The organism is Streptomyces sp. NPDC000404 (genome assembly GCF_040300365.1).
In the GTDB taxonomy this organism is placed as follows: domain Bacteria; phylum Actinomycetota; class Actinomycetes; order Streptomycetales; family Streptomycetaceae; genus Streptomyces; species Streptomyces ramulosus.
In genome coordinates, this window is sequence record NZ_JBEPDN010000015.1 from 1 (window position 1) to 57,671 (window position 57,671).

The 57,671-nt window shown below is 74.9% G+C and carries 43 protein-coding genes and 1 pseudogene (1 of these 44 running past the window's edge); 20 read left to right on the forward strand and 24 right to left on the reverse strand.

Going from position 1 to position 57,671, the window contains the following annotated elements:
- Positions 1–190 precede the first annotated feature (190 nt).
- From ABT345_RS26675 to ABT345_RS26685, 3 genes are all read right to left on the reverse strand, one after another.
- Positions 191–1,567: an EsaB/YukD family protein gene (locus tag ABT345_RS26675; protein WP_345087391.1), complete on the reverse strand. Its 1,377-nt coding sequence runs from the start codon at positions 1,565–1,567 to the stop codon at positions 191–193.
- A gap of 71 nt (positions 1,568–1,638) precedes the next feature.
- Positions 1,639–1,959 carry a WXG100 family type VII secretion target gene (locus ABT345_RS26680; RefSeq protein ID WP_345087389.1) on the reverse strand — a complete coding sequence of 107 codons (321 nt, stop codon included), beginning with the start codon at positions 1,957–1,959 and terminating at the stop codon, positions 1,639–1,641.
- Between the two features lie 24 nt (positions 1,960–1,983).
- Positions 1,984–2,328, reverse strand: a complete 345-nt coding sequence (locus ABT345_RS26685) for a WXG100 family type VII secretion target (RefSeq protein WP_345087387.1) — start codon at positions 2,326–2,328, stop codon at positions 1,984–1,986.
- A gap of 350 nt (positions 2,329–2,678) precedes the next feature.
- Between ABT345_RS26685 and ABT345_RS26690 the strand changes: the two genes are divergently transcribed.
- Complete coding sequence (locus ABT345_RS26690) at positions 2,679–3,197, forward strand: lytic polysaccharide monooxygenase auxiliary activity family 9 protein (RefSeq protein WP_345087385.1); 519 nt, start codon at positions 2,679–2,681, stop codon at positions 3,195–3,197.
- A 161-nt stretch (positions 3,198–3,358) separates the two neighbouring features.
- On the forward strand, positions 3,359–4,306 hold the full coding sequence (locus tag ABT345_RS26695; protein WP_345088135.1) for a hypothetical protein: 948 nt from the start codon (positions 3,359–3,361) through the stop codon (positions 4,304–4,306).
- A 62-nt stretch (positions 4,307–4,368) separates the two neighbouring features.
- On the opposite strand, the gene ABT345_RS26700 is transcribed toward ABT345_RS26695, so the two are convergent.
- On the reverse strand, positions 4,369–4,848 hold the full coding sequence (locus ABT345_RS26700; RefSeq protein WP_345087383.1) for a DUF779 domain-containing protein: 480 nt from the start codon (positions 4,846–4,848) through the stop codon (positions 4,369–4,371).
- A 471-nt stretch (positions 4,849–5,319) separates the two neighbouring features.
- On the opposite strand from ABT345_RS26700, the gene ABT345_RS26705 reads away from it, so the two are divergent.
- The 7 genes from ABT345_RS26705 (at position 5,320) to mgtA (ending at position 12,111) form a co-directional block, all read left to right on the forward strand.
- Positions 5,320–6,741, forward strand: coding sequence for a glucose/sorbosone family PQQ-dependent dehydrogenase (locus ABT345_RS26705; RefSeq protein ID WP_345087381.1), 1,422 nt, complete (start codon positions 5,320–5,322; stop codon positions 6,739–6,741).
- Between the two features lie 26 nt (positions 6,742–6,767).
- Positions 6,768–6,929, forward strand: a complete 162-nt coding sequence (locus tag ABT345_RS26710; RefSeq protein ID WP_345087379.1) for a pyrroloquinoline quinone precursor peptide PqqA — start codon at positions 6,768–6,770, stop codon at positions 6,927–6,929.
- A 90-nt stretch (positions 6,930–7,019) separates the two neighbouring features.
- Entirely contained in the window at positions 7,020–7,694 is a 675-nt protein-coding gene (gene pqqC, locus ABT345_RS26715) for a pyrroloquinoline-quinone synthase PqqC (RefSeq protein ID WP_345087377.1), read from the forward strand.
- The gene (gene pqqD, locus ABT345_RS26720; RefSeq protein ID WP_345087375.1) at positions 7,691–7,930 is read left to right on the forward strand and encodes a pyrroloquinoline quinone biosynthesis peptide chaperone PqqD; all 240 of its coding nucleotides are present in this window, start codon (positions 7,691–7,693) and stop codon (positions 7,928–7,930) included. Before pqqC ends, pqqD begins: the two co-directional genes overlap by 4 nt.
- Entirely contained in the window at positions 7,918–8,985 is a 1,068-nt protein-coding gene (gene pqqE / locus ABT345_RS26725) for a pyrroloquinoline quinone biosynthesis protein PqqE (RefSeq protein ID WP_345087373.1), read from the forward strand. Before pqqD ends, pqqE begins: the two co-directional genes overlap by 13 nt.
- A gap of 92 nt (positions 8,986–9,077) precedes the next feature.
- Complete coding sequence (locus ABT345_RS26730) at positions 9,078–9,467, forward strand: ArsR/SmtB family transcription factor (RefSeq protein WP_502965935.1); 390 nt, start codon at positions 9,078–9,080, stop codon at positions 9,465–9,467.
- Positions 9,379–12,111, forward strand: a complete 2,733-nt coding sequence (gene mgtA, locus ABT345_RS26735; RefSeq protein WP_417832955.1) for a magnesium-translocating P-type ATPase — start codon at positions 9,379–9,381, stop codon at positions 12,109–12,111. The genes ABT345_RS26730 and mgtA overlap by 89 nt, the downstream gene beginning before the upstream one ends.
- 8 nt (positions 12,112–12,119) lie before the next feature.
- Here mgtA and ABT345_RS26740 read toward each other — a convergent pair whose 3' ends face one another.
- Entirely contained in the window at positions 12,120–13,640 is a 1,521-nt protein-coding gene (locus tag ABT345_RS26740; RefSeq protein WP_386458791.1) for an LCP family protein, read from the reverse strand.
- A gap of 137 nt (positions 13,641–13,777) precedes the next feature.
- Between ABT345_RS26740 and tatA the strand changes: the two genes are divergently transcribed.
- Both tatA and ABT345_RS26750 read left to right on the forward strand, forming a co-directional pair.
- Complete coding sequence (gene tatA, locus ABT345_RS26745) at positions 13,778–14,221, forward strand: Sec-independent protein translocase subunit TatA (protein ID WP_345087371.1); 444 nt, start codon at positions 13,778–13,780, stop codon at positions 14,219–14,221.
- A gap of 49 nt (positions 14,222–14,270) precedes the next feature.
- Positions 14,271–15,074 carry a hypothetical protein gene (locus tag ABT345_RS26750; RefSeq protein ID WP_345087369.1) on the forward strand — a complete coding sequence of 268 codons (804 nt, stop codon included), beginning with the start codon at positions 14,271–14,273 and terminating at the stop codon, positions 15,072–15,074.
- A gap of 109 nt (positions 15,075–15,183) precedes the next feature.
- Here ABT345_RS26750 and ABT345_RS26755 read toward each other — a convergent pair whose 3' ends face one another.
- From ABT345_RS26755 to ABT345_RS26770, 4 genes are all read right to left on the reverse strand, one after another.
- Positions 15,184–16,053, reverse strand: coding sequence for a TauD/TfdA dioxygenase family protein (locus ABT345_RS26755; RefSeq protein ID WP_345087367.1), 870 nt, complete (start codon positions 16,051–16,053; stop codon positions 15,184–15,186).
- Between the two features lie 46 nt (positions 16,054–16,099).
- Entirely contained in the window at positions 16,100–25,351 is a 9,252-nt protein-coding gene (locus ABT345_RS26760) for a non-ribosomal peptide synthetase (protein WP_345087365.1), read from the reverse strand.
- Between the two features lie 74 nt (positions 25,352–25,425).
- Positions 25,426–29,334, reverse strand: coding sequence for a non-ribosomal peptide synthetase (locus ABT345_RS26765; protein WP_345087363.1), 3,909 nt, complete (start codon positions 29,332–29,334; stop codon positions 25,426–25,428).
- 570 nt (positions 29,335–29,904) lie between these two features.
- Positions 29,905–31,134, reverse strand: coding sequence for an SGNH/GDSL hydrolase family protein (locus tag ABT345_RS26770; protein WP_345087362.1), 1,230 nt, complete (start codon positions 31,132–31,134; stop codon positions 29,905–29,907).
- Between the two features lie 147 nt (positions 31,135–31,281).
- Between ABT345_RS26770 and ABT345_RS26775 the strand changes: the two genes are divergently transcribed.
- Complete coding sequence (locus ABT345_RS26775) at positions 31,282–31,914, forward strand: TetR/AcrR family transcriptional regulator (protein ID WP_345087360.1); 633 nt, start codon at positions 31,282–31,284, stop codon at positions 31,912–31,914.
- Between the two features lie 70 nt (positions 31,915–31,984).
- Here ABT345_RS26775 and ABT345_RS26780 read toward each other — a convergent pair whose 3' ends face one another.
- Complete coding sequence (locus ABT345_RS26780; RefSeq protein ID WP_345087358.1) at positions 31,985–32,650, reverse strand: DUF4232 domain-containing protein; 666 nt, start codon at positions 32,648–32,650, stop codon at positions 31,985–31,987.
- A 164-nt stretch (positions 32,651–32,814) separates the two neighbouring features.
- Positions 32,815–35,568: an AfsR/SARP family transcriptional regulator gene (locus tag ABT345_RS26785; protein WP_345087356.1), complete on the reverse strand. Its 2,754-nt coding sequence runs from the start codon at positions 35,566–35,568 to the stop codon at positions 32,815–32,817.
- 169 nt (positions 35,569–35,737) lie between these two features.
- On the opposite strand from ABT345_RS26785, the gene ABT345_RS26790 reads away from it, so the two are divergent.
- Positions 35,738–35,959, forward strand: coding sequence for a hypothetical protein (locus ABT345_RS26790; RefSeq protein ID WP_345087354.1), 222 nt, complete (start codon positions 35,738–35,740; stop codon positions 35,957–35,959).
- A gap of 36 nt (positions 35,960–35,995) precedes the next feature.
- On the opposite strand, the gene ABT345_RS26795 is transcribed toward ABT345_RS26790, so the two are convergent.
- Genes ABT345_RS26795 through ABT345_RS26805 form a run of 3 tightly spaced genes read right to left on the reverse strand, consistent with a single transcriptional unit; the run spans position 35,996 to position 41,183 of the window.
- A complete protein-coding gene (locus ABT345_RS26795; protein ID WP_345087352.1) occupies positions 35,996–38,119 on the reverse strand; it encodes a serine/threonine-protein kinase in 2,124 nt (707 codons plus the stop codon).
- Between the two features lie 28 nt (positions 38,120–38,147).
- Positions 38,148–40,310 (reverse strand): serine/threonine-protein kinase, encoded by a 2,163-nt coding sequence (locus ABT345_RS26800; RefSeq protein WP_345087350.1) that lies wholly within the window; start codon positions 40,308–40,310, stop codon positions 38,148–38,150.
- A 3-nt stretch (positions 40,311–40,313) separates the two neighbouring features.
- Complete coding sequence (locus ABT345_RS26805; RefSeq protein ID WP_345087348.1) at positions 40,314–41,183, reverse strand: protein kinase family protein; 870 nt, start codon at positions 41,181–41,183, stop codon at positions 40,314–40,316.
- A 298-nt stretch (positions 41,184–41,481) separates the two neighbouring features.
- Between ABT345_RS26805 and ABT345_RS26810 the strand changes: the two genes are divergently transcribed.
- Both ABT345_RS26810 and ABT345_RS26815 read left to right on the forward strand, forming a co-directional pair.
- The gene (locus ABT345_RS26810) at positions 41,482–42,990 is read left to right on the forward strand and encodes a glycoside hydrolase family 76 protein (protein WP_345087346.1); all 1,509 of its coding nucleotides are present in this window, start codon (positions 41,482–41,484) and stop codon (positions 42,988–42,990) included.
- A gap of 416 nt (positions 42,991–43,406) precedes the next feature.
- Positions 43,407–44,837, forward strand: a complete 1,431-nt coding sequence (locus ABT345_RS26815) for a VanZ family protein (protein ID WP_345087344.1) — start codon at positions 43,407–43,409, stop codon at positions 44,835–44,837.
- Between the two features lie 63 nt (positions 44,838–44,900).
- On the opposite strand, the gene ABT345_RS26820 is transcribed toward ABT345_RS26815, so the two are convergent.
- From ABT345_RS26820 to ABT345_RS26830, 3 genes are read right to left on the reverse strand one after another with little or no spacing between them, the layout of a single operon-like run.
- Positions 44,901–45,551: a GntR family transcriptional regulator gene (locus ABT345_RS26820; RefSeq protein ID WP_345087342.1), complete on the reverse strand. Its 651-nt coding sequence runs from the start codon at positions 45,549–45,551 to the stop codon at positions 44,901–44,903.
- A gap of 42 nt (positions 45,552–45,593) precedes the next feature.
- Positions 45,594–46,502, reverse strand: coding sequence for a transcriptional regulator CynR (gene cynR / locus ABT345_RS26825; protein WP_345087340.1), 909 nt, complete (start codon positions 46,500–46,502; stop codon positions 45,594–45,596).
- Between the two features lie 57 nt (positions 46,503–46,559).
- Positions 46,560–47,804, reverse strand: a complete 1,245-nt coding sequence (locus ABT345_RS26830) for an amidohydrolase family protein (RefSeq protein WP_345087338.1) — start codon at positions 47,802–47,804, stop codon at positions 46,560–46,562.
- A gap of 235 nt (positions 47,805–48,039) precedes the next feature.
- On the opposite strand from ABT345_RS26830, the gene ABT345_RS26835 reads away from it, so the two are divergent.
- Together ABT345_RS26835 and ABT345_RS26840 are read left to right on the forward strand one after the other, a co-directional pair.
- Positions 48,040–48,744 (forward strand): GntR family transcriptional regulator, encoded by a 705-nt coding sequence (locus tag ABT345_RS26835; protein WP_345087336.1) that lies wholly within the window; start codon positions 48,040–48,042, stop codon positions 48,742–48,744.
- A gap of 131 nt (positions 48,745–48,875) precedes the next feature.
- A pseudogene (locus tag ABT345_RS26840) lies at positions 48,876–49,040 on the forward strand (IS5 family transposase); the annotation flags it as partial.
- A gap of 49 nt (positions 49,041–49,089) precedes the next feature.
- Here the strand turns inward: ABT345_RS26840 and ABT345_RS26845 are convergent.
- On the reverse strand, positions 49,090–49,920 hold the full coding sequence (locus ABT345_RS26845; RefSeq protein WP_345087334.1) for a class I SAM-dependent methyltransferase: 831 nt from the start codon (positions 49,918–49,920) through the stop codon (positions 49,090–49,092).
- 126 nt (positions 49,921–50,046) lie between these two features.
- On the reverse strand, positions 50,047–50,418 hold the full coding sequence (locus tag ABT345_RS26850; protein ID WP_345087332.1) for a hypothetical protein: 372 nt from the start codon (positions 50,416–50,418) through the stop codon (positions 50,047–50,049).
- Between the two features lie 224 nt (positions 50,419–50,642).
- Between ABT345_RS26850 and ABT345_RS26855 the strand changes: the two genes are divergently transcribed.
- From ABT345_RS26855 to ABT345_RS26865, 3 genes are all read left to right on the forward strand, one after another.
- Positions 50,643–51,236, forward strand: coding sequence for a carbonic anhydrase (locus tag ABT345_RS26855; protein ID WP_345087330.1), 594 nt, complete (start codon positions 50,643–50,645; stop codon positions 51,234–51,236).
- Positions 51,237–51,354: 118 nt separating this feature from the next.
- Complete coding sequence (gene cynS, locus ABT345_RS26860; protein WP_345087328.1) at positions 51,355–51,825, forward strand: cyanase; 471 nt, start codon at positions 51,355–51,357, stop codon at positions 51,823–51,825.
- Positions 51,826–51,853: 28 nt separating this feature from the next.
- On the forward strand, positions 51,854–52,351 hold the full coding sequence (locus ABT345_RS26865; protein WP_345087326.1) for a nucleoside deaminase: 498 nt from the start codon (positions 51,854–51,856) through the stop codon (positions 52,349–52,351).
- Between the two features lie 70 nt (positions 52,352–52,421).
- Here the strand turns inward: ABT345_RS26865 and ABT345_RS26870 are convergent, their stop codons facing one another.
- From ABT345_RS26870 to ABT345_RS26890, 5 genes are all read right to left on the reverse strand, one after another.
- A complete protein-coding gene (locus ABT345_RS26870; protein WP_345087324.1) occupies positions 52,422–52,982 on the reverse strand; it encodes a DinB family protein in 561 nt (186 codons plus the stop codon).
- A 37-nt stretch (positions 52,983–53,019) separates the two neighbouring features.
- A complete protein-coding gene (locus ABT345_RS26875) occupies positions 53,020–53,424 on the reverse strand; it encodes a VOC family protein (protein WP_345087322.1) in 405 nt (134 codons plus the stop codon).
- 130 nt (positions 53,425–53,554) lie between these two features.
- Positions 53,555–55,012, reverse strand: coding sequence for an MFS transporter (locus ABT345_RS26880; RefSeq protein ID WP_345087320.1), 1,458 nt, complete (start codon positions 55,010–55,012; stop codon positions 53,555–53,557).
- Between the two features lie 58 nt (positions 55,013–55,070).
- A complete protein-coding gene (locus tag ABT345_RS26885; protein ID WP_345087318.1) occupies positions 55,071–56,375 on the reverse strand; it encodes an amidohydrolase in 1,305 nt (434 codons plus the stop codon).
- A gap of 168 nt (positions 56,376–56,543) precedes the next feature.
- Positions 56,544–57,671 carry the 3' portion of an amidohydrolase family protein gene (locus tag ABT345_RS26890; protein ID WP_345087316.1) on the reverse strand. Its footprint extends 174 nt past the window's final position, so the window shows 1,128 of its 1,302 coding nt (coding positions 175–1,302); the start codon falls outside the window, past its right edge — the gene reads right to left on this strand; the stop codon is at positions 56,544–56,546.

The window sequence follows — 57,671 nt, forward strand, 5'->3', positions numbered from 1 at the left end:
GGCGCGGGTGACGGTGTCGCTGCGCAGGCAGAGCAGGCCGACGAAGTCCGGGCGGAAGGGGTGGAAGGCGTTCTCCACATGGAGTTCGAGTTCGGGCCCGTCTGGCTGTCGTCCCACGCCGGTCGGTGCCGTCGACCCGCGCGGTCCGCCGCCGGCCCCGGCCGCGCTCCCGCCGCCCGCACGTCGTCGCTCACAGATTCCGGCCGATGCCCATGAGCTGGTCGAAGACGCCGAAGGCGGCGACGGTGAGCGGGATGGCGAAGGCGCCCAGGACCGCGCCGAGCCCGCCGAACCACAAGGGACGCCGCATCGACGGGAGTTCGGACCGCATCAGCCGCCGGAACCCGTACAGCACCAGCACGGCGCCGACCGCGAGCGCGGCCACCGGACCGGACCAGCCCGGCAGATCCAGCTGCGCGGGCCCGGCCAGCAGCAGCGTGAACAGCCCGATCGCACCGGCGACACCGACCGGCGCCACCTCGACGACGACCTTCGCCGCACCGGCCCGCAGCAGCAGCCCCAACCCGATGCAGGCGGCGATCGCCGCGGTGAACGGCGAGGTGGTGTCGGTGGCGAGCAGCACCAGCGCGACGGCGCACGCCAGCGACAGCGCCCCGCCCCACAGCGCCAGCAGCAGCATCGCGGTGCGCACCGCGGTCTCCAGCTCCGCGCCCTCCGGCGTCGAGCCGCCCTGGCGGCGGTAGCCGAACGCGGCCACCCGGCCGGCCGTCGCCGGCGCGATCAGCAGCAGCCCGAACGCGATGACCGAGACCACCGCGGCGCACTGCGCGGTGTCGGCCTTCAGCAGCGCCAGCAGCGCGGTCACCGCCGTGGCGATCAGCGCCCCGAGGAGCACCGCGGTGGTGGTGACGCCCATCGACGCGACGGCGGCCAGCACGGCGCCCACGAGCACCCCGCCCGCCAGGCACAGCGCGGTCGTCCCGTTCGCCGTGAGCGCGGCGGACGGCGCGGTCTCCTGGGCCACCAGCGCCCACGACGCGACCGTCAGACACGGGATCGCGCTCAGCGCCAGCGCCAGCCGCACCGAGCCCGGCACCGACCAGCGCCGCTCCGTCGCCAGCCACGAGAGGCCGGGCAGCAGCAGGCCCAGCGCGGCGGCCGCGGTGCCGGTGACCGCGGGCTCGACCGGCTGCACCACGGCGACCAGCACCAGCGCGGCCAGCCACCACACCAGCCCGCAGGCCATCACCGTCATGGTCCGCGACCGTGCGTCCCAGCGCCGGTCCAGCGCCTGTTCGGAGACCTCCGAGACCTGCTCGGCGACATCCAGCACGACGGGCTCGTCGAACTCGTCGGCGACCACGTCGCGCAGGTAGAGAAGCTGACCGTCCGCCATGCCGAGGTCGGCGAGGCTGCGTTCGGGCGCGATGGCCCCGCCCGTGCCCGTCGCCAGCGACCAGGCGGCGGGCATCAGCTCGTTCTCCTCCAGCTCGCACAGGCGGGCCAGGTCATCGATGTACTCGGCGATGGGAGCACGGGCCGGGACCGCGAGGTCCACCTGCCTGTGTTCGCCCACGACCGTGATCCGGCAGCGCTCATCGGCCATCGGGTGCTGTCAGGTCCTCTCGTGCAAGGTGCGTTGTGCGGTGCCGTTGGGGGGACGGCGGGGAAGGCGGGTTACCTTCCGGTGTTCTTCCAGGTGAGGGCGTTGGCGCCCTCGGCCTCGGCGTAGTTCGTCCAGTTGACGTTCATCGCCATGGAGATCTGGCCGAGCACACCGGTCGGCCCGAACAGGCCCATGGCGGCGATGTTCCACTCCTCCTGCAGGCCCTCGTAGTACACCTTCGCCTCACCGGTCCAGGTGTCGGCGATCGGCTGGAGCAGGACGATCAGCTGATGCAGCTCCTCCGCGATCTGCTCCGACAGGTCGTTGATGTGCCTGCCTGCGTTCTCCAGTTCCTGGCGGACCAGGATGGACGAACCTTCGATTCCTGCCACGACGCTCCTCGGGATGGTGGGCGGTCAGCTGAGCCGGGCTGTGGGCAGCTCGGACTGGAGGGCTTTGATCCGGTTCAGGTTGTCCTGCTCGGATTCCCGGTAGTTGACCTCGTTGCCGCGCAGGCCCGACGCGATGTCGGTGAGGGCGTTGTGCAGCATCTGCGCGTACGTGTCGTACTCGGCCATGTAGATCTGGAAGGTGTTGTGGGCGATGCCCTGCCAGGACTCTTCCAGCGAGATGACGTACGACTTGAGGTTCTGAAGCTTGGTCTCGACGTCCGCCGCGGTGTTGTCACACGAGACGGCGGCCTGGGCGACCAACTCCGGAGTGACCTGGAAGCCCGATGTGCTGTACCCGCCCTGTTCCATCTGCCCGCCCTCTCGCGTGCCGGATCCCGCCCGGCAGTTGGCTGTTCCGCGGCCACTTTCGCAGTGGCCTCACGCGTCGGAACAGTCCCCTGTTCAGATGTCCCGCCCGCACCACGGAACCGTCCCGCCCCCTTGACCGTGCGCGGACAACAGGTAAAGTCCAGACCAATTGGTGAGCGGGTCGGGGCCGTGCATCCGGTGTCCGCACCGGCGCCGGCGGCCGCCCGTCTCGCCGTGCACCACCTTCGCGTTCCACCACCCCCACTCCGAGGCTGCCCGGGGGGCGTGGGTGCCAGGCGGCGCCGCGTCCCGATGTCTTCCGCGGTGGCCTCCTCCGCGAAAGGTATGCCATGAACAGGAAACGCAGGCTGGCCGTGACCGTCGGTGCGGCCATCGCCCCGCTGCTGGTCGTCACCGTCCCGGCCGGCTCCGCCAGCGCCCACGGCTACATCTCCAACCCGCCCAGCCGCCAGGCCCAGTGCGCGGCCGGCACCGTCAAGTGCGGACCCATCAAGTGGGAGCCGCAGAGCGTCGAGGGCCCGAAGGGCCTGACCAGCTGCAGCGGCGGCGACGAGCGGTGGGCCGACCTCGACGACGACTCCAAGGGCTGGAAGGTCACCCCCGTCCCCAGCACCACCAGCTTCAGCTGGCAGCTGGAGGCCCGCCACGCCACCAGCACCTGGCAGTACTTCGTGGGCGCCAAGAAGGTCGCCGAGTTCAACGACCACGGCGCCATACCCGGCGCCACCGTCACCCACCAGGTCGACTTCGGCGGCATCTCCGGCAAGCAGAAGGTCCTCGCGGTCTGGAACATCGCCGACACCGAGAACGCCTTCTACGCCTGCATCGACGTCAACATCGGCGGCTGAGCGCATCCCGCCCCGCCCGGACGGCCGGAGCCGCACCCGGTCCGCCCGTCCGGGCACCGCGGGCGCGCACCACCGGGCGAACGCGGTGAACGGCGTCCCGGCACACCCGTTACGATCGGCCTTTCGTGGCCGTTGTACGTGGCCGTCGCCGGGAGGACGAGATGGGCCTGTTCCGCCGAGGACCGAAGCGGGATCCCCGTGACCTGCCACGCGACGGGGAGTTCTCCTTCTTCTCGGACAGAGAGGGCGGCGTCTTCCGCTCCCAGGTCCGCCAGGCCTTCGCCGAACAGGGGCTGGAGGTCACGGTCTACGCGGGCGTCGTCACCGACTCCGGCGGCCGCCGGTTCGGCCTCGGCAACCTCGCCGCCGTCTGCCACCGCGACCGCCGCGGCGAACGCAGCTGGCCCGGCCTGATCCGCGACCACGTCGGCAAGGTCCTGCGCACCATGGACGGCCCGCAGCCGCTGGAGATCCTCTCCACCGACGAGATCCGCGCCTGCCTCTACCCCCGCGTCGTCGCGGAGGAGACGCTGCCCGCCTCCGACGCGTTCCGCTACGGCCGCGAGCCCGCCGAGGGGCTGCGGGAGGTGCTGGCGCTCGATCTGCCCGACGCGGTGCAGATGCTCGGCGAGGACTCCCTGCGGGACGTCGGGGACATCGCCGAGCTGCGGATCCGCGCCATGAACAATCTGCGCGCGCTGCCGGTCGAGGGCCACGAGACGGTGCGCCGCCCCGACGGCGCCTCCTTCGACGTCCTCTTCGGCGACTCGTTCTTCACCGCCAGCCGGGTCCTGGTCCTCGGCGAACTGGTCGAGCGGGTCATGGGCGCCCCGCTCACCGCCGACGGCGCGCTGGTCGCGCTGCCCTTCCGCCACCAGCTGGGCTTCCACCGCATCCACGACGCCCAGGTCATCCCGGCGCTCCAGGCGATGGCCGAGTTCGCCGCCGCCGGGTACCAGGACGCCGCGGGCGCGATCAGCCCGCAGGTGTTCTGGTGGCGCCGGGGCGTGATGACACCGCTCAGCGAGCCGGACGGGGCGGGGCTGCGGGTGGTCGTGGACGGCGATTTCCAGCACATGCTGGAGCGGCTGGTCGACGACGAGGCGTGACCGCCGAAAAAATCGTGCGGCATTTTTTCCGCGGAAGGGGAACCCGAAGGGCCCCTGCGCCGTTATCCCGAGTGAGGCCCCGCGTCATCCCCCGTGCGCGGGGTCTCGCCATGTCCGCACCCGGGCCCCGCCCGGCCCGCGTCCGCGCCGCCCTCCCGCTCCCGCGCCGCCTCCAGCAGCCGCGAGCGGATCAGGAACCGCACCCCCTCCGGCGCCTCCAGCGAGAAGCCGCTGCCCCGGCCCGGCACGACGTCCACGATCAGCCGGGTGTGCCGCCAGCGGGCGAACTGGTCGGCGGCCATCCAGAACTCCACCGGCTCCGCCACCCCCGCCACCGTCAACCGCTCCAGCAGCACATCCGACCCGCCGGTGCGGAACTCCCCGGCGGGGAAGCACATCGGCGCGCTGCCGTCGCAGCAGCCGCCGGACTGGTGGAACATCAACGGCCCGTGCGCCGCCCGCAGCCGCCGCAGCAGCCCGGCGGCCGCCTCCGTCACCGCCACCCGCGCCACGCCGTCCGCCCCGCTCGCCACCTCGTCCATCCGCGCTCCTCCCGTCCGTGACCGGGACCGCTGCCGCGCGGACCCGCGCCCCAGCCAACCCGCCGGCGCGTTGCACCGACGTTGCACCACCCACCGCCCCGGCGCCCGCCGGCCCCCGCCGGGACGGCGTCCCGCGTACCGCGAGCGCCCTCGTCGGGAGGGCCCGCCGGAATACGCGGCACCCTCCGGCCGGCACCACGCGGCACGGCGCCGCACGCCGAGTGCGGCCGTTCAGCGGAACCTGCCGCGGAAGCCGCCCCGCCCCGGGCGCCGGGGTGCGCACCCGGTGGTGCCGTCATACGGTTTCGCATGACGGCGGGACGGGCACGCACTCCGCCGCCCGCATCCTTCGCCGCACCCGGGTGCATCCGCCGCCAGGCCTCCCGCCGCGAGGCCGGCGCCGGGCACCGTCGCCGATTCCGCCCGCTCGGGACCACGACACCCGTCCGCCGACGACGGGTGGGAGGCACCATGAGAAAGCTTCCGGCCGCACTGGCCCTGATCCCCGCCGTGGCACTCGTCTCCTCCTGCTCCGGCAGCGGGGGACCGGCCGCCGTCGGCGGTGGCGCCGCACCGGCGGTCGACGCCGCGGCCGGCCCGGCCGCGCAGACGAAGGTGAAGGTGGTGGCGAGCGGGTTGGGAGACCCGTTCGAGATCGCCTACGCCCCCGACGGAAAACTGTGGGTCACCGAGAAGTCCGGACTCAAGGTGACCCGGGTCGACCCGAGGACGGGGGCGAAGAGCACCGCCCTCGACCTCTCCGGGAAGGCCTTCCACACCAAGGAGGACGGGCAGGACGGTGTGCTGGGCTTCGCGCTCCACCCCGACTTCGGCAAGGGCAAGGGCAAGGGCAAGGGCCACGACCACGTCTACCTCGCCTACACCTACAAACAGGGCGGCGCATCGGCCACGAAGATCGTCCGCTACACGGCGAAGGACGGGAAACTCTCCGGCGAGCAGGAGATCCTGACGGGCCTGCCGGGGAACCACCAGCACCAGTCCGCCCGGCTGCGGTACGGGCCGGACGGCAAGCTCTACTACGCGATCGGTGACCAGGGGCACAACTACCTCACCGACTTCTGCAAGCCCAACCACGCGCAGGACCTGCCGACCGCCGGCCAGGTCGCCAAGAAGGACTGGTCGCTCTACCAGGGCAAGATCCTCCGCATCAACCTCGACGGCTCCGTCCCCTCGGACAACCCGAAGATCGGCGGCGCGCGCAGCCACATCTACGCCTACGGCATGCGCAACCCCGACGGGATGGACTTCAGCGGCACCACGCTCTACACCGCCGAGAACGGCCCGGTCACCGACGACGAGTTCAACCGCATCGAGAAGGGCGGCAACTACGGCTGGCCCCACGTCGCCGGGTGGAAGGACGACAAGTCGTACGTCTACTCCAACTGGTCCAAGGCCAAGGGCGGTTGCGCGAAGCTCACCTTCAACCCCGACCCGAACTCGCCGCCCCCCGAGGTGCCGACGACGAAGGAGTCGTCCTTCACCAAGGCCATGGTCGCCCCGCTCGGCACCTACGGCACCACGCGCGGCAACGGCCACCACTTCGGCACCACGAAGGTCTGCCCCGACGCGAACTCCGCGTACATGTGCTGGCCGACCATGGCCCCCGGCTCCCTCAAGGTGGCCGGCGGTGACGTCCTCGTCACCTCCATGAAGAACGGCACCGTCTTCAAGGTCTCGAAGGACGGCAAGTCCTACAAGGAGCTGTACCGGACCCAGAACCGCTACCGCGACGTGGCCCTCAGCCCGGACGGCAGGACGCTCTACATCACCACCGACAAGGAAGGACAGCACATGGTCCGCGGTGAGGGCGGCAAGCCGACCACCCACCTGGCCAACCCCGGAGCGATCATCGCGGTCCCGTACCACAGGTGAAGTCCCCGCACGGAGGTGAGACGCACATGGCACGACACGAGGAACGACACGACAGCGCGCCCCGGCCCCAGGAGCACCCGGCCGGACGGCCGGACACCCCGACGGACGAGACCCGCTGGCACAAGCCCGACTACCAGGTGGTGGAGGCGTCCTTGGAGGTCTCCGCCTACTACCTCACCCAGCGGTAGCACACGGCAACGGGAAAAAAAGGGGCGCCGCGCGCCTGCACGTACCCGGTACGGCAGACCCGCGGCGCCCCGCGACGGAACGGCCCTCGCATGGTGACGGACTTCGAGAGCGAACTCAGGGCGGTGCCCGAGCGCCGCTACCACCACCGGCATCCCTTCAACCTCCGCATGCACCGGGGCACGCTGGGCCCGGACGAGTTGCGGAGCTGGATCCTCAACCGGTTCCACTACCAACGGCACATCCCGGTGAAGGACGCCCTGATCCTCGCCAAGCTCGACGACCCCGCGCTGCGCCGGCTGTGGATCCGCCGCATCACCGACCACGACGGCACCGACGGCGACGAGGGCGGCATCGAACGCTGGCTGCGGCTGGGAGAGGCCGCCGGGCTCGACCGCGCCGACCTGCTCTCCGGGGACAAGGTGCTGCCCGGCGTGCGGCTCGCCGTCGACGGCTATGTGAACCTCTGCCGCCACGGCACCGCACTCGAAGCCGTGGCCGCCTCCCTGACCGAACTCTTCGCACCCGACCTGATGGCCACCAGGATCGCCGCGTTCGAGAAGCACTACACCTGGATCGAACCCGAGGGCCTCGCCTACTTCGACACCCGCGTCGGCCAGGGCCGCCGGGACAGCGGCGAAGCGCTCGCCCTCGTCCTGTCCTGGGCCCGCACCCGCGCCGACCAGGAGGCCGCCCTCGCGGCGCTCTCGTACAAATGCGAGGTGCTGTGGACGCTCCTCGACGCCGTCGACCGGGCCCCGGCATGACCTGGCGCCCCGCACTGAGCCGGTACGCGCGCCTGCGGCACTGCCCGGTGCGCCGGAGCACGCTGCTGATCGTCCCGGAGCGCATCGTCGCCCTCAACACCGAGGCGGCCGCGATCGTCGGACTCTGCGACGGCACCCGGACCGTACCCGACATCACCGCCGCCTTCCCGGACGAGGGCACCGACGACGTCGTCCTCTTCCTCCACGACCTGAAGGAGCAGGGATGGCTGCGGTGAACCCGCCCTGGGCCATGCTCGCCGAACTCACCCACGGCTGCCCCCTGCGCTGCCCCTACTGCTCCAACCCGACCGAACTCACCCGCCCCTCGCAGGAGCTGACCACCGAGCAGTGGGTGACGGTGCTGGCCCAGGCCGGCGAACTCGGCGTCGCGCACGTCCACCTCTCGGGCGGCGAGCCGCTGCTGCGGCGCGATCTGACCGAGATCGTCGCAGGCGCCTCCCGCGCCGGGATCTACGCCCAGCTCGTCACCAGCGGCCTCGGCCTGACCCGCGGCAGACTGGCCGATCTGACGGCGGCCGGGCTGCCCAGCGTCCAGCTGTCGGTCCAGGGCGCCGATGCCGCGTCCGCCGAACTGATCGCCGGCCGCCGGTCGTTCGCCGCGAAGCGGCGCGCCGCCGCCCTGATCCGCGACGCCGGACTGCCGCTGGGCCTCAACGTCGTCCTGCACCGCCACAACCTCGACGCCGTCGACGCCCTCATCCGGCTCGGCATCGCCTGGGGCGCGGTGCGCATCGAACTCGCCAACACGCAGTTCTACGGGTGGGGGCTGGCCAACCGGGCCGCCCTCCTGCCCACCCGCGCCCAGCTGGCACACGCCCAGGAGGTGGTCGAACGCTGGCGGGAGCGGACCGACACCGAACTGGTCTGGGTCGTCCCCGACTACTTCGACGGCACCGCGAAACCCTGTATGGGCGGCTGGGGCGCGATCTCCCTGACCGTCGCCCCCGACGGCCGTGTCCTGCCGTGCCCCGCCGCCTACGCCCTCCCGCTCGACCTGCCGAACGTCCGGGAACACTCCCTCGACTGGATCTGGTCCCGGTCGCCCGCCTTCCAGGCGTACCGGGGCACCGACTGGATGCCCGAACCCTGCCGGTCCTGCTCCCGCAAGGAGACGGACTTCGGCGGGTGCCGCTGCCAGGCCTTCGCGCTCACCGGGGACGCGGGACGCACGGACCCCGCGTGCGCGCTCTCCCCCGACCACCACCTGATCACCGACATCGCCGCCCGGCCCGGCGGCGACTTCGTCCACCGGGAATTCACCCGCGGCTGAACCGGACCGCCTCGCGCCGGTGCGGCACCGGGCGGCGAGGGGCTTCCTGACCCGCGAAGACCGAACAGGCAGCCTTAGACTGTCCCCTCGACATGAGGCATACGCCCAGGGGGACGGAGACGGCAGTGGTAAGGGGCATCGAGGGTGGCGGGGCGGATCCGTCCGCCGAGGTGCTGGCCGAGGCGGCCGGGATGTTCGGCCTGCTGGCCTCGCCGCCGCGGCTGCACCTCGTCTGGGCGCTGACCCAGGGCGAGAGCGACGTCAGCGGGCTCGCCGAACGCGTCGGCGGTGCGCTGCCCGCCGTCAGCCAGCATCTGTCCAAGCTGAAGCTGGCCGGACTGGTCCGCTCGCGCCGCGAGGGCCGCCGTGTCGTCTACCTCGTCGACGACCCCGATGTGGTGGCCGTCGTCCGGCTCCTCGTCGGACGGCTCGCCGACCGCGGCGGGCAGCAGGCGCCGCGCGCCCGCCGCTTCGGTGGCTGAGACGGATGCGGCGCCGGGCACCGGCCGGCTGCCCGGCCCCCGGGAGGCGCCCGCCGAGGTGACGGCGGGCGCCGCGGACGGCGCCGCCCTCACCCCGCTCCAGCTGATGCGCCGCCTGGCGAGCGGACCGCGCGGCCTCACCGAGGCCGAGGCCGACACCCGGCTCGCCCGCGACGGCGAGAACACCGTCCCCGCCTGGTACACCCCCACCTGGCCGCGCCGCTTCCTGCGCAGCCTGCGCGACCCGTTCACCGCCGTACTGCTCTGCCTCGGCCTGGTCTCGGCGGCCGTGGCGTCCTGGGGCACCGCCTGTGTGATCACCGTGCTCGTCGGGGTGAGCTGTGTGCTGCGCTCGTCCGGGGAGGCGCACGCCGGACGGGCGATGGCGGCGCTGCGCGAGATGGTCGCCACCACGGCGACGGTGCAGCGGCGCCCGGACGACGACGCCGCGCCCCGGGCGCGGGAGATCCCCGTCGAGGAGCTGGTCGTCGGCGACGTGGTGCGGCTGGGGCCGGGCGATCTGGTCCCCGCCGACCTGCGGCTGCTGCGGGCGAGCGGCCTGACCGTCCACCAGGCGACGCTGACCGGCGAGTCCACCCCGGTGGCCAAGTACGCCGTCGACGACCCGCCGGACGTCGGCGACGCGGATCCGCCGCACCTGTGCTTCCAGGGCAGCAGCGTCGCCTCCGGCAGCGGCACCGGGCTGGTCGTCGCCACCGGCGCGGACACCCGGTTCGCCGCCGCCTACCGTGCGCTGGGGCGGCGGCGCGCCGAGACCGCCTTCGACCGCTCCGTCCACGGCATCGCCTGGACCCTCATCCGCTTCATGCTGCTGACCCCGCCGCTGGTGCTGATGGCGAACGCGGCGGTGCGCGGCCGGGGCCTGGAGACCCTGCCGTTCGCGGTGGCCGTCGCCGTCGGCCTGACCCCGGAGATGCTGCCGGTCGTGGTCACCGCGACGCTGGCGCGCGGCGCCGCGCGGCTCGCCGCCACCGGCGGCGTCATCGTCAAACGGCTGCCCGCCCTCCACGACCTCGGCGCGATGCAGGTCCTCTGCCTCGACAAGACCGGCACCCTCACCCAGGACCGGCCGGTGGTCGAACGCTCCGTGGACGCCCGCGGCCGCCCCGACCCCGGCGTGCTGCGCTGGGCCGCCGTCGGCAGCTTCTGGACGCTGGAACTCGCCGAACTGCCCGCCCCGGACACCCTCGACGAGGCCGTCCTCGCCGCCGCCGACGAGGCGGGCGCCGATCCGCTCGCCCACGACGGCGTCGCCGCCCTCCCCTTCGACCCGGTGCGGCGCCTGGCCGCCGCCGTCGTCCGCCGCCCCGGTGCGCTCGGCGTCCACACCCTCGTCGTCAAGGGCGCGGCCGAGGACGTGCTGGCCCGCTGCGCCCGCGCGCGCAGCGACGGGGCCGACACCGCACTGGACGACGCGGAACGGGCGCGGCTGCTCGACACGGTGGCGCGCGAGACGGACGAGGGGCTGCGGCTGCTGGCCGTCGCCGTCGCGGACCGCCCCGCCCGCACCGGGGAGTACCGCGAGTGCGATCTGCGGGGGCTGACCCTCCTCGGCTTCGTCGCGCTGCGCGATGCGCTCGCGCCGACGGCGGCCGATGCGCTCGGCGTGCTGGCCCGGCGCGGCGTCCGCGTCAAGATCCTCACCGGCGACCACCCGGGCACCGCCGCCCGCGCCTGCCGGGACCTGGGCCTGGACCCGGGCGAGGTGCTGACCGCGGGGGCGCTGGCGCAGCTGGACGGCCCGGCGCTCGCCGCGGCCGTCGACGGCGCCACCGTCGTGGCCCGCTGCGCCCCCGCCGACAAGGCCCGGATCGTCGCCGCGCTGCGCGGCGCCGGGCAGGTCACCGGCTTCCTCGGCGACGGCGTCAACGACGTGCCCGCGCTGCACGCCGCCGATGTCGGCATCACCCCGCGCGGTGCGGTGACGGTGGCGCGGGAGGGCGCCGATGTGGTGCTGGCGGAGAAGGACCTCACCGCCATCGGCCGGGCCGTCGCCGCCGGCCGGTACAGCAGCGGCTCGCTCGCCGCGTATCTGCGCATCACCCTCTCGTCCAACCTCGGCAACGTCCTCGCGATGCTCGGCGCCGGGCTGCTGCTGTCGTTCCTGCCGATGCTGCCGGCGCAGGTCCTGGTGCAGAACCTCTGCTTCGACGCCGCCCAGCTCGCCTTCGCGCTGGACCGGCCGGGCGACGGTGTGCTGCGCGGGCCCGCGGCGCTGCGGCCGCGCGCCTTCCTGCGGTTCATCACGGTGTTCGGGCTGATCAACGCCGCCGCCGACGTCGCGACGTTCGCCGCCCTCGCGGTGGCCCTGCACACCGCGGGCGCCGGGGGCGAGGAGGTGTTCCACGCCGCGTGGTTCACCGAGAACCTCTTCACCCAGGCGCTGGTGATGCTGTTGCTGCGCGCCGGGCACCTGACCGTGCGGGGCCGCCCGGGCCCGGTCCCGTGCGCCGCGGCGGCCCTCGCCGTCATCGGCCTGCTGCTACCGCTCTCCCCGCTGGGACCGGCGCTGGGCCTGGCGGCCCCGCCGCCGCTGTACTACGCGCTGCTCGCCGCCGTCCTCGCGCTGTATGGGACGGCGCTGGCCGCGGCCCGGCGGCGGTACCTGCCGGGCACCCGCTGAGCGGACCGTCAGCCGTACGACAGCTTCGCGCAGGCGTCGTCGTCGGCGGTGCGGGCGTCGTCGGCGACCTCGGTCGGCACCTTGTCGTCCGCGGGCGGCGCCGACGCGGTGCCGCCGGGCGCGGGCGTTTCGGTGTACGAGCTGCCCACGGTGACGGTGATGCCGGGCGCGGACCCCTCGTGCAGCTCCGCGCCGGGAAAGAGCCGGGCGGTGGTGCGGGCCCGCTCCTCCTGGCCCGGGCCGTAGGCGATCCGCGTGGTGGTGTGGTCCTGGGACGGTGCGGTGGTGGTGGCGGTGACGGCGAAGCCGGCGGCGCGCAGCGTGTCGGCGACGCGGGCGCCGAGTCCGGTGGAGTGGGTGCCGTTGAGGACGGTGACGTCGATCCCGGCGCCGGAGACGGGCTCCTGGGACGCGGGCTTGCCGGACTTCTTCTTCGGGCCGTCCTCCCCTGCGGCGTCCTTCCCGTCGAGGGTGCGGTCGGCGCGCAGGGCCGCCCACAGGTTGTCGGCGGCGGGGTGCACGATCGCGACCCGGGCGCCCTGGTAGCGCCAGGGCACGGTGACGAACGCGGTGTTGTGCAGGTCGATGTCCTTGAGCCCCATCGCGAACGACAGCAGCTTCTGGGCGCTGCCCAGCTCCGGGTCGACGGTGAGGGATTCGGTGGCGGCGGTGGCGAGCGGCAGCAGCGTGGTGGGGTTGACGCCCTGCTCCTTGATCTTGCGGATCAGCCCGGAGACGAACGCCTGCTGCCGCTTGATGCGGCCGATGTCGGAGCCGTCGCCGATGCCGTGCCGCAGCCGTACGTAGTCCAGCGCCTTGCGCCCCTCGACGGTCTGCTGGCCCTTGGTGAAGATCCGCTTGCCGCGGTGGCCGAGGTTCGGGTTGAGATCGCCCTGGTAGAGGTCCTGCGGTACACAGACCGGGACGCCGCCGACCGCCTCGGTCATCTTCGCGAAGCCGTTGAAGTCGACGACCACGGTGTGGTCGACGCGCAGCCCGGTCAGCTTCTCGACGGTGTTCTGGGTGCAGGCGGGGTTGCCGTCGGCGGTCTCGCCCACGGTGAACGCCGCGTTGAACATCACGTTGCTGCGCGGCTGGGTCCAGGAGCCGTCGGGGAGCCGGCAGGGCGGGATGTCGACGAGGGCGTCGCGGGGGACGGACACGGCGAGCGCGTGCTTGCGGTCGCCGTAGATGTGCAGCAGGAACGCGGTGTCGGAGCGGCCCACGTCGCCCTCGCCGCCGCCCAGGTCGCTGTTGTTGCCGGAGCGCGAGTCGGAGCCGATGACCAGGACGTTGCTGCCGCCGGTGTTCGGGGCGGGGCGGTCGCGGCTGACGCCGTCGGCGCCGAACGTCGTGATGTTGCCGTCCAGCCGGTGGTAGAGCCAGCCGGCTCCGGCGGCCACCAGGACCAGGAAGGACGCGGTCGTCACCCCGGCTATCCGGGCCTTGCTGCGCCGGCGCCGGCGCCGTCCCCGGGCGGCGTTGTCCCCGTTGCGGCGTCCGTCGCGTGCGGAATGGCTGCCTGTCACGTGTGCACCCTCAATTGCCCGGATTTTTCCTGCGGAGGAGGCGGTTCCCCCCGCCCAAAGTTGTATAGTTGCGCAATGTAGCAAGTAAATGCCGGTGCTGTTCCACCGGCGACCCGGCAATCCGAGAGGCGGCGGCGATGCTGCGCAACGGACTGGAGCCCTGGCACCTGCTGATCGTGGGGATCGTGGTGATCCTGCTCTTCGGGTCCCGCAAACTCCCCGACACCGCACGCGCGTTGGGCAAATCCCTGCGGATCCTCAAGAGCGAGACCAAGGCGATGAAGAACGACGACGCCGGGGCCACGCCGCCGCCCGGCCCGCAGGAGCCCGCCGCCCCCTACGCCTCCTTCCACACCCCCGGTGCCACCAGCGGCCCGGCCCCGGCGCCCGCGGCGACCACCGCACCGGCGCCTTCGGCCCCGCCCGCGCCGGAACCGGCCGCCCCGACCCCCGCGTCCGGCGGCCCGGCCGCACCCGCCGCGCACCCCCTGCCCACGACGGGCACCACCCGCCCCGCCGCGTCCGGCGGCTCCGCGCCGGCCGCCGTGCCCGTCACCGACCGGGGGACCGGCGGTGGCTGACGAGCGCGCCCGCACCACCCTTCCGACCGCACCGACCACGGGGGTTGATGTGACGACGACCGAAACGTTCCGGCCGCCCGACGAGGCGGACTTCCCGCAGCTCCTGGACCGCGCCCTGGCCACCCACGAGATCGCCGAGGCGCTGCGCCGCGCGGACGGCGACCCCGACGCGGAGCAGCTGCGCGCCGATGCGCTGCGCTCGGTCGCCGCCATCACCGCCGCCGCCGAGCAGGAGTACCGCACCTACCGCAGCCTCGCCGCCGCCCGCCCCGCGCCGCGCCCGGCCCGTCCGGCGGTCCGCCCGTCGTCCGGGGCCACCGGCGGGGTGCTGCCCGCGCTCGGCGTGCTCGTACCGGGGCTGGCGGCGGTGGCCGCGGCGATCTTCCTGCTGCTCGGATTCCTGCTGCGCGGCGTCGGGCTGCGCGGGCAGTTCGCCGACGAGCTGATCGTCGCGGGGGAGATCGCGACCGGGGTCGCGGCGGTGGCGACGCTCTGCGGCCTGCTGTGGATGCTGGTGGCCGCGGCCCGCAACCGCCCCTCGGCGGGCGGCCGTTCCGCCGCCGACGCCGAGGTGGCGCGGGCCCTGACGGCATACCAGGACGCCCTGGTCGAACGCGGTCTGCTGCCGTTCCTGCGGGCCCGGCTCGGCGGGGCCGCGGGGGAGCCCGCGAAGGGGACGCACGCGCGTCCGGCGCCGGGCGAGGAGCGGCCGGCCCGCACGGGCCCCGGCTTCAGCGCGCCCGATTTCGCCAGCCCCGATTTCGCCAGTCCGGACTTCGCGAGCCCCGACTTCGCGAGCCCGGACTTCGCCAGCCCGGACTTCACCGGGCCGGGCGGCGCCGCGGAGCGCTGAGCCCCGCCGGGGCGGCGCCGCGGAACCGGCCCCGCCCCGGGGGTGTCTTCCCGCTCATCGCGGCGGCGCGACGACGCGCGGAAGGACACCCCCGACGGCGTCGCGCGCCTCAGCCCTTCAGCGGACCGCCGTTGATCGCGATCCGGCGCCCGTAGCGGGCGAGCGGGTAGTAGTCGTACGACACATGGTGCTGCACACAGCGGTTGTCCCAGAACACCAGCGTGTTGGGCTCCCAGCGCACCCGGCACTGGAGCAGCGGACGCCCCGACACCGACTGGTAGAGCATCTCCAGCAGCGCCCGGCTCTCCTGCGCCGACAGCTGCGGGATCCGCTGGGTGTAGATCGGGTTGACGTACAGGAGCTTGCGGTCGGTCTCCGGGTGGCGGACCACCACCGGGTGCTCGTTGCGCGCGGTGATGTGGCCCTTGGGGATGGGCCGGTCGCCGAACGCGAGGCGGCCGTCGTGGATCGAGGTCAGCCCGTCGAGGAGGGCGCGCATCGTCGGGGAGAGCAGGTCGTACGCCAGGTGCATGTTGGCGAAGAGGGTGTCGCCGCCGGTGCCCTCCGGGGTCCGCAGGATGTGCAGCATCGACCCGAGCGAGGGCTCGGCGTCCGCGGTGCCGTCCGCGTGCCAGGCGTTGCCCGCCACGTCCTCCGCCCCGGGCGTGGTGACGATCTCCAGGATGTGCGGGTCGCCCTCGGGCGGCGGCGGGTTCACCGGCCGCAGCGTGCCGAAGTGCGAGGCGAACCGTGAGTGGTCCTCGCGGCTGATGTCCTGGTCCCGCAGCACCAGGACATGGTGGTCGAGGAACGCCGTCTTGATCTCGGCGAGCTGGTCGTCCGGGAGCTCCTTGCTCAGATCGACCCCGGACACCTCCGCGCCGATCACCTGGGTGAGCGGAGCGACCTCGATGGTCCGGTAGTCCCTGGCGGGCCGGGTGACGAGACGCTCGATGGCGTCGAGTTCGTACTGCTCCATATCTGCTTCCTTCGGTGGAGGGACGGTACAGCGGACGGAGGATGGCTCAGGGGCGGGCGTCCAGCGCCGCGTGGAGCGCGGCGGCGACGGCGCGGGTGTGCGGCGGCCGGACGATCCCGTAGTGGTCGGTGGGCAGGGTCCGCCAGTCGCCGGGCAGCGCCAGATGGTCGCGCCACAGCTCCCGGTGCGCGGCGGCGGGCAGCGGTGCGGGCAGGCCCGCCGCCGGGTGCTCGGCCAGCCACATCCGGGCGGGCGTACGGGCCAGCGGGGGCAGTCGGTGATCGGCCATGGCGGCGAGGTTGGCCCGGCAGCACCGTGCCAGCCGCTGCGCGTAGGCCGCTCCCTCGCCGGTGAACGCGCCGTCCACCGAGCCCAGTTCGTGCGCGAAGACCGCTTCGAGCTGCTGCTCGTCGTAGCCCTGGAAGCCCGGCCCGGAGCCCGGGGGCGGCGGGTCGAGGAGGTGGACGCCGTGCACCGGGCGGCCGGCCGCCTCGGCGAGCGCGGCGATGCCCACCGCGGTCCAGGCGCCGAACGACCAGCCGACCAGGTGCAGTCGGCCGGTGACGTCGCCGAACCGTGCGCGGAGCGCCTCGTGGTAGCGGCGGGCCCGCTCGTCCAGCGTCAAGGCGGCCGCGTCCGGGTCGCGCAGCGCCGGGTCCGCGATCAGACAGACCGTCGCCCGGTCGTCGAGCGCGGCGACCAGCGACCGGTACGCCTGGATGTCGCCGCCCACCGGATGCAGCAGGCACACCACCTCGGGCCCGGTGCCCTCCTGCCACACGTCGAGGGCCACCGTGTCCGCCGCGGCGGCGCCGGACGCCGCGCCCCGGCCGAGGTGGGCCAGCAGATCGTTGAGGCTGACCCGGGGCCCGAACCACGACAGGTCCAGCTCCACGCCGTAGTGCTGTTTGACCACGCCGATCAGGTCGAGCAGGGTCAGCGAGTCGGCGCCCAGGTCGTACAGCGGGGCGTCCGGGTCGAGCGGATCGGCGTCGAGCCAGTCGCGGACCCAGCCGGCGAGCAGATCCGCCGGGACCGGCGCGGCCGGTTCCGGGACGGCCGGCGCCGTGCCGGAGTCCGGTGCGGCACCGGTGGCCTCCGGGGCGGGCCCGGCGTAGAACGTGCGGGACGCCTCGATCTGGGTGGTGGAGACCAGCAGCTGCGGCAGTTGCAGCGCCACCGCGCGGGCGAGGACCCGTTGGCCCTCCTCGACGGTCAGGCCGACGGAGAGATGGGCGCGGTGCCGGGCGTCGCCCGCCGGGACCCGCAGCGCCATCCCGGTCTCCCGCCACACGTCCCAGTCCAGGGCGATGCGGGCGCCGGCGCCGGGCCGGTGGTGGGCGAAGGCGTCCAGCAGGCCCGCCGCGGCGGCGTAGTCGTACTGCCCCACGCCGCCGAGCCGCGCCGACATCGACGAGCAGTACACGACGAGCGCGGGGGAGCAGCGGTCGACCAGCCGCTCGACGAGGAGCGCACCGTGCAGCTTGGCCCGCTGCCCGTCCGCGCCGGCCGCGCGCCGCACGACGAGCGCGCCGGTCGCGGCGCCGGCGGCGTGCACCACCGTGGCCGGGCCCGTGGTGCGGGCGGCGATCTCGGCCACGAGCGCATCGTGGCCGCCGGTGTCGGCGAGGTCCGCCTCGATCAGCTCGATGCGCTCCGCCCAGGACGCCAGCGCCTCGGGCAACCGGGGCCGCCGGGAGACCAGCAGCACCCGGCCCGCGGTGTGAGTCAGCAGCCAGGCGGCGACGCTCGTACCGATGCCACCGGTGCCGCCGAGGACGACATGGTCGCCCGCGGGCAGTTCGGGCGCCGGCTCCGGCGCGGTGACCGGCACCACGACCTCGTGCCACCAGTGGCCGTCGCGCAGCGCCAGCCGCTCCGGCAGGGCGGTGCGCGGGGTGGCCGAGGTGAGCAGCGCGGCCAGCGGACCGGCCCACTCGGCCGGGTCGGCGGCGGGCAGATCCAGCCACCGGCCGTCGGCCGCGCCCTCCTGCCCGGCGACCGTGGCGACGCCGGTGAGCAGCCCCGACTCCGGCCGTTCGACGGCGCCGTGCACCGGCTGCGCCCGGCAGGACAGCCACCACAGGCGCGGCCGGAGCGCGGGCGGGGTGTCCGCCAGCGCCTGGACGAGGGCGGCCGGGGCGTCCAGACAGGCCCGTTCGGCCCGCGCCAGCGAGGCGGCGCCGACCGGTCCGGTCAGGCCCAGCGGCAGCGCGTGCAGCCAGTCGGTGCCGCCGTCGGCGTGCGGCCCGAGGGCGTCGAGCAGCCGGCGCCAGGCGGTGGGGTCGGCCGGGTCGACCTGGTAGGCGTCGTCGCCGTGGCGGGCGAAGGCGTCGCCGGTGCCGACCCGGACCACCCGGGTGTACGCCGCCGCCAGCTCCGGCGGCACCGCGTCCGCCACCGGCCCGTCCGTCACCAGCACCAGCTGCCGGAGGGTGCGCTCCCGGCAGCCGGCCGCGGCCCGGCGCCACCGCACCCAGTGCGGCTGGCTCAGCCACCCGGCCTCGGGCAGGCGCGGGGGGACGGCGGGGGCCTCCGCGCCGGCGCCGGCCGGGGGCTGGGCGGCGGAGGCGGCCGGGACTGCGGCCGGGGCGCCGGCCGTGACCTGCCCCTGGCTTCCGGCGGCGTGCCCGGCCGTCCCTCGCTCACCGTCCGCCGTCCGCGCCCGCGGGAAGTCGTACTCCGCCAGGTCGAAGGCGGGCGGCGGGAAGTCCCAGGGGGCGGGGGCCGGTCCGGGCCGGGCGGGGAGCGGGGCGCCGGCGAGCCAGGCGGCCACCGTCCGCTGCGGATCGGAGCCGTCCGCGAGCGGCGTGCCGTCGGCGGGCTCCGGGACGTCGACCGGCTCCGCACCGCGCAGCCACCGCACCGCGGACGCGGCGTCCGGGCAGACGGCGGCCGCCCGCCAGCGCCGCTGCGGGCGCCCGGACCGCAGATGCCGCAGCACCGCGCCGTAGCTCTCCGGACGGTCCGTCAGATGGTCGGCGATCCGCGCGGCGTCGGCGCGCAGCGCGGCGGGGCTGGACGCGGAGAGGAAGAGCGCGCCGTCCGCCTCGCCGGCTCCCGCGCCGTCCGCCGCCGCGGGCGGCGCCTCCAGCACCACATGGGCGTTGGTGCCGCCGATGCCGAAGCTGCTGACCGCCGCCACCCGGGGCCGGCCGGCCGGCCAGGGCTGTGCGGTGACCGGGAAGTGGAACGGCGTCGGGTCCGGGTCGATGTGCGGGCTCGGCGCCCGGAAGTCGGCGTGCGGCGGGATCACCCCGTGGTGCACGCCGAGCGCCGCGCGGATCAGGCCGACCACGCCCGCCGCCGCGCCCAGATGCCCCAGCTGGCTCTTGACCGAGGTCAGCGCGGTACGGCCGGACTCCGGCACGTCGAACGCCTGCCGCAGCGCGCCGATCTCGACCGGGTCGCCGAGCCGGGTGCCGGTGCCGTGCGCCTCGACGTACGCGAGGTCGGCGCCGGTGCGGCCGCTGCGCCGCAGGGCCGCCCGGATCACCTCCCGCTGCCCGGCCAGCGACGGCGCGCTGTACCCCATCTTGCCGGCGCCGTCGTTGTTCACCGCGGAGCCGGTCAGCACCGCGTAGACGGTGTCGCCGTCCCGCCGGGCGTGCGCGAGCGGCTTGAGGACGACCACGCCGACACCGCTGGCGCCGACGGTGCCGCTCGCGCCGTCGCTGAACGGACGGCAGTGGCCGTCGGCGGAGAAGATGTGCTGCGGCTGGTAGCGGTAGCCCTCGTCCAGCGTGGTGTCGACGAGCACCCCGCCGGCCAGCATCACGTCCGCATCGCCCTGCCGCAGCAGCCCCGCCGCCAGATGCACCGCCACCAGCGAACTGGCGCACGCGGCCTGGGCGGTGAACGCCGGGCCGGTCAGCCCCAGGTGGTAGGCGGGCTTGGTCGCGAGGTAGTCCTTCTCGTGGTGGAGCGAGAGCCGGAACGCGTCCGGCAGCGCAGCCGGATCGCCCTCCCGGAGCATCGTGCGGTAGTACGTGCTCTCGCCCGCGCCCGCGATCAGCCCGGTGCGCGGACCGGTCGACGGATCGGCGATCCCGGCGTGCGCCAGCGCCTGTGCCGCGCACATCAGCAGATGGCGCTGTTGCGGGTCCATCAGCCGGGCCTCGGCGCGGCTGAGACCGAAGTGCTCCGGGTCGAAGGCGAGCGGCCCGTCCAGCAGGCTGCGCGCACCGACCATCCCCTCGGCGGCGTCGAAGCGCTCGATGCCGTGGGCGCCGGTGCGTATCAGCTCCCAGAACGCGGCCAGATCCACCGCGCCGGGCAGCCGGACCGCCATGCCGACGACGGCGATAGGCTCGTCCCGGGGGAGCGGGGCCGACGGCTCGGGGGCAGCGGCCGTCGCCGGTACGGGCGCGGGAGCCGGCGGGGACGCCGCGTCCGGCCCCTGCGCCGCCGCCCCGTCCAGGAAGCGGGCCAGCGCCCGGACCGTGACGTGTTCGAAGAGGTCGGCGACGGTGAAGCGCAGCCCCAGCTCGGTGGTGCAACGCAGGTGGTAGCGCATCAGGGTCAGGCTGGAGGCCCCGGCGTCGAAGAACGTCCGGTCGGGTGTGATCGGGCGGCCGGTCAGCTCCTCGAAGAGCGTGGCCAGTTCGGCCTCGCGCGCCGAGCGCGGCGCCGCGCCCGCCGCCCGGCCGCCGACCTCCTCACCGGGCGCCCGCAGCGCCGCCGTCCGGTCCAGCTTCCCGCTGGGCGTCCGCGGCAGCGCGGCCAGCCGCCGGAAGCGGGCGATGCGGACGTACGCGGGCAGCAGGGCCGCCAGATGCGTGGTGAGGCCGGCGGCGTCCGGTGTCGCGCCGCGGCACTCGAAGCACGCGGTCAGCGCGGCGCCGTCCCGCGCCACCACGGCGTTGGTGATCTCCGGGTGCCGCAGCAGCGCCGCCTCGACCTGGCCCAGCTCCAGCCGGTGCCCGCTCAGCTTGATCTGCTGGTCGTCGCGGCCCAGGTAGTGCAGCAGCCCGTCCCGGTCGAAGCGGGCCCGGTCGCCGCTGCGGTAGAATAGCCCCTCGCCGGGCAGTTCGGTGAACCGCTCGGCGTTGAGGTCCGCCTCCGGGGTGTCCAGGTAGCAGCGGGACGCCATGGTGCCGCCGATGAGCAGCTCGCCGGGGCAGCCGGGCGGCACCGGCCGCCCGTCGCCGTCCACGACCCGCAGCACCGCACCGGCCACCGGCCGTCCGATGGCGGGCCGCTCCGGCCAGTACGCCGGGTCCCCGTCCAGGCACAGGGCGCTGACCACATGCGTCTCGGTCGGCCCGTAGTGGTTGAACAGTCGGGCGCCGGGCAGCCCCGCGAGCCAGCGGCGGATCGCGTCCGTGCACACCAGCTGCTCGCCCGCGGTGACCACGTCGCGCAGCCGCGACGGGTAGCGGCCCAGGTGGACGGCGTGCTCCGCCAGCAGCTGGAGCGCCACGTACGGCAGGAAGATCCGCTCGGCGCCGGACTCCTCCAGCTGCGCGAGGAGCGCGGGCGCGTCCTGCCGCAGGCCGGGGCCGATCAGCCGCAGCGTGCCGCCGCCGCACAGCGCCGAGAAGATCTCCTGGAACGACACGTCGAAGGAGAGCATCGAGAACTGCTGGGTGACGGCGGGCGCGCCGAGGCCGCCCGCGTCCGCCTGCCAGGCGAGGAGGTTGCACAGCGTCCGGTCGAAGACCTGGACGCCCTTCGGGGTGCCGCTGGAGCCCGAGGTGAACAGCGTGTACAGCGGGCGGGCCCCGTCGTGCGCCGCGACCGGGGCCCCCGGGCCGCCCGCCCGCAGCGTCACCGGGTGCCGCACCACGCGGCCCTCCGGATCGACGGCGTCCAGACCGGGCGCGCCGCCCGGCGGCACCAGCACGCACAGCGGCGCGGCCCGGTCGAGGACCTGCCGCAGGACGGCGGGCGGATACGCCGGGTCGAGCGGCACGATCGTCAGGTTCAGCCGGGCCAGCGCCAGCAGCGCCACCACATGCGTCAGAGACGGCTCCAGATACAGCGCGACCCGCGCCGGAGCCCCGTCCGCGACCGGGAACGCCTCCCGTATCTCGGCCGCCAGGGCCGCCGCGTACCCGTCCAGCGTGGCGTAGTCGACGCTTTGCTCCCCGTCGTCCACGGCCGGGGCGTGCGGGGTGCGCGCCACCTGCCGGGCGAAGCCCTCGGCCACCGTCGCGTACGCCGAAGCGGCCCGCGGGCCGCGGCCGTGGTCGGGCAGGAGCGCGCGGTGCGGCGCGGCCAGTTCGGCGGGGGTGTGCGCGCCCGGGGCGGCGAGCAGGTCCAGGGCCCGCCGCAGCAGCGTGTCCAGCGCCGTGATCTGGTCGGCGTCGAAGTGGTCGGTGGCGTACTCCCAGACGCACTCCAGACCGTCCGCGTACGCCACGACGGAGAGCGTCAGCGGGCACTTCGCCTCGGCCGGCGGCCACCACAGCGGACGGGCCGCGCAGCCCGGCAGCCGCAGCGCCGCGAAGTCGGTGTTCTCCTGGACGAAGAGCACGTCGAACGGCGCACCGTCGTCCGCGCCCCACTCACCGGCCATCGCCTCCAGCACGTCCGAGAAGGCCACGTCCTGCCGGTCCAGCACCGCGGCCGCCTCCGCGCCCTGGCGCAGCAGCTGGGCGCGCAGCTCCTCGTCGGGGGCGACGGTCAGCGGCAGCAGCACGGTGTTGGCGAACATCCCGACGCCGTCCGCGAACTCGGGCACCGGACGGCCCGCCACCGGCGCCGCGATCCGCGGCCGGGTGCGGCCGGTCACCGCGTACAGGCTCCAGGTGAAGACGCCCAGCAGCAGCTGGAAACGGGTCAGGCCCAACTGGGCGCAGAGCCGGTCGACATGGGTGCGGCGCACCGTGTCCAGCCGGGTGTGGAGCAGCTGCGCCTCGGGGAACGGCGTCCGCCGGGCGGGCAGCAGCCGCTCGCCCGGCCCCGGCGACTGCGCATGGTGCGCGGCGAGCGCGTCGCGCCGCTCGGCGTAGCCGGGGCGGGCGAACCACTCGGCCTGCCAGTGGGCGTGGTCGAGCGGCGTGTACCCGGCCTCCGGCGCCGCGGACGGCCCGCCCGGGTACGCCGCGTACGCCTGCGACAGGTCGGCGAAGAGGACGTTGAGCGACCAGCCGTCGACGGCGATGTGGTGCAGCCCCAGCAGCAGGACCGCGCCGTCGTCGTCCGGCAGCAGACAGGCGCGCAGCATCCGCGGCTCGGCCAGGTCGAACGGCTCGGCGAAGTACCGCGCGGCGAAGGCGCGCCGGCCCGCCTCGTCCGACGGCGGCGCGCCGGGATCGGTCCACGGGTCGTACGGGTCGCCGACGCGCTGCCGCAGCCCCTCGGGCGTCGCCTCGAAGGCGGTCCGCAGCGCCGGGTGGCGCACCACCAGCTGCCGCAGCGCATGCCGCAGCGCCGCCGCGTCGACCGTGCCGTCCAGCCGGAACGCCTGGCCCACGTGGTAGGCGCGGGAGGCGGGGTGGCGCCGCTGGTGCAGCCACAGGCGCTGCTGTTCGGCGGTGGCCGGCGCGGAGCGCGCGCCCGAGGGCTGTGCCACCGGCGGATACGGCGACTCCCCGGCGTCGCGGGCGGCGGCCACCGCCTCCGCGACGGCGGCGAGATCCCCGCCGAGCACCAGCGAACGGTCCAGCTCACAGCCCCAGCGCCGGCGCGCCGCGAAGCAGAACCGCAGCGCCTTCAGCGAATCGCCGCCCGCCGCGATCCACCGGTCGTCCGGTCGCGGATCCGCCAGCCCCAGCACCTCACCGGCCAGCTCCAGCACCTCCCGCTGCCACGGCGTGACCTCGGCGCCCGCGGTGTCCGCGGCGCGCCGCCACGGCCGGTCGGCGCGGGCCAGCAGCGCCGCCTCGTCGACCTTGCCGTTCGCGGTCAGCGGCACCGCGTCCACCAGGAAGAGGTGGTGCGGACGCATATACGTGGGCAGCCCGTCGGCGAGGTGGCGCTCGCACTCCTCGTACGACAGCTCGCCGTCCAGCACCAGGAACGCCAGCAGCTCGTGCGGGCCGTCCGCGCCGGAGCGGCGGGTGCACACATGCGCGCGGCGCACGGCCGGATGCGCGGTGATCTGCCGCTCCAGCTCGCCCGGTTCGATCCGGAAGCCCCGCACCTTCACCTGCCGGTCGGCGCGCCCCACATACGTCAGCAGCCCGTCGGCGTCGGCGCGCACCAGGTCGCCGCTGCGGTAGTGGACCGCGCGCCCGCCGTCGTACCAGGGCAGCCGGACGAAGCGGCGCGCCGTCTCCTCGGGGAGGTTGCGGTACCCGGCGGCCAGCCCGGAGCCGGACAGGTACAGCTCGCCGATCTCCCCGCCGGACGCCGCCCGCGTCCCGTCGGCGGCCACCACCACCGCGCCGGTCTCCGGCAGCGGCCGCCCGATGGGCACCACCTCGCCGTCGAAGTCACGCGGTATGGCGTACGAGACCGCGAAGGTGGTGGTCTCGGTCGGGCCGTAGCCGTTGAACAGCCGGGTGGCGGCATCCGGGTTGTGCCGGTACCAGCGGCGGACGGTGCGGGCGCTCAGCTGTTCGCCGCCGACGACGACCTGCCGGGCGCCGGTGAAGCAGCCGGGCGCGGTGTCCACCACGGCGTTGAACAGCGCCGCGGTGACGAAGAGCGTCTCGATGCGCTCCCGCAGCAGCGCCGCGGCCAGCCGCTCCGGATCGCGGACGTCCGCGTCGTCGACGATCACGCAGCAGCCGCCGGTCAGCAGCGGCGTCCACACCTCGAAGGTCAGCGCGTCGAACGCCGGATTGGACAGGCAGCCGAACCGCATGCCCGGCGCCGTGTCCAGGAACTCGGGCCGGGCCAGCCGCAGCACGCCGGCGCCGGGGACCTCGACGCCCTTGGGCAGGCCGGTCGTTCCGGAGGTGTAGAAGAGGAAGGCCACCGGGCCGCCGGCCGCCGGCCGTTCCTGCGGCGCGGGGAAGTCGCCGCGCGCGGCGAGCAGCCCGTCGGCGTCCAGCGGCCGGACACCAGGCGGCACCTCGGGCGCCGCCGCGCCGTGGACGAGTGCGACGGCGTCCGCGTCGGTGAGGATGTGGCGGCGCCGCTCCGGCGGGCTCTGCGCGTCCAGCGGGACGACCCGGGCGCCCAGCCGCAGGATGCCGAGCATCACGCAGACCAGCTGCCAGGAGCGCGGCAGCTGCACCGCCACCGCCTGCCCGGCGCCGACGCCGTGGCGGCGCAGCCCGTCCGCGACGGCGGCGCCGGCCGCGTCCAGCGCCGCGTAGTCCAGCAGCACCGCACCGTCCTGCACGGCGGGCGCCTCGGGGGCGCGCAGCGCCCGGGCGTGCACCTCCTGTGCCAGTCCTGACATCAGCGGACCTTCTTCGTGGGGGAGTTCGGGGAGTTCGGGCGCGCGGCCCGCCGGGGGAACGCTCGGGGATCCGCTCACGCCGCACCTCCGGCGGGGGAGCCGGCGCCCGGAGCGGCGGGCGGCGCCGGTTGCGGCGGCCGCGCCAGCTCGGCGCAGATCAGCTCCGCCACCCGCGGCAGCTGGTCGCCCTCCAGGATGTCCCAGTGGCCGCACGCCACCGGCTCGGTCACCAGCCCGCCGCCGGCCCGCCGCTCCCAGAACGCCCGCACCTCCCGCACGGCCGCCGGGTCCTCGTCCTCCTCGGTGGCCTGGACGAAGACCGTCCGGGCGCCGGTCGGCGGCACCTCGTAGCCGGCGGCGGTCATCCGGTTGTGGTTGTAGATCCGGAAGTACCGGTCGATCTGCGCGTCCTCGATGCCCGGGTACATCCCGTTGAACCGCACCAGCTTCGCGCGGAACTCGGCGGCGTCCACCGGGGCGACGGCCGCCCGTACCTCCGGGTCGTCGGTGCCGCGGGTGTCCAGCAGCACCACGCTCACCCGGCGGTGCCCGGCCTGCGCCAGCAGCCGGCCCATCGCATGCGCGACCAGCCCGCCGTACGACAGCCCGCACACCACCAGCGTCTCGTCCGGGCGCACCTCGATCAGCCGCAGATACTCCTCGGCCATCGCCTCCACCGACGGCAGCGGCTCCTCCCCGGCGTTCAGACCGGGCGACTGGACGCCGGTCACGCCGGTCTGCGGCGGCAGCGCGGTGGCCAGCGGCAGATAGCAGAACGCGGTGCCGCCCGCCGGGTGCACGCAGATCACCCGCTGCCCGCCGTCGCCCGGCCGGAACTCGATCAGGTTGCCGCCCGGCTGCCCGGACGCGCCGGAGCGCAGCCGTCCGGCCAGCGCCTCGATCGTCGGATGGCTCAGCAGATCGCGGATGGGCAGCGTCTCGCCGAACTCCTCGCGGACGGCGGAGGCCACCTTGATGGCGGAGACGGAGGTGCCGCCGATGTCGAAGAAGTTGTCGGTGACCGAGATCGACGGGCGCAGCAGCACCTTCTGCCAGATCCCGTGCAGCGCCAGCTCGACGTGGTCGCGCGGCGCCGCGGTGTTCACCTGCGTCGGCGCCGCATGCGCCGCGGCCAGCAGCGCCTTACGGTCCACCTTGCCGCTGCGGTTGAGCGGCAGCGCCGCGAACTCCACGAAGAGCGCCGGGATCATGTGGTCGGGCAGGTGGCGGGCGAGCGCGGTGCGCCACTCGTCGGCGCGGCGCGGTGCGGCGTCGCCCCGGCCGACGGCGGCCACCAGCCGCAGGTCACCCGCGTCGTCCCGGTCGGCGAGGACGGTCGCCTCCCGCACCCCGTCCAGCGCCAGCAGCGCCGTCTCCACCTCGCGCGGTTCGATCCGGAAGCCGCGCAGCTTGATCTGGTCGTCGCCGCGGCCCAGGAACTCCGCGGTGCCGTCGGGCAGCCGCCGCGCCAGGTCGCCGGTGCGGTAGATCCGCTCGCCCGGGACGAACGGATCGGGCCGGAACCGCTCCTCGGTCAGATCCGGCCGCCCGTGGTACCCGGCGGCGAGCGAGGCGCCGCCGAGCCAGATCTCACCCGGCACACCCGGCGGCACCGGCCGCATCCGCGCGTCGAGGAGGTAGAGCCGGGTGTTGCCGATCGGCCGGCCGATCGGGCACGAGCGCTCCAGCGGCCGCGGATCGGTGTACGCGGTGCTGTAGGTGGTGGCCTCGGTCGGCCCGTAGCCGTAGCAGATCCGCAGCCCCGGCAGCGCCTGGACCATCCGGTACAGCGCCTTCTCGGGCAGCGACTCCACCCCGGTCACCAGCTGCCGCAGCGCCAGCCCGGCCAGCCGCTCCCCGGGCGCCTCGTCGATCCACCGGACGTAGGCGGGCGGCAGGAACGCCTGGACGATGCGGTGCTCGCGCATCCAGCCCAGCAACGCATCAGGGTCGGCGCGCAGTTCGTCGGGGACGAGGTGCAGTTCGGCGCCGGTGGCCGGCGGCAGCAGCAGCTCGTGGACCATCGCGTCGAAGCCGATGCCCGACCAGGCGGACACCGGCTCACCGGGCGTCGGCTCGAAGCGGTCCAGCCAGGTGTCGAAGAGGTTCAGCACACTGCGGTGGGTGACCGCCACGCCCTTGGGGCGCCCGGTCGAGCCGGAGGTGTACAGGACGTAGGCGAGGTCCTCCGGCGCCGTCGCCACCACCGGCGCCTGCTCCGGGTCGCCCTCCGCCTCGACGGTGCGCAGGTCCAGATGGCCGTCGGGGGCGTCGGCGCGGTCGGTGAGCACCAGCGCCGGATCGGCGTCCGCGACCATCGCGGCGCGCCGGGCGTCCGGTTGCCCGGGGTCGAGCGGCAGGAACGCGGCGCCCGCCTTGAGGATGCCGAGCAGCCCCACCACCAGCTCCGGCGTCCGCCCGGCGTGCAGGGCGACGACCTGACCGGGCCGCACTCCGCGGGCGGCCAGCGCGGCGGCGAGCCGCGCCGCCCGCCGTGCCAGCGCCCCGTAGGACAGGCGCCGCCCCTCGCACACCACCGCCGTGGCGTCGGGACGGGCCGCGGCCTGCGCCTCGAAGCGGGCGACGACCGAGGCGGGTTCGGCGATGGGCACCGCGCCCTCGCCCCGTGTCGCGTCCCAATCCTCCAGCAGCCACCGGCGCTCCGCCTCGTCCAGCAGCTCCAGCTCGCCGAGGGTCCGCTCGGGCGCGGCCGCCATCTGCGTCAGCACCCGCTCCAGATACCGGGCGTAGCGCTCGGCCGTCGCCCGGTCGAACAGCGCGGTGGCGTAGTCGAGATGGCCGGTGAGGCAGCCGTCCTCCTCGGTCACCATCAGCATCAGGTCGAACTTGGCGGCGATGAGGGGCAGCGGCAGCTTCTCCGCGGTCAGGCCCGGCAGCTCCAGCAGGGTGCGCAGCGGCGGGGTCCAGGAGATCGTCGTCTGGAACAGCGGGGTGTGGGCGCTGCTGCGCGGCGGGTTGACCAGCTCCACCACCCGCTCCAGCGGCAGTTCCTGGTGGGTCAGCGCACCGCGGATCCCGGCGCGGGTGCGGCGCAGTACCTCCGCGACGGTGGGGTCACCGGACAGATCGCTGCGCAGCGCGAGGGTGTTGGCGAAGAAGCCGATGACGTCGTCGGCGTTGCGCCCGCGGCGGTTTCCGCTGGGGATGCCGACAACGATGTCCGTCTGGCCGGACAGCTGCGACAGCAGCACGGCCCAGCCGCTCTGCACGGCGGCGAAGAGCGAGGCGCCCTGCTCCTTGGCCGTACGCCGGAGCGCATCGGTCGTCGCCGCGTCCAGCCCCAGCGTGACCTGGTCGCCGCGGAAGTCCTGTCGGGGCGGACGCGGCCGGTCCGTGGGCACCTCCAGCACCGGCGGCGCCCCGGCCAGCCGCTCCTGCCAGTACGCCTCCTGTGCGACGACCTCCGGGTCGGCCGCCCGCGCCAGCTGATCGGCCGCATGGTCGGCGAACTGCCGCGACACCGGCTCCAGCGGATCGTCCGCGCCGGTCAGGAACGCCGCGTAGAGCGCGTTGAGTTCGTTGATCAGAATGATCTGGGACGCCCCGTCGATCACGATGTGATGGGCGGTCACCATCAGGACGTGGTCCTCCGGCGCCAGCCGGACGAGGGTGCTCCGGGCGAGCGGGCCGGTGCTCAGGTCGAACGGGACGGCGGCGTCCTCCCGGAGCACCGCGGCGAGCCGTTCCTCCGGTATCTCCTCGCCCGACAGATCGATCGTGACCATCGGGAATCCGGCATCCGCGGGCGCCGCTATCTGGTACGTCTCGCCGTCGATCGCCACCATGCGCGAGCGCCAGGTCTCGTGCCGCGCCACGATCGCATCCAGCGCCCTGCGCAGCGCCACCGTGTCGAGCGGTCCCCGCAGGCGGTAGGGGAGCGGCTCGTTGTAGGCGTCCTGGGCCCCCTCCAGCTGACTCAGCACCCACAGACGGCGCTGCGAGGGCGACAGCGGCCGCGGCACCCCCTCTCCCGGCACCGCTGCCACTCCGCGGGAGGGCCGCACCGCATCGGAGGGGCCGCTGTGGGGATGAGCGAAGGTCCGTGTCACCGGGAAACCATCTCTTTCCTCTGTGGGGGAGGCGGTCAAAGGCTCGTACGGCGGGCGCGCCGACGGGGTCGTGTCGAGGGGGACGGCCGATGACGTTCCCGGGGGCGGTGGCTCCGCCGGGTGGCCCGGCGTGCCGGGTGCCGGGCGGCGGTGCCGTTCGCCCGTCCGCCGGGCAGGACCGGCGGGAACGAGCGGCCGTGCTCCGCCCGCCACGGACGTGCTCCGTCGCCGTGGCACCGCTGGTGCGGGGGTCGGTATCGGGCGGAATGAGTCGAAAGCTCGTTCCTGCGACCTCAGTGATGATTGATCAACACGTGAGCGGGTGTCAATGGCAGGCGGTCCACGTCGCTTTGGGTGACGTGAAGCCGACTGTTCGTGAGCCGATTCCGGGCCCACCATGCCCCGGAACAGGCATTTTCGGCCGCGCCGCCGCGATCTCGCCGCCCGCCCGCCACCCGTCGCACGGGCCCGGCGGGCCGCCGCTCAGTCCGTGCGCACCGGCCGCCCCTTACCGGCGAACGCGCCCCCGGGGCCGAACGCCAGCGCCGCGAACCGCTCGCCGATCCGGCGGTGCGAGGCGGCGTCCAGGTGGAGCTGATCGGGCAGCGGCAGCTCGGCGAAGTCCGCCTCGCCGTACAGCTCCCGCCCGTCGAGGAGGAAGAGCCGCGGGTCCCCGGCGGCGCGCCGGTGCACGATGCGGGCCAGCTCCTCGCGGATGACGTTCAGCGTCAGCTTGCCGGCGGCCCGCTCGGCCGGATCGCCCATGGCCTTGAACTGCAGCTGCCCCTCCGAGAGGTTCTCGAAGTCCGGGGCGCTGGGGCCCGGGGTGTCCTCGTGGATCGGGCAGAACACCGGCGAGATCACCAGCAGCGGAGCGGTGGGGTGGCCCTCGCGGAGGGTGTCGAGGAAGCCGTGCACCGCCGGGACGAAGGCGCGCAGCCGCATCAGATCGGCGTTGACGATATTGATGCCGATCTTGATGCTGATCAGGTCCGCCGGGGTGTCCCGCATCGCGCGGGCGGTGAACGGATCGAGCAGTCCGCCGCCGCCCAGACCGAGGTTGACCAGCTCCGCGCCGCCGAGCGAGGCGGCCACCGCCGGCCAGGTGCCGGTGGGGCAGGCGGCGTTCGAGCCGTGGCTGAGCGAACTGCCGTGGTGCAGCCACACCGGGGCGCCGCGCCCGGGCTGCGGCTCCACGGGCGCATCCGCCCGCAACGCCACCAGCTGCGTGATCTCGTTGTACGGCAGCCAGATCTCGATGTCCTTGGTGCCCTCGGGCAGCCCCGCGAAGCGCACCGTGCCGGGCGGCCCCGGCTTCGTCTCGGCCGATCCCGTGGACATGTTCACCAGCAGGACGTTCCCGCCGTGCGTCGACGCCTGCGCGGTGAGCTGCCCGTCGACGACCAGGTCGTAGCGGCCGTCCGGCCGCTCGGGCGCGCCCACGTACGCCGTCTTCGTGCGCAGCGTGTCCAGTTCGATCGTGGTGGCCCGGGTGCGGAACACCAGCCGGACGCCGGAGGGCTGCGACTCCGCCATGGAGATCTGCGGATCGGGGAACTGGGCGCGGGCCCGCGCGGGCAGCCGGTGCGGCAGCAGCCCGTGCGCGGTGCGCTCCACGTCGAGCGCGCCGCGCAGCAGCGACTCGGTGAGCGGAACGGTGAGCAGGTCCGTCGTACCGTCCGGACCTGCGGTGTCGTTGTGCTGAGAGGTCATGGCGCCAGCCTGTCAATCGGTTGCCGGATACGCACACGAATTCGCGCGCGGGACGCGGAGCGGACGGATGGGGCCGGGCCGCGGCCGTCCGACGGGGAGCACGGGGTGCGGTTTGCGCCGGGGAAACGCAGTCAATAGCGTCGCGGTATGTCCTCTCCCGCCCCGCGCAAGCGCACCCGCAAGCCCCCCGCCGCCCGGCGGGCCGAGATCGTCGCGGCGTCCGCCGCCGTGGCGCTCGCCGACGGCCTGGAGTGCATCACGCTGCGCCGGATCGCCGACGACCTGGGCGTCCGCCCCGGGCTGATCGGCCACTACTTCCCGTCGGTCGAGGAGCTGGTGGCCGAGGCGTTCGGCAGCGCCGCCCGGGCCGAACTGGACACTCTGCTGCCCGCCGACCGCACCGGCACCACCCCCACCGAGGCCCTCGGCCGGTTCTTCGCCCGCGCCACCGGCCCCGCGTACGACGGCGTCAGCCGCCTGTGGATCAACGCCCGCCACCTCAGCCGCTACCACCCGGCCTTGCGCGCCCGCGTCGGCGACCAGGAGGCCGCCTGGCGCGAACGGCTGGAGTCGGTGATCCGCGAGGGCGTCGCGCAGGGGGAGTTCCGCACCGACGACCCGTACGTGACGATGATCCAGATCCTGGTCGTCATCGACGGTCTCGGCGCCCACGCCAACACCGGCACCGGCGACCGCCCCGAGGCCGTGACCCGGATGGCCCAGGCCACCGCCGAACACGGACTCGGCCTCGCCCCGGGCACCTTGGACCCCCGGCCCTGACGGCCGCGTCCGGCCGGGCAGGGAGGCCCCGGCCGCACGCGTACGCCGCGGGACGGCGGCCGCTCCACCGTCAGAAGTCGTACGGCTTCTTGGCGTTCCAGTTCAGGACGTCGGCCTCGTTGTAGGTGAACGTGGGCTTCTCGCCCTTGACGTTGACGGAGTAGGCGGGCTTCTCGTGGCCGTTGCTGTCGCGCAGCGCGACGGAGAGGCCGGAGCCGGTCTTGTTGTCCTTGCCGTAGTCGAAGATGTTGACGGCGCTGTAGACCTTGCCGCCGGGCCGCAGCATGATCGGCTGCCCGCCGCCCTCCGCCTTCTTCGACAGCGGCAGCGTGGCGCCCTCGCCGTCGATCTTCACGGACGGGTACGAGGTGACCGTGCACGGCTTGGAGCCCTCGTTCGACGCGGTGAGCAGCAGGTGGTCGCCCTGCTGGTCGGCGAACCGGTGCTCCGCGGTGACCAGCAGCTCGTCGCCGACGCACTGCCCGACGCCCGCCGAGCCGCCGCCGTGGTCCGCGCCGGCACCCGCACCGCCCGCGGTCGAGGCCGAATCCGTCTGCCCCTTGCCGCTGTTGGCCTGCGCCGTACCGCCCTTGGCGTCCTGACCGGACGCGGGCCGGCTCTGTCCGGCGGCGTCACTCTTCGCGCCGTCGTCCGCGCCGCCGCAGGCCGTCAGGCTCAGGGCGAGGGCGGCGGTGGCGGCGGCCAGCACGGTGGCACGGATACGGGAGGTGCGCATGATCGGGTCCCCTGCGTTCGAGTGCGGGACTCTCCGAGTCGTTCCCGCGTCGTGTGCACCACTCTTCCCGCGGTGACTGACGTTCCACCAACGCCTCACCAACGTGCCACTGACGGCCTGCGAGCGAACGGGTGACGCCCTTGGCGCAACGGCGTCCTCGCAGGTCAGGAACGGGATTGCTGCCGCGCCAGGGCCCGGTCGTGCCGCGCCTTGAGCGTGTCCAGCTCCGCGCCGGTGACCACCCGCAGCAAAGCGCCCAGCGCCCGCACCGCCCCGTCGTCGAACCCGCACGCCTCCGCCGCGTCCGCCGCCTCCCGCAGCCGGGCGGTGCCCGCCGCCTCGTCACCCATCCCCAGCAACGCCTCACCGGCCGCGGCGATCAGCAGGATCCGCCCGGCCGCCGACGCGTCCACCACCTCGTCCAGCGCCTGCGCCGCCGCCACCGTGGTGAGCGCCGACTCCCAGGCGCCGCAGTCCAGTTGATGGCGCGTCAGGTGATAGAGCGCCAGGCGTTCGGTGTACGGATCGCCGGCGTCGTGCGCCAGCCGCGCCGCATCGGCGCACTCCTCCGCCGCCTCCTGCGGACTGCCCAGCGCCGCCTGCGCCAGCGACAGATTGACCAGCGCCGTCGCCTGCGCGCTGCGGTCCCCGGCCCGCGCCGCCAGCACCGGCGCCGCCTCCAGATGGGCCAGCGCCTCCGGCACCCGGCCCTCCTCCGTCAGCACCCACCCCAACAGCGCCAGGATCCGCGACTGCGCCCGCAGATCACCGTCGGCCCGCGCCGCCTCCAACGCCGTGCCCAGCAGCGGACTCCAGCCCTCCCGCACCCGCCACACGATCAGCGGCCACAGGCCCAGCACGAGCCGCCAGGTCCGGCTGTGCAGCCCCGCCGCGTCCGCCGCTGCCGCCGCCAGCGTCAGCCCCTCGCGCTCCGACTCGTACCACGCCATCGCCTCCTGACGGGCGGCGAACCGGCGGATCTCGCGGGGCGCGCGCACGTCCGCGGGCAGCGGGAAGCACGACTCGTCGCCCGGCTCCGCCGCGTCCGCGGCGGCCAGCGCGGTGACCACGGTGTGATCGAGCGCCCGCAGCAGCGCGTCCGGATCCGCCTCCAGCCCCCGCGCGTACAGCCGGACCAGATCGTGCAGCGTCCAGCGGTCCGGCGCGGCACGCGTCACCAGATGCGCCGCGGCGAGCCGCTCCAGGGCGGCCTCGGCGGTGGCCGGGTCGGTGCCCGCCACGGCCGCCGCCGCGTACCGGTCGACATGGGTGCCGGGATGGCGGCCCAGATGCGCGAAGTGGTGCGCGGCGTCCGCCGGCAGCCGCCGCACCGTCAGCCGCAACGCCGCCCGCACACCGGTGTCCTCCACGTCCAGCAGCGCCAACCGCCGGGACTCGTCGGAGAGTTCACCGCTCAGCGCGGACAGCGACCACTCCGGCTGATCGGTCAGCCGGGCCGCGGTCACCCGCAGCGCGAGCGGCAGCCCGCCGCACAGCTCGGCCAGCCGCCGCGCCGCCCCCGCCTCCGCGCGCACCCGCTCCTCGCCGAGCACCGCGGCGAGCAGCGCCGCACTGTCCGCGGGCCCCAGCACGTCCACCGGCACCGGACGGGCCGCGTCGGAGGCGATCAGCCCGGGCAGCCGATGGCGGCTGGTGACCACCGTGACGCACCGCGCACCGCCCGGCAGCAGCTCCTGCACCGGCGCGGAGCCGGGCGCGTTGTCCAGGACGACCAGCAGCCGGCGGTCGGCCGCCAGCGACCGGAACAGCGCCGACGCGCCGCGCGCCGACTCCGGAATCCGCCGCGGCGCCACCCCCAGCGCCAGCAGGAACTCCCGCACCACCTCCGCCGGTTCCACCTCGGGGGTGTCGCTGAAGCCCCGCAGATCCGCGTAGAGCAGACCGCCGGGGAACCGCTCGCGGTTGCGGTGCGCCCAGCGCACCACCAGCGCGGTCTTGCCCACCCCGGCCGGCCCGGTGACCAGACAGACCGGCGCCTCCCCGGCGGTGGCGCGATCCAGCGCCGCCAGCTCCTCGGCCCGGCCGTGGAAACCGCGCGGCACCCGGGGGAGCAGATCGGCGCTCTCCAACGGCGCGGCCGCGGGCACCTCCGGCGCCGCACCCCGCGGCTCCGCCGCCGCGGGCGCCGCCGGAGCCTGCTGCTCCGCCGCCGGATCGCCGTCACCGCGCAGCGCCACCGCGTACGCCTCCGCCAGCTCCCGCCCCGGATCGACGCCCAGCTCCTCGGCGAGCAGCCGCCGGGTGCGGTGGAACCAGTCCAGCGCGTCCGAACGGCGCCCGGCCCGCTGCAGCGCCAGGATCAGCGCCGCCGACAGCGACTCCCGCAGCGGCTGGGCGGCCGCCTCCGCCCGCAGCAGCGCCGCCGCCCGCGGAAACTCGCCGACCTGCCCGTACGCCCCCGCCAGCAGCTCCACGGCGGTCAGCCGCAGCTCCTCCAGGGCGTGCGCGGCGGCCTGGAGCGGGGCGCTGCGGTACGCACCGGTGAGCGCCGGGCCCTGCCACAGCGCCAGCGCCTCCTGGTACATCGCCACCGCGTCGCCCGCCGACCGCTGACCGCGCGCCAGCGCCACCAACTCCTCGAAGCGGTACGCGTCCAGCAGGCTCTCCGGCATCCGCAGCACATACGCGGCGCCCTGCGTGACCAGCTCCACGCCGTACATCCCGGCCCCGGCCCCGGCCAGCAGCGACCGCAGCCGTGAGACATGGCCCTGGATGACGCTCCGCGCCCGCGGCGGCGGCTCCGAGTCCCACAACGCATCCGTCAACGCCTCCACCGGCACCGGATGGTTGGGCCGCAACAGCAAAGCGGCCAGCAGACTGCGCCGCTTCGCGGGACCGAGCGGCAGATCGCCGACCTCGGTGACGACGGAAACCGCTCCGAGCAGCCGGAACTCCACTGACGCATCTCCTCCTGGGGGAAGCCGCCAGATTACCGGAGCACGGCGGAACGCTCCCCGGTCACGGCCGGTGCGAGCGCTCCGCGCGCCCCCGGCGAAAGCCGGTGGCGGCCGGACGCCCCGGACACCACGACGGCGACCGGACGTACGGACGGAACGGGGGCGGCGGATGCCGGCAGCGAACGGGTTCGGTTACGAGGAGCGGGGCGACGGGGCGGTGCTGGTGCACCACCACGGGCGCCGCGCGGCGGTGCTGCGCGGCGCCCGTGCGGCGCGGTTCCTGCGGGAGGTGGCGTCCGGCGACGCCCAGCTGGTGATGGCCCGCTGGACGGGCAACTACCGCCGCGGCACCGAACGCACCGCCCGCCGCCATCCGCGCAACGCCCGCTGAGGCCCGGGCCGGGCGGCGCACCCGCCGCCCGGCCCCTCAGAACACCCGGAGCGCCATCAGCGCACCGGAGTTGAGGACGAACAGCCGGTTCGCGGCGCCCGCGGCGGTGCGGCCCGAGCCCTCCTTGAGCGGATAGGTCTGCCCCTGACTCGACGCGACATCGGCGCCGCGCGGCCAGCCGCTGATCCCGGTGTCGCGGCTCTCCACCACCCAGACGCTGCCCGCCTGCACCACCGGCGGCTGCCACGGCGGCGTCACCCCGGCCACCATCGTCACCATGCCCGCCTGCTCCCCGTCGGTACGCAGCGACCGCAGCGCGTCGCCGTCGAGCGCATACACCACCCCGGAGGCCACGGTCGGCGGGCCGAAGCCGTACACGCCGCGCCGGATCGGCTGCATGGTGGGCACGGACCAGCGCACCGCGCCGTCGCCCGCGCCGACCGCCGCCAGCGTGTGGCCGCCCAGATACACCGTGCCGTTGTCGATCGCCGGCCGCAGCGCGCCCGCGGCCTGCCCCTTGCGCACCCACGCCTTCGCACCGTCCGCGGTGCGCACCGCGGCCACATCGCCGGCGGACGTGCAGATGACCAGCACCCCGGCGCCCAGCGCCGCCGCCGGCCGCCCGCCGGTCAGCGGCAGCGGCGGACGGCGCGTCCACCGCACCTTCGCGTCCTTCGTCGCCACACACCGCACCTCGCCCCCGGACGTCAGCACGTACACATGGGCGGCGTCCGCGGCCAGCAGGGTGTTCACCCCGGCGTCGGCGGTCCAGCGGGGCTCACCGGTCGAGGCGACGTAGGTGCGCAGCACGCCGTCGCTGTCGGCGGTGGCCACCAGCCGGTCGGCGATCGACAGATAACCCGCGTCGCCGCGGACGTCACCGGCGCGCCAGCGCTCCTTGCCGTCCGTGACCCGCCGCGCGGCGACGCCACCGCCCGCCGCAGCGAACACCACCACGTCCCGCACCGGCAGCGGCGCCGGCGACCCGCCGTCGGCCACCCCCTCCACCGGCCCCCACAGCGCCTGTGGCGTCCCGGCGCCGGTGCCCAGCTCCGCGGGGCGCACCGTGGCCGCCGACGGAATGTCGAACGGGTCGGTGAAGGCCGCGGGCCGGCCGTCCGACAGCCACCACACCGCGCCGCCCGCCCCCGCCGCGACCAGCGCACCGCCGCCCGCCAGCGTCAGCAGCAGCCGCCGCCGCGACGGCCGCGCGGCGGGCACCACGGTCGCCTCGGTGCCGGGACCCGCGGCGCCCGGCACCACCGTCGGCGGCGCCTGCCCGGTCAGCCGCTTCGCCGCCGCCTCCCGCTCGCGGATGTCACCGGCGTACGGCCCCGACCTCCACAGCCGGGCGCCCCGTTGCGGCGCCCGGGCCGCCTCGGCGACCTGCGCGGGCAGCGGCCGCGCCGCCGGGTCCTTCGCGAAACACGGCTCGACCAGATACCGCAGCGCCTGCGGCACCGGCGTCAGATCCGGCGCGCCGTGGACCACCTCGTACAGGATCGCGGTGATCTCCGCGCCGGTGTACGCCGGGCGGCCGCTCGCCGCGAAGACCAGCACCGCGCCGAGCGAGAAGACGTCCGCGGCGGGACCGACGCGCTGCCCCAGCACCTGCTCCGGCGCGCCGTACCCCGGCGTGACCGGGATCTGCCCCGTCCGGGTCAGCGTCAGCCCGTGCTCGGGGCGGGCGATGCCGAAGTCGATGACGCGCGGGCCGCGCGAGGTCAGGACGACGTTCGACGGCTTGAGGTCGCGGTGGACCAGACCCGTCGCATGGATCTCCCCGAGCGTCGCCGCCAGCGCCCGGGCCAGCTCCCGCACCAGCGCCTCGTCGAGCGGACCGTGCCGCTGCACCGCGTCGTCCAGCGTCGGCCCGGCCAGGAACTCCGAGGCGATCCACGGCCGCCCCGACTCCAGCTCCGCGCCCAGCACCCGCGCGATGCCGTCGCCGGTCACCGCCCGCGCGGTCTGCGCCTCCCGGACGAACCGGTCGACCAGATGCCGGTCGTGCGCCAGCTCGGGCAGCAGCACCTTGACGGCCGCCGGCCGCCCCTCCGCGTCCCGCCCGAGGTACACCTTGCCCATCCCGCCCTCACCGAGCACCCCGACGATGCGGTACGGGCCGAGCCGGAGCGGATCTCCGGCGCCGAGTGTTCTCAACGTCAGTCCTTCCTGGACGAGGTGGGGCTCAGGCGAGCGGCAGCGCGAAGGTGGCCTGCTGCTCGCGGAGGTAGAGCTTGCCGCGCTCGCGGTCGGCGGTCACCACCGTCGCGTCGGTCGGGAAGGTCCACACCGCGGTGCGGCTGCGGATGTCCACCGCGCGCAGTCCCTTGTCGTCGAGGCCGTAGACGTACTTCCGGCCCACGACCGGCGGCACGTCGCGGTTGAGGCGACGGCCCTTGAGGCCCTTCTCCGCCCAGTTGAGGGTGCCGGTCAGCGCGTCCAGCGCCACCAGACCGCGGTCGCCCTCGGTGCAGTACAACACCCCGTCGTGCAGGGCCGGCGCCCCGTAGACGCGGGTCTGGCCCGCACTCTGGCCGGCGTTGCGGTCGTGGCCGAAGAGCCAGCCGCTCTCGCCGTCCGCCAGCTTCCGGGCGCTGACCGCCTCGTCGGTGAGGTAGCTGTACCGGTCGTCGACGACCAGCTCGGACGGCGGCTCGCCGGAGTACGGCGAGGAGAGCGTCCACCCCACCTTGCCGCTCGCGAGGGAGTACGTCGTCACGTTGACGAAGTGGATCCCGGCGTCGGACCGGGACACCACCAGCCGGTCACCGGTGACCACCCCGCGCAGCATCGGCGGCAGATACCCGTCGGCCGCCGGGTCCACGTGGGTACGCCACTTGACCCGGCCGGTGCGCAGATCGACGGCGAGGACGTACCAGCGGTCGGGGGAGACCGCCCGGGCCGCCAGGTAGGCCGTCTTCCTCACCACGCACAGCAGCTGGTTGCGGTTCTCGCCGCCGCGGTACTCCGCCAGCTCCACCAGCGGCTTGCCCGGTTGGCCGTCGGCCGGGTCGAGGAGGCAGACCGCCAGCTTCCTGCCGTCCTCGTCGTCGCGCAGCGCGTAGATGTCCCTGCCGTCGCACGCCCACCGCCAGACGTCGGCGACGTTCGCCTGCCAGGTGCCCTTCCCGCTCTCCGGGTTGACGCCGCACAGCACGATGCCCGCGGGCATCGCCAGCCCGTGCGGGGTCGAGACCACGTCGCCGAAGCGGTCCGGGGTGCGCGAGGCGAACGTCCACAGCCGCGTCGGCGGCTTCACCGGCTTCGGCGGCGGAGCGTCCCCGCCCCCGGGAGCGCCGCCCCGGCCCAGCCACGCCCACAGCCCGCCCGCCACACCGGCGCCCGCGACGACCCCGCCGGCGGTCATCGCCAGCATGCGGCGGCGCGACGGACCGGCCGGCCCGCCCGGCAGCGTCACCGGGCCCGGCGGCGCGTCCGGGGGCGGCGGCACCTGACGCGACGGCTGCCGCCACACGTCGTCGCCGCGCTGCGCGATCATCCGCAGCACCCCGTCCGGCAACACGTCCGCGAAGACCTGCGGGATGCCGTCCGGCGCCAGCGCCGCGGCCAGCTCCTCGGTCGTCGGCCGCTGCGCCGGATTCTTCGCCAGCGCCCGGCCGAGCACCGGCACCAGCTCCGGCGGCACCCCGCCGAGGTCCGCCTCGGTGTAGCGGACGCGGTAGAGCAGATCGGTGGGCTGCCCGGTGCCGAACGGGCCGTGGCCGGACGCGGCGAACACCAGCAGCCCGCCCAGCGCGAACACATCGCCCGCGGTGGCGTGTTCGAGGCCGGCCGCCTGCTCCGGCGACATGAACGCCGGCGTCCCCACCGCGGCACCCGCCTGCGTCAGCGGCGCCTCGCCGACCGCATGCGCCACCCCGAAGTCGATGATCTTCGGCCCGTCCGCCGTGACCAGGATGTTCGACGGCTTGAGGTCACGGTGCACCACCTCGGAGCGGTGCAGCTGCGCAAGGCCCTGGGCCAGCGCCGCGCCCAGCGTCCGCACGGCCCGCTCCGGCAGCGGACCGGCGGCCGCCACCGCGTCGTCCAGCGGCGGCCCGAGCACGTACTCCGTCGCCAGCCACGGCCGCGGCGCGTCCGGATCGGCGCCGTGGACCTGCGCACCGTGGCGGCCACCGATGACCCGCGCCGCGTCCGCCTCCAGCCGGAAGCGGTGGCGCAGCGTCGTGTCGGAGCTCAGCCGCTGGTGCAGCACCTTGAGCGCGACGGTGCGCCCGCCCGCCGTCCGCGCCAGATAGACGGTGCCCATCCCGCCGCCGCCCAGCCGGGACAGCAGCAGATACGGGCCGACGGTGTGCGGATCGTCGTGGAGAAGAGCGGTCTGCATGGGTCAGCGCACCTCGGGAAGGTCGGCGGCGAGCACCGCGGCCGCCTGCAGGGACAGGGCCGCGACCACCCGGCCGGGCAGCGACACCGGCTCGGTGCCCGCGTGCTGAGTGCCCCAGGCCGCGCCCGGCGCCAACTGCGCCAGGACCTGTGCCGGTCCGGGCCGCGCGGCGGGATCCCGCGACAGACAGGCGGTGATCGGCGCCCGCAGCCCGGCCGGGAGCTCCGCCCGCTCCGGCACGGTGTGGCCGGTCGCCGCGTACGCCAGGACGGCGCCCAGCGCGTACACATCGGCGGACGCCGCGACCGGCCCGCCCGCGACGGTTTCGGGCGCGAGGCAGCCCGCGTCGATGCCCGGCAGCCCGGTCCGCGGCGCGCCCTCCGGCGCCGCCGCGCGCACCGCGCCGAAGCACGACGCCAGCGGACCGTACGCGGTGAGCAACACCGCGGCGGGACACAGCCCGCCGTGCACCACGCCCAGCACATGCGCCGACGCCAGCGATTCGGCGAGCGCCGCGCCGAGCGCCCGCACCGCCTCCTCGGGCAGCGGGCCGCCGCAGGCGTCCAGCGCCTCCGGCAGCGGCAGCACCGGCCGGTAGGGCGAGGCGAGCCAGGGGAACGCGGCGCTGCCGCCGACCTGCGCCACCGGCCACAGACCGGGCTGCGCCAGCTTCGCCGCCCACTGCGCCTCGGCCGCCCAGCGCCCCGGATCGGCGCCCGGCAGGGGCAGGCTGACCAGCACCGTCCGCGAACCGTCGGCGCTGCGCGCCAGATAGCGCCGTTCGGGAACGCCCTGCCGCGCGGCCGGATCGAGCCGCGCCAGCGTCAGAAACTCCCCGATCCGCGGCGGATCGTCCTGCCGCAGCCCTTCCATACCGTCTCCCCGTTCGTCAAGCACCGGCACGCGAGCCTACCCGGCGGTCGGTGGCCCCGGCGGCCGGGGTGATCCGGCCGGAACCGGCCCGACCAGGGGCGCACCGCCACCCGCGCACCGGCGCCGGAGCCGCCCCGCGCCGGACGGGCCCGCATCGGCCGCCGCGCGGCCCGTATCCGGCGCCAACACACCTGTTTCCCAAGGAACTTGACGAGCACGGGGCGGCGTCCTTGAGTGAGGGCGCACACGGGGGCCGCCGCCCGGCGCCCTCCCGGCGACCCGACCACCAGGAGTACGGATGGCACCGACCCCGGCACATCCCTTTGGCGCGGCACCGGCGTCCGCGCGGCGTACGACGGCGCGGCGCGCGGCCGCCGCCCTCGCCGCCGCGGGGCTGCTCGCCGCCGTCGCGGCGCCCACGCCCGCCACCGCGGCGGACGGCGGGATCTGCAACAGGTTCTGCGACGCCCGCGACCCCGCGAACGCCCTCAAGGACCGCGCGCCGGTCAGCGCGACGCTCCACGGCCGGACGATAGCCCTGCACGTCGACGACGGCAGCGCCATGGCCTTCGGCACCGTCGACAACGTTGTCGCGGGCGACCGGCTCTGGGTGGACCGCTCCTTCGACGGCGGCCGCACCTGGGACGGCGGCAGCCGCCTCGGCGACACCGCGGCACCCGGCGGCGTCGGCGGCTGGCGCACCCGGATGTACAACGTCGACGACTGGAACACCGGCCGGATCGGCGCCCTGCGCGCCTGTGCGCAGGTCACCGGGGACGACGCCATCGCCTGCACCGGCTGGGCCCGCTCCGACTGGAACGGCGCCGACCGCCGCCAGGCCGCCGCCACCGCGCTGATGATGGACTACGACCGCACCACCGGTCTCTTCGGCGGCAACGGCTGGTGGACCTCGGCCAACGCGCTGACCGCCCTCATCGACACCATCCGCCGCACCGGCGTCACGAGCTACGCCTACGCGGTGAACGAGACGTACGACAGGAACAAGGACCGCACCGACGGCGGCAACCAGGGGCAGTTCCGCAACGAGTACCTCGACGACACCGGCTGGTGGGGGCTGGCCTGGATCAAGGCGTACGACCTGACCGGCGACGCCCGCTACCTGGACACCGCCCGCGCCGACGCCGACCACATGGCCGGCTACTGGACCGACGCGTGCGGTGGCGGCGTCCAGTGGAAGACCGACACGGCGTACAAGAACGCCGTCACCAACGAGCTGTACCTCGCGCTCAACGCCGCGCTGCACAACCGGACCGACGGCGACACCCGCTATCTCGACCGGGCGAGGACTGGCTGGAAATGGCTGCGCGACAGCGGCATGATCAACGGAGATCACCTGGTCAACGACGGTCTGGACGGTTCCTGCCGGAACAACGGCCAGCCGGCCTGGACCTACAACCAGGGCGTGGTCCTCGGCGGTCTCGCGGAGCTGCACAAGGCCACCGGCGATGCCGAACTCCTGCGCGCCGCCCGCGAACTGGCCGACGCCTCCACCGGATCGAGCGCCCTCAACCCGGGCGGGATCCTGCGCGAGCCGAACGAGTCCGACGGCTGCACCGGCGACGGCCCCAGCTTCAAGGGCGCGTACGTCCGCGGTCTCGGCGCCCTCAACCGGGAGCTGGACGGCCACCCGTACGACGCCTACCTCGCACAGCAGGCGGACACCGCCTACGCCAAGGACCGCAACGCGCTCGACCAGTACGGACCGCACTGGAACGGCGACCGCGGCGACGGGCCCGGCCACGGCTGCCAGCACTCCGCGCTGGACCTGCTGAACGCCGCACCGTAACCGCGGAGTTCCGGCCCGGCGGGCGCCGCCGCACCGCTCCTTCCCGTGGCGGGTGAGGGGAGTGGTGCGGTACCGCCCGCTTCGCCCGCGCGGTACGAAACGGGCAGGTCGCACGGGGTGCGCACGGGTTTTCCGGGGCGCCCGTCCGTCTGACAGGATCATGTCGGAGGCCCGTTCCCGAGACCCGCCGTGAGGCGCCGGGACGACCCCGCATACCGGGGCGGGCCGCCGCGATCCTTGCCGTGAGATGACGGGACACAGATGAACTTCGGGACCTTCCCGCCCCTGGGAGTCGTCGGGCCGAAGACGCGGTGCGCGGTGGCGGAATACCGCGCCGCGGGGCCGCCGCGACCGGCCGACGGGCACCCGGCGGCGAGACCGGGCCGGGCACGCACCGCCGCCGGGGAGGGCCCCCGATGACCGGCGCCTACCTCCTGCCGCTGAACACCGCGGCGATGCTCTTCCCCGCGCTGGCCCTGCTGCTCTCGGTGCCGGTGGCGATCGTCCTCTACCGGCGCCACGGCATCATGACCCGCTGGCGCACCCTCTCCGTCGTCGCCTTCGGCTACTTCGCCGTCTCGGCGCTCTGCCTCGTGGTGGTGCCGCTGCCGAGCAGCGCGGTGGACGTCTGCCGGGAGTTCCCGACCTTCAAACATCCCCAGTGGACGCCGGGGATGTTCGTCGCCGACATGTGGAAGGAGGCCCACCACCAGGTCTCCTTCGGCGCGCTGATCCTGCACAACTCGGCGTTCTGGCAGACGGTCTTCAACCTCCTCCTGCTGCTGCCGCTCGGCGTCTTCGTACGGCTGCACCTGCGGCGCGGTCTGCTCGCCGCCACCCTCGCCGGCTTCGGCGCCTCGCTCTTCTTCGAGCTGACGCAGTTCACCGGGTTGTGGGGGATCTACCCCTGCCCCTACCGGCTCTTCGCGGTGGACGACCTGCTGGCCAACACCGCCGGCGCGTCGCTGGGGTGGGCGGTCGTCGCGCCGCTGGCCCGCTTCCTGCCGGAGCTGGACACCCTGGACGACCGGGCGATGGCCGCCGGCAACACGATCCCGCTCGGCCGCCGTCTGGTCGCGCTGCTGCTGGACGTGACGGGTCTCCTGATCGTGGGACCGCTGGTGAGCCTCGCGGTGTCCGTCCTGCGCGGCACCGATGCGGGGCTGCTGACATCGGTGATCGTGACGGTGCTGTGGTTCGTGGCGGTGCCGTGGCTGACGGGCGGCTTCACGCCGGGCAAGCGGGTGCTGCTGCTCCGGCTGACGGCCCGCGACGGCTCCCGGCCCCAGCTGGGCCCGCTGACCCTGCGCGCCCTCGCCCTCGCCGCGCCGCCACTGCTCCTGGTGCTGGTCATGGCCGCGCTGTCGCTGCGGGTGATCGGCGGCGACTGGAGCGGCGGCCGGCTGGCGATGCTGGCCCTCGCGGCGATGGCCGGCTGCGGCGTGCTGGTCTGCCTCGTGCTGTACCTCTGGGCCGCCCGCTCGGCCCGCCGCCACCCCGAGGGGCTCGGCTACCACGAGATCTTCTCCGGCGTCGTCAACACGTCGCTGCCGCACGGCCGCGCGCGCAAGCGGCAGCGCGCGGGGGCGGCGGCCACTGCGGACGCCGGGGCGGCTCCGGAACCGGAGGCTGCCGCAGCCGACGGGGCCGAGACGGAAAAGACGCGTGCGGAAGCCCCCGGTGCGGACGCTTCTGATGAGCGGTCGGCCGGCCCGGAAGCCCCTGAGAAGCCGGCCGGTCCGGCAGCTCCCGGCACGGATTCCGGCGCGCAGGCTCCCGGTCCGGACGGGCCCGGGGCGGAGGAATCCGGCTCGGGCGCCTCCGGGAAGGCTCCCGCCGGAGCGTGACCGACGGGTGTGCGGCGACCGGACGACCGGCCGCCGCACACCCGGAACGCTCAGGCGGCCCGCTCAGCCCCCGCGCCGCGCCTGCCGTGCCGCTGCCGCCCGACGGCTCGTCGCGAGATGACGGGCCGTCAATTCCGCGACCCGGTCCGCATCGCGGTCGACGAGGGCGTCGTAGAGCGCCTCGTGCTCCTCGGCGACGGCCACCAGATCGTCGTGCTGCCCCAGCAGCCACCGCATCCGGCTGCGCAGGGTGCGTTCCAGTTCGTTGAGGAGTTCGTTGTCGGCGAGCGAGATCACCGTCTCGTGGAAGTCGGCCGCCGCCCGCCGGGCCCGTACCGCGTCGCCCGCGCGGGCGGCCGTCAGCTCGGCGTCGAGGTCGGCGCGGAGCCGGGTCAGTCCGGCGCGGGTGCGGCGCTGGGCGGCGAGGCGGAACGCCATCGTCTCCAGCGTCGAGCGCACCTCCTCCAGATCGGCGAGGTCCGACGGGGTGAACTCCCGCACCACGGCCCAGCTCCGCGGCCGCGGTGTCACCAACCCCTCGGTGACCAGCGCCTTCAGGGCGTCCCGGATCGGCAGCCGGCTCACGCCCAGCTCCGCGGCCAGTTCCCGCTCGACCAGTTTGCTGCCGGGCGCGCGGACGCCGTCGATGATGTCGTCGCGCAACTGCCGGGTGACCCGCTCCGATTCGGGCTCGAACTTCTCAGACCCTGTCATGGCCCCGATTCTCTCATCGGCGGCGCCCCGTCCGGCCCGCGCTCAGGGCGCGGGGTAGCCGCGATCGCGGACGACCTGGCTGATCACGCGGGTGAAGGCGCGGGCGGCGGCGCTGCGGTAGGCGCTCTCCCGCCGCAGCAGCGCCGCCACCCGGGTGGGCAGCGGCGGATCGAGCGGCACCGGCGCCAGATGCGGATGGTCGTCGGTGATCGCGTCGGGCAACACGGTCGCCAGCAGCGGGGTGCGCCGGACGATCTCGGTGAGCGCCTGGATGGTGTTGGCCTCCACCGCGATCGGCGGGTCGATGCGGTGGTGGGCGAAGTAGGCGTCGATATGGCGGCGCGTCGCGAAGTCCGGGCTGAGCAGCGCGAGCGGCTGCCCGCCGAGCCGGTCCACCGGCATCGGCCGCGGATCACCGGCCCCGGGCCGGTGCGCGGTGGCGACCAGCCCGAGGGTCTCGGCGAACAGCGCGGTGGCGGCGATGCCCGGCAGATGCGGGCCCTCGAAGGCGATGCCGAGGTCGATCTCGTCGGCGAGCAGCTGCGCCTCGATGCGGTCCTGCGGCTGCTCGTGCACCTCCAGCGTCAGCCCGGGGTGCGCGTCGTGCACCGCCGCCACCAGCGGTCCGAGGAGATACGCGGTGAACGTCGGCGTCATGGCCAGCCGCAGCTGGCCCCGGGTCAGATCCGCCACGTCCACGACCGCGCGGTCGGCGGCGGCCAGCTCCCGCAGCGCCCGCCGTGCGTAGTGCACGTAGGCGCTGCCCGCGTCGGTCAGCCGCACGGTGCGTCCGCTGCGGTCGAGGAGCTGGGCGCCCACCGACCGCTCCAACTGCTTGATCTGCTGCGACAGCGTCGGCTGGGAGACGGTCAGCGCCTCGGCGGCGCGGGTGAAGTTGCCGTGCTCGGCGACCGCGATCAGATAGCGCAGATGACGGAGTTCCGGACCCATATACGGACTATAGGCAGCGGCCCGCCGACCGCCCGCACCGGCCCGCGGCCCGCCGCCTCATGCGGACGGCAGGGGGAACCGCGGGTACGCGGCGTGGGGCGCGGGCCCGACGACCCGCCCGCCGTGCAGCACCAGCAGCCGCTCGGGGTGGGCGGCGACCGCCTCGGGGACCCCGCCGGCGGCGATCGCCACGAGGTCGGCGCGGTCGCCGGGGGCGAGCCCGTAGCCGGTCAGGCCGAGCGCCGCGGCGGCCTCGCCGGTGATCAGCGAGGCGGCGGCGTGCAGCTCCTCGTCGGTCATCAGACCGCCCTGGAGGCCGATGACCGTGGCGCGCTCCAGCATGTCGGCGGTGCCGTAGGGCCACCACGAGTCGCGGATGTTGTCGGACCCGGCGAAGACCCGCACGCCGTGCTCGCGCAGCCGCAGCACCGGCGGCATGGTGTCGCGCGGGCCGTTCGTCATGATCGAGACCCCGGCGGCGGCCAACGCGGCGGCGGTGGTGTCCAGTTCGGGCCCCTGCACCTGGCCGAGGGCATAGGCGTGGCTGACGGTGACCTTGCCGCCGAGCCCGAGGGCGGCGGTGCGCTCGGCGACCGCCCGCAGCTGCGCGGTGCCCGTCGTACCGCCGTCGTGCAGATGGATGTCGATGCCCGCGCCGTGCCGTTCGGCGAGCCCGAAGACGATGTCGAGCTGGCCGTCGACGTCGCCGTCGAACCCGGCGGGGTCCAGCCCGCCGATCAGGTCGGCGCCCTCGGCGAGCGCGGCGTCGAGCAGATCGGCGACGCCCGGCGAGCTGACCACCCCGCTCTGCGGGAAGGCGACGAGCTGGAGGGAGAGCCGGTCGCGGAACGCCTCGCGGACGCCGAGGAGCGCGTGCAGACCGTCCAGCCGGACGTCCGGGTCGACGTCGACGTGCGAGCGGACGTGGCCGGTGCCGAGGGAGATCATCCGCTCGGCGAGCGCGGTGGCGCGGTCGGCCACCGGCACGCCGATGGCGGCGCGCAGCTCCCGCTCGTTCGCGATCTGTTCCTGCAGGGTGGCGGTCGCCCGGTGCGGCTGCCAGGCGGCGCCGAGCAGCGTCTTGTCCAGGTGGGCATGGCCGTCGACGAGGGCGGGCAGCAGCAGCGCCCCGCCGAGGTCGACCGCCGCACCGTCGGGGACGGCGTCCGCGCGGTGCCCGGTGACGGCGGCGATCCGGCCGTCGCGCAGGGCGACGTCGGCGCGGCGGCCGTCGGGCAGGGTCACGTTCCGCAGCGCGGCGGGCGCGGACGGGATCGGCGGGGCGCCGACGGGGTGCGACACGGTGGTCCTCCAGCTGTTCGCGGCTTTCCGTCGCACGCCACCGGCGGCCGAGGGCGGCACCGGAAGAGCGCCGGCGGGCGACGGGCAGAGCCACGCTAACTGGTATACCGAATACCGGGCAACGGGCCCGGGGCCGCGATCTCCGCGGCTTCTCCCGCCCGCCCGCGGTCTGCGATGATCGAGGCGCCAGGGGCCCACCCGCCGCCCCTGTCCGCCCGCACCTGGAGCTGACGCCATGACCACCCGCCGCCCGGACCGCCACACCCCGATAGGCGACACCCACCGGTCCCTGCGCGACCGGGTCCACGAGGAGCTGCGCGAGCGGATCATCGAGGGGGAGTACCCGGCGGGACGGCGCCTGGTGGAGCGCGAGCTGGCCGAGGAGCTGGGCGTCTCCCGGATCCCGCTGCGTGAGGCGATGCAGCGGCTGGAATCGGAAGGGTTCCTGCTGGTGCAGGCGCGGCGCGGGGCCGTCGTCGCGGACTTCGGCACCGAGGACGCCGAGCACCTCTTCGACGTCCGCGAGAAGCTGGAGGGGCTGGCCGCCGGACTCGCCGCCCGCCGTGCGACGCCGACGCAACTCCGCGCCATGGAACGGCTGCTGACCCGCAGCCGCAAGGCGTCCGAGGCGGGCCGGCTGCGCGAGGCCGTCACCCACAACGCCGACTTCCACCAACTCGTCGTCGACGCCTCCGGCAACCCGCTGCTCCGCGATCTGATGGCCCCCCTCGACTCCCGGCTGCGCCGCCTGTTCCGCCTCACCTCCGAGCTGAACGACGGCGACCCGATGTGCGGGGAGCACGAGCGGCTCTACGAGGCGATCCGCGCGGGCGACGAGCGCCAGGCCGAGGAACGGGCCCGCGCACACGTCGCCGGCACCCGCACCGCCACCCTGCGCTGCCTCGCCGAGCGCACGGCGGAGGGCTCCGACACGGCCTGAGGGAGCGCCCTGCCGGGGCAGCCCGGCACGATGCCGACGGCTGAGGATCGTGGCCCTGTTCCTGCGGAAAACCGCAGGACAACCGGGTGGCCGACCGCATGGTGGCGGCCATGCCCGCCTCCTGGCGTCAACGGCGGTCGCCCAGGTTCGACGCCGAGGACTACAAGGCTCGGCACGCGGTCGAGTGCGGGATCAATCGCCTCAAGAGGCACCGCGCCGTGGCGACGCGCCACGACAAGCTCGCAGTCCGCCGCGAGGCGACCGTCCTCGTCGCGGCTGTCAACGAGTGGCTGTGACCAGCACATTCGATGCACGCCTAGCGCGCTACAGCTGCCGACGACTTCGTCAGGCGATGACCGCTCGCACCAGGTGGCCGGAGCCCGTCGAGTCCGTGATGGTCCTGCCGAGGTAGCCGCCCAGAACGTCCGCGGCGCGATGGTCTTCGACCGTGGTGAAGCCGCAGGCGGTCAGTTCCGCGCGCAGCTCGTCCGCCGTGAACGACGACAGCCACGGCTCGCCCGCCGCCGCGGCCCGCTTGGCCCGCTCGTCCAGGGCCGCAGCCGACGCGGGAGCCGCCGGGTGCAGGTAGTCCATGACCAGGGCCGACCCGCTGCCCTGCGCGGCGACGTAGCGCCAGGTCGCGTGGAGCGAGGGGCGGGTCAGGTACATCGCGACGCCGAGCATGACGAACACCGTGGGGCGGGCCCTGCCGAAGCCCGCGGCGGCCAGGCCCTCGGCAAGGGTGCCGGTTTCGAAGTCGACCGGGACAAACGTCAGCGTCGACGGCACCGCGATCCCCGCCTCGGCCAGGCGACGCCGCTTCCACTGCTGCGTGTCGGGGTGATCGACCTCGAAGAACCGCACGTCAGGGTGGGTGTTACGGAGGGCGGACGTGTCAAGGCCCGCCCCGAGCACCACCACCTGCCGGCACCCCGACGCGACCGCATCGGCCACCGTGTCGTCCGCGAAACGACTGCGCGCGGCGATCCACAGCCTCCGCCGACGCACCAGATCCGCGTCCAGCCCCCGGTCGAACTCGCCCTCGCCCAGCGCGGCTTCACCCACGAGAGGGATGGCGAACGGATCGGTGAACACCCGTGGCTCGTCGGCGCGTTGATGCTGCGCCCTGGCCCGCGCGACGGCCATCGCGGTTCTGCTCGGCTTTCCGATCTCCATGGTCGCCAGCCTAGGGCTGACGGCAGGACTGTCGATACACGCCCCGGGAGGCATCAGCAATTGGTCGGCGCGTAGCGGTGCCACAGATACCGGCAGCCTTCCAGGGCGGGGCGCAGCCGCGTTGCGTCATGCGGGCCGGGCCCGTGTGCTCCGTGCGATGCCGAGGCAGAGCAGGCCGGTGAGGGCGAGGAGGGCCGCTGTGGCGGCGAGCAGTCCGATCGCGTGCGGCAGGAAGCCGGGGGTGTCGGCCCGTCCGGCGATTGCGGCGAAGAGCGCGATGCCGAGCGCGCCGCCGGTCTGCCGGCTGGTGTTGCTCGCGCCGGATGCCAGGCCGGGGGAGCCCGGCGTGGTGCGGAGCGCGGCGGAGACGATCGCGGGGGTGAGGATACCGAGACCGGTTCCCCAGAGCGCGAGGAAGAGCACCAGGGCGATGTGGCCGCCTCCGGAGCCGGCGAGGGCGGCGGCGACCCCGGCCAGCCGACAACGGAACGCCGGCACGTAGCGAGCCCCCGGGCGCGCGGCGCGGCCCCGCAGCGGGCCAAGCGGGACGGTGGCCAGGCGCGCAGGTGCACAGCTGCGCGCGCAGCCATAGGCAACGCCACCGTCCATAGATGACACCAATAGCAATCATCTCCACTGCGTCTTGGACGCTATAGCTCCAGGTCGTGCATGGTGGATTCCGTCGGCCCGGCAGGGGCCGGCAGCCACTGAAGGGAGTGACCATGCCCGACCTCATGGACGGTGTCGCCAACTTCCGCCGGGACGTCTTCCCGGCGAAGGCCGGGCTCTTCGCCCGGCTGGCCACCGAGCACCGGCCCACCACGCTGTTCATCGGCTGCTCCGACGCCCGGGTGGTGCCCGAGCTGATCACCCAGAGCGAGCCCGGGGAGCTGTTCGTCATCCGCACCGCGGGCAACCTCGTCCCCGCCCACAGCACGGCCGCCGACGGCACCGCCGCCAGCATCGAGTTCGCCGTGAGCGTGCTGGGCGTCTCGGACGTCATCGTCTGCGGCCACTCCGGCTGCGGCGCCATGACGGCGCTGGCCGAGGGGCACGACCTCAGTGCGGCGCCCCAGGTCGCCACCTGGCTGCGCCACGCGGACGCCTCCGTCGCCCGCGCCGCCACCGCGGAGGGGCCGGCCGAGGTGGGTGCCCTGGTGTGGGCCAACGTCTCCGCCCAGCTGCGGAACCTCGCCACCCACCCCTCGGTGGCCCGGGCCCTCGCCGAGCGGCGGCTCACGCTGCACGGCTGGGTCTTCGACATCGCCTCCGGCGCGGTCGACCGGCTCGAAACCCTCGACCGCGCCGGCGTCTGACCGGCCCTGCCGCGCAAAAGGGGCAGCCCTTACCCGCACAGAGGGGCAGCCCTTGCCCGCCGATCCCCGTACCGGGCCGGACGCACCGTGCGTCCGGCGCCTTCCGAAAGGAACACCCATGGCACACGCCCAGTTCGACCCCGCCGCCCGTCAGGCCCTGGCGCTCGTCGCCGTCGAGTCCAAGACCCGTAAGGACCTGACCTGGCAGGAGATAGCGGACGCCGCCGGGCTGTCCGTCGCCTTCGTCACCGCCGCCGTCCTGGGGCAGCACGCCCTGCCGGAGAAGTCCGCCGAGGCGGTCGCCGAGCTGCTGGAGCTGGACGAGGACGCGGCGATGCTGCTGCAGACCATCCCGACCCGCGGTTCCATCCCCGGCGGCATCCCCACCGACCCGACGATCTACCGCTTCTACGAGATGCTGCAGGTCTACGGCACCACCCTCAAGGCCCTGATCCACGAGCAGTTCGGCGACGGCATCATCAGCGCGATCAACTTCAAGCTGGACGTCAAGAAGGTCGCCGACCCCGAGGGCGGCGAGCGCGCCGTCGTGACCCTCGACGGCAAGTACCTGCCGACCAAGCCCTTCTGACCAGCCCCGCCCACTCCCCGGAGGAACCGTGGACTTCGCACAACGCACCATCGACCTCGCCCGGCGCAACGTCGAGGAGGGCGGGCGCCCCTTCGCCACCGTCATCGTCAAGGACGGCGAGATCCTGGCGGAGAGCCCCAACCTGGTCGCCCAGACCTCGGACCCGACCGCGCACGCGGAGGTCCTCGCCATCCGCGAGGCGTGCCGCAAGCTCGGCACCGAGCACCTGACCGGCACCACCATCTACGTCCTGGCGCACCCGTGCCCCATGTGCCTGGGCTCGCTGTACTACTGCTCCCCGGACGAGGTCGTCTTCCTCACCACCCGGGACGCCTACGAGCCGCACTACGTCGACGACCGCAAGTACTTCGAACTCGCCACCTTCTACGGCGAGTTCGCCAAGGACTACACCGAGCGCCGGCTGCCCATGACGTACCGGCCGCGCCAGGACGCCGTCGACGTCTACCGCCGGTGGCAGCAGCGCAACGGCGGCGAACGCCGCGTCGCCGGTACGCCCACCGCCTGACCGCGCACCCGCCGAGGGCCGCCCCCCGTCATCCGGGGTGCGGCCCTCGGCGCGCTGCGGGCGGGCCGGGTTACTGGCCGACCCGCCCGTCGATGCGCTCGCGCAGCAGATCGGCGTGGCCGCAGTGGCGGGCGTACTCCTCGATCCGGTGGACCAGCAGCTCCCGGATCGCGATCTTCTTCTTGCCCACCCGCGCACCCGGATCCGGGTGCGCGGCCAGCGCGGCGTCGGTCGCCTCCTGCTCGCGCTCCAGGTCGCGCCAGGCGGCGTCGACCACGGACTGCTCGGCGACGGCGCCGTCGAAGTCCCCGTCCCGGGCGCCGTAGAGCTTCGCCGGCGCGGGCTCGTCGCCCATCCAGCCGCGCCAGTCCCGCTCCGTCTCGGCCAGATGCCGCACCAGACCGAGCAGCGACATCGTCGACGGCGGTACCGAGCGCCGCGCCAGCTGCTCCGCGTCCAGCCCCTCGCACTTCATCCGCAAGGTCAGGCGATAGCCCGTCAGAAAGTCCTGGAGCGTGGCGAGTTCGCCGTCCGGGCCGGGCCCGGACTTCTCACGGGGGTCGTCCGCCGGGTCCGCCCACATGTCGGGGTAGACCGTCGCCTGGGTCCATCGTGCGGGTTCGTCAGTCATACGGGGCATGGTGGCGCCGGGCCCACCGGACCGCCAGCTAATTTCCCGGCGCCCCGTCGGGCCAGCCGCCGTACGGCACGGTCAGCAGCTCCATGAAGTGCCCCGCCGGGTCGGAGAAGTAGACGCCGCGCCCGCCGTCGTTGTGGTTGATCTCGCCCGGCCCCTCACCGTGCGGCCCGGCCTGGTGTGCGATGCCGCGCTGCACGATCTTCGCGTACGCCGCGTCGAAGACCTCCTCGGGGACGAGGAAGGCGTAGTGCTGCGGGGTGATGTCGGCGGCGGGGACGGTGGCGAAGTCCAGGGTGACGCCGTTGCTCAGGGTGACCGCGACGAACGGTCCCCACTCCGCGGTGATCTCCAGCCCCAGCAGTTCCGCGAAGAACTCCGCGGACGCCCGGTTGTCCCGGGCATGGACGATGGTGTGATTCAGCTCGATCGACATGGAATGCCTCCGAAGGCATCTCCTGGCACCTCCATGCCCCACCCGGACGGTGGCCGGCACGCGATGCCGTCGCGGACGCTAACCACTCCCGTACCCTTCCGTCAACAAGGATTGACGGTACGGGGCTTGCTCACGCCGCCTCTTCCGTCGCCGCCGCGGCGGCCGGGCCCGGGGCGCGGCCGAGGCCGGCGGTGGCCGCCGCCGCGAGCAGCAGGACGGCCAGCGGATACCGGACGGCGCTGGTGAAGCCGTGCAGGGTCGCCGCGCGGGCCGTCCCGGCAAAGGCGGTGGCCGCGCTCGCCGCGACGGTGTTGAAGACCGCCGAGCCGATCGAACCGCCCACCTGCTGCACGGAGTTGACGGTCGCCGAGGCTATCCCGGCGTCCTGCGCGGGGACGCCGGCGGTGGCGCCGTTCATGATCGCGAGGAAGCTGCCGCCCAGCCCGACGCTGAAGGTCGCGAGCGCCGGGAGGACCTGCGCCGCGTACGAGGAGTCCGGGCCGAGCAGGGTGAGCTGGAACAGCCCGCAGGCCGCCAGGCAGAGTCCGGCGGTCATCATCACGCGGGCGCCCAGGCGCGGCAGCAGCCGGGTGCCGAGCTGGGTCGCGGTCGCCGTCGTCACCAGGCTGATCGGCAAGAACCCCAGACCGGCGGCGAGGGCGGACCAGCCCAGCACCGTCTGGAGGTAGTAGGTGAGGAACAGCGACACCGAGAGCTGGGCCATCATCAGCGCGCCGCCCGCCAGCAGGGCCGAGGCCCGGCCGCGGTCGCGCACCAGCACCGGCGGCAGCAGCGGCAGCGCGGCGCGCGTCTGCCACCGGGCGAACGCCGCCAGCAGGGCCGCGCCGCCGCCCAGCGCGCCCAGCACCGACGGCGACGTCCAGCCGGCCGCCTCGGCCCGGCTGCAGCCGAAGACCAGCGCCGTCAGCCCGCCGCAGCCCAGCACCGCACCGGCCGCATCGATCCGGCCCGCGGCGCGCGGGGAGCGGTCGCGCGGCATCCACACCGTGCCGAGCAGCGCCGCCAGCGCGATCGGCACATTGACCAGCAGACACCAGCGCCAGCCGTACCACTGCGTGAGCACCCCGCCGAGGACGACGCCCAGGGAGGCGCCGGCGCCGCCGAGCGCGCCGAAGACGGCGATGGCGCGGCGGCGCTCGACCGGGTCGGGGAAGGTCGTGGACACCAGGGCGAGCGCGGACGCGGCGAGCAGCGCGGCGAAGGCGCCCTGCACCGCGCGGGCGGCGAACAGCGTCGGCGCGGTCGGGGCGGCGCCCGCCGCGGCGGAGGCGACGGCGAAGCCGACCAGCCCCGCCTTGAACACCCGCCCCCGGCCCACGTGGTCGGCGATCCGCCCGGCGAGCAGGAGCAGGCCGCCGAAGGCGAGGGTGTACGAGGTGATCACCCAGGGGCGGTCGCCGTCGGGTATGCGCAGTTCATGCTGGAGCGAGGGCATCGCCACATTCACGATGGTGCTGTCCAGCAGGATCATCAGCTGGGCGAAGCCGAGCACGCACAGCGCCCACCAGCGCCGCGGATGCGGGGCGGACGGTTCGGCGGGCAGGGCGGATGTCGGACGGGCGGTCATGGCCTTTCCCGGGGTCGGTGAGGGGCGCCGCCCCGCTGCGGACGGGGCGGCGGGCGGATCAGACGAGCGCGCCGTCCCGGGCGACGACCCGGCCGCGGTGCACGACGACATCGCGCGCCGGCAGGTCCACCACGATCTGCGGGACGCACTCGCCGCGCACCAGCAGGAAGTCGGCGGGGGAGCCGGGGGAGAGGTCGGCGCGGGGCAGGCCCATGACGTCGGCGCCGCCGTGCGAGCCGGTCTCGAAGCAGCCGGTCAGCTCCGCGTCGAGGCGGTCGTCGCGCACCCAGCCCAGCAGATGCGCGCGGTGCAGCATGTCGGCGTTGCCGAACGGGCTCCAGGCGTCGCGCACGCCGTCCGAGCCGAGGCCGACGCGGACGCCGTGCTCCGTGAGCTCGGCGACCGGCAGGACGAGCGAGCGGCTCGGCGCCACGGTGGTCAGCGCGATGTCCAGGTCGGCGAGGTCCGCGGCGGTCCTCGCCAGATCGGCGTCGGACAGCTCCGGCAGACAGAAGACATGACTGACCGTCACCTTGCCGTGCAGCGACAGCGTCCGGGTGCGGTCGATGATGCCGCGCAGCGCGGTGCGGCCCTTCTCGCCGCGGTCGTGCAGATGGATGTCCAGGCCGACGCCGTACCGGTCCGCCAGCCCGAAGAGGAGGTCGAGCTGTTCGTCGAGTGCCTGGTCGAAGCCGATCGGGTCGATTCCGCCGAGGAAGTCCACGGTGCCGCTGCGCGCCGCCTGCTTCAGCAGCTCCGCGGTGCCGGGCGTGCGGATGACGCCGTGCTGCGGGAAGGCCACGATCTGCACGTCGAGGGCGTGCCGCAGCCGCTCGCGGGCCTGCGCCAGACCCTCCGCGCAGGCCAGTCCGTACGCCGGGGCGACATCGGCGTGCGCCCGCATCGCGCGGGTGCCGCGGGTGACCGCGTGCGCCATCAGCCCGTACGCCCGCTCGGCGACGGAACGGTCCTGACGGCGGAACAGCTCCACGTCCTGGGCGGCGAACTCCTCGATGGTGTCCGCCGGGCGGCGCGATTCCCAGGAGCCGCCCCAGGTCGTCTTGTCGGGGTGGATGTGCGCGTCGACCAGCGTGGGCAGCGCGATCCGCCCGCCGCCGTCGATCACCTGGGCGCCGGCGGGCGCCGCCCGGTCGCTGATCAGGCCGCCGACGACGGTGAGGTCCACCGGACGCTTCGCCCCGAAGGGCCGTACGTCGCGGAAGACCACCGGGCGGGCGGTGCGGTCCCGGGAGGCGGCCCGCGCGGGCGGCACGGCCGCCGCCGGGAGGACACCGGCGCCGGCGAGCGAGGCGGCGCCCGCGAGGACGCCGCGCCGGGACGGGGCGGGGGGAGGGGGTGTCATGGCAACTCCTCGGTGGATGCGGTGGACGCGGTGGATGGGGTCGATGCGGTGGGTCGGGCGGCTTCGGTGGGCGGGGCGGTGCGCCCCGGCCGGGGGAGGAGGCCGGGGTGCACCGGGCACCGGGCCCGCCGGCGCCGGGGGGCGCCGGGGCGGGCCCCGGACGGGCGGTCAGTCCTGGACGGGCAGACCGGCGCGGACCACGCGCCGGGGCGTGGCGAGCACGGACGGATCGGCGAGCGGGTCGCCGTCCACCACGATCACATCGCCCGCGAAGCCGCGTGCCAGGCGACCCGCCGTGCGCTCCACGCCGAGCAGCCGGGCGGCGCCGGTGGTGGCGGTGCGGATCGCGTCCAGCGCCGGCAGACCGGCCGCGCGCATCAGCGCGACCTCCCGGCCGATCGGCGTGACCTCCCCACCGGACGAGTCGGTGCCCGCCGCCAGCGGCACGCCCAGCTCGTGCGCGGTGCGGACGGCCTCCTTGAGGATCGGCAGATAGGTGCGGCCACGCTTGTCGAGCACCGGGTCACGGTCGCCGATCATCCCGGCGATGGCGGTCATCGTCGGCGTGAAGTACGTGCCCCGCCGCCGCATGTCGCGCAGCGTGCGCTCGCCGACGAACACGCCGTGCTCCAGGGAGCGGATGCCCGCCCGCACCGCGTCGTCGCAGCCGCGCTCGCTGTAGCTGTGGCACAGCACGCCCTTGCCGCCGCGCCGCGCCGCCGTCACGATCTCGGACAGCTGCTCGTACGAGTAGACCTGCGCCAGCGGATCCTGCTCGGGCAGCCCGGCGCGCTCGTTGACCCGCGTCTTGACCACATCGGCGCCGCGGGCGAGGTTGACCTCCACCACGCGGCGCAGCGCCTGCGCGGAGCGCACCCCGTCCTTGAGCCGCGCGAGCGGGGTGAGATCGGGGTCGGCGAGCACCGTGTCCCCCAGGTCGGGCGTGACGAAGACGCCCGCCGCCCGCAGCCGGGGCGCCTGCTCCGGCGCCTGCCGGGCCAGCTCCCGTACGGCGATGTCCTGGTAGAAGTTGGTCGAACCGCTGCGCGCGCCGGTGGCCCCCTTGCGGACCGCGTCCCGCGCCTCGGTGGCGGTGTTGAGGTGGATGTGCGCGTCGATCAGGCCCGGCAGCACCCAGCCGCCGTGCGCGTCCAGGCGCGGCACGCCGCTTGGCACGGCGGTGCGGGAGCGGGCCCCGGCGGCTTGCACCACCCCGTCGCGGATGACGACGACCGCGTCCTCGGTGACCTCGCCGGTCGCCGGGTCGAGCAGGGTGCCGCCCTCGACGACGAGATC

What these genes read in the sequence shown, in the direction of transcription:
- ABT345_RS26675 (WP_345087391.1), bottom strand. Translation starts at nt 1,567, where the DNA reads ATGGCCGATGAGCGCTGCCGGATCACGGTCGTGGGCGAACACAGGCAG.
- ABT345_RS26685 (WP_345087387.1), bottom strand. Translation starts at nt 2,328, where the DNA reads ATGGAACAGGGCGGGTACAGCACATCGGGCTTCCAGGTCACTCCGGAG.
- ABT345_RS26690 (WP_345087385.1), top strand. Translation starts at nt 2,679, where the DNA reads ATGAACAGGAAACGCAGGCTGGCCGTGACCGTCGGTGCGGCCATCGCC.
- ABT345_RS26695 (WP_345088135.1), top strand. Translation starts at nt 3,359, where the DNA reads ATGGGCCTGTTCCGCCGAGGACCGAAGCGGGATCCCCGTGACCTGCCA.
- ABT345_RS26700 (WP_345087383.1), bottom strand. Translation starts at nt 4,848, where the DNA reads ATGGACGAGGTGGCGAGCGGGGCGGACGGCGTGGCGCGGGTGGCGGTG.
- ABT345_RS26705 (WP_345087381.1), top strand. Translation starts at nt 5,320, where the DNA reads ATGAGAAAGCTTCCGGCCGCACTGGCCCTGATCCCCGCCGTGGCACTC.
- ABT345_RS26710 (WP_345087379.1), top strand. Translation starts at nt 6,768, where the DNA reads ATGGCACGACACGAGGAACGACACGACAGCGCGCCCCGGCCCCAGGAG.
- pqqC (WP_345087377.1), top strand. Translation starts at nt 7,020, where the DNA reads ATGGTGACGGACTTCGAGAGCGAACTCAGGGCGGTGCCCGAGCGCCGC.
- pqqD (WP_345087375.1), top strand. Translation starts at nt 7,691, where the DNA reads ATGACCTGGCGCCCCGCACTGAGCCGGTACGCGCGCCTGCGGCACTGC.
- pqqE (WP_345087373.1), top strand. Translation starts at nt 7,918, where the DNA reads ATGGCTGCGGTGAACCCGCCCTGGGCCATGCTCGCCGAACTCACCCAC.
- ABT345_RS26730 (WP_502965935.1), top strand. Translation starts at nt 9,078, where the DNA reads ATGAGGCATACGCCCAGGGGGACGGAGACGGCAGTGGTAAGGGGCATC.
- mgtA (WP_417832955.1), top strand. Translation starts at nt 9,379, where the DNA reads ATGTGGTGGCCGTCGTCCGGCTCCTCGTCGGACGGCTCGCCGACCGCG.
- tatA (WP_345087371.1), top strand. Translation starts at nt 13,778, where the DNA reads ATGCTGCGCAACGGACTGGAGCCCTGGCACCTGCTGATCGTGGGGATC.
- ABT345_RS26755 (WP_345087367.1), bottom strand. Translation starts at nt 16,053, where the DNA reads ATGGAGCAGTACGAACTCGACGCCATCGAGCGTCTCGTCACCCGGCCC.
- ABT345_RS26760 (WP_345087365.1), bottom strand. Translation starts at nt 25,351, where the DNA reads ATGTCAGGACTGGCACAGGAGGTGCACGCCCGGGCGCTGCGCGCCCCC.
- ABT345_RS26770 (WP_345087362.1), bottom strand. Translation starts at nt 31,134, where the DNA reads ATGACCTCTCAGCACAACGACACCGCAGGTCCGGACGGTACGACGGAC.
- ABT345_RS26775 (WP_345087360.1), top strand. Translation starts at nt 31,282, where the DNA reads ATGTCCTCTCCCGCCCCGCGCAAGCGCACCCGCAAGCCCCCCGCCGCC.
- ABT345_RS26780 (WP_345087358.1), bottom strand. Translation starts at nt 32,650, where the DNA reads ATGCGCACCTCCCGTATCCGTGCCACCGTGCTGGCCGCCGCCACCGCC.
- ABT345_RS26790 (WP_345087354.1), top strand. Translation starts at nt 35,738, where the DNA reads ATGCCGGCAGCGAACGGGTTCGGTTACGAGGAGCGGGGCGACGGGGCG.
- ABT345_RS26800 (WP_345087350.1), bottom strand. Translation starts at nt 40,310, where the DNA reads ATGCAGACCGCTCTTCTCCACGACGATCCGCACACCGTCGGCCCGTAT.
- ABT345_RS26805 (WP_345087348.1), bottom strand. Translation starts at nt 41,183, where the DNA reads ATGGAAGGGCTGCGGCAGGACGATCCGCCGCGGATCGGGGAGTTTCTG.
- ABT345_RS26810 (WP_345087346.1), top strand. Translation starts at nt 41,482, where the DNA reads ATGGCACCGACCCCGGCACATCCCTTTGGCGCGGCACCGGCGTCCGCG.
- ABT345_RS26815 (WP_345087344.1), top strand. Translation starts at nt 43,407, where the DNA reads ATGACCGGCGCCTACCTCCTGCCGCTGAACACCGCGGCGATGCTCTTC.
- ABT345_RS26820 (WP_345087342.1), bottom strand. Translation starts at nt 45,551, where the DNA reads ATGACAGGGTCTGAGAAGTTCGAGCCCGAATCGGAGCGGGTCACCCGG.
- cynR (WP_345087340.1), bottom strand. Translation starts at nt 46,502, where the DNA reads ATGGGTCCGGAACTCCGTCATCTGCGCTATCTGATCGCGGTCGCCGAG.
- ABT345_RS26835 (WP_345087336.1), top strand. Translation starts at nt 48,040, where the DNA reads ATGACCACCCGCCGCCCGGACCGCCACACCCCGATAGGCGACACCCAC.
- ABT345_RS26845 (WP_345087334.1), bottom strand. Translation starts at nt 49,920, where the DNA reads ATGGAGATCGGAAAGCCGAGCAGAACCGCGATGGCCGTCGCGCGGGCC.
- ABT345_RS26855 (WP_345087330.1), top strand. Translation starts at nt 50,643, where the DNA reads ATGCCCGACCTCATGGACGGTGTCGCCAACTTCCGCCGGGACGTCTTC.
- cynS (WP_345087328.1), top strand. Translation starts at nt 51,355, where the DNA reads ATGGCACACGCCCAGTTCGACCCCGCCGCCCGTCAGGCCCTGGCGCTC.
- ABT345_RS26870 (WP_345087324.1), bottom strand. Translation starts at nt 52,982, where the DNA reads ATGACTGACGAACCCGCACGATGGACCCAGGCGACGGTCTACCCCGAC.
- ABT345_RS26875 (WP_345087322.1), bottom strand. Translation starts at nt 53,424, where the DNA reads ATGTCGATCGAGCTGAATCACACCATCGTCCATGCCCGGGACAACCGG.
- ABT345_RS26880 (WP_345087320.1), bottom strand. Translation starts at nt 55,012, where the DNA reads ATGACCGCCCGTCCGACATCCGCCCTGCCCGCCGAACCGTCCGCCCCG.
- ABT345_RS26885 (WP_345087318.1), bottom strand. Translation starts at nt 56,375, where the DNA reads ATGACACCCCCTCCCCCCGCCCCGTCCCGGCGCGGCGTCCTCGCGGGC.